At 60.8% G+C, this 55,036-nt stretch carries 57 protein-coding genes and 2 tRNA genes (2 of these 59 running past the window's edge); 16 read left to right on the top strand and 43 right to left on the bottom strand.

The genetic code is table 11. The features are described from left to right. The 10 genes from nrdE to L6758_RS02500 form a co-directional block, all read right to left on the bottom strand. A protein-coding gene (gene nrdE, locus L6758_RS02455; protein ID WP_377129164.1) for a class 1b ribonucleoside-diphosphate reductase subunit alpha crosses the window boundary here: on the bottom strand, positions 1-271 show its beginning. Its footprint begins 1,910 nt before the window's first position; the window shows 271 of its 2,181 coding nt (coding positions 1-271); it begins with the start codon at positions 269-271; the stop codon falls past the left edge of the window. Next, entirely contained in the window at positions 235-681 is a 447-nt protein-coding gene (gene nrdI / locus L6758_RS02460; RefSeq protein ID WP_237186193.1) for a class Ib ribonucleoside-diphosphate reductase assembly flavoprotein NrdI, read from the bottom strand. Before nrdI ends, nrdE begins: the two co-directional genes overlap by 37 nt. A 112-nt stretch (positions 682-793) precedes the next feature. Beyond that, positions 794-1,027: a glutaredoxin-like protein NrdH gene (gene nrdH, locus L6758_RS02465; protein ID WP_135013938.1), complete on the bottom strand. Its 234-nt coding sequence runs from the start codon at positions 1,025-1,027 to the stop codon at positions 794-796. Between the two features lie 495 nt (positions 1,028-1,522). Beyond that, positions 1,523-2,605 (bottom strand): App1 family protein, encoded by a 1,083-nt coding sequence (locus L6758_RS02470; RefSeq protein WP_237205300.1) that lies wholly within the window; start codon positions 2,603-2,605, stop codon positions 1,523-1,525. A 137-nt stretch (positions 2,606-2,742) separates the two neighbouring features. Then, on the bottom strand, positions 2,743-3,183 hold the full coding sequence (locus L6758_RS02475; RefSeq protein WP_237205301.1) for a hypothetical protein: 441 nt from the start codon (positions 3,181-3,183) through the stop codon (positions 2,743-2,745). A gap of 167 nt (positions 3,184-3,350) precedes the next feature. Further along, on the bottom strand, positions 3,351-4,442 hold the full coding sequence (locus tag L6758_RS02480) for a 2,3-butanediol dehydrogenase (RefSeq protein ID WP_237205358.1): 1,092 nt from the start codon (positions 4,440-4,442) through the stop codon (positions 3,351-3,353). Positions 4,443-4,599: 157 nt separating this feature from the next. Further along, complete coding sequence (locus L6758_RS02485; RefSeq protein WP_237205302.1) at positions 4,600-5,595, bottom strand: winged helix DNA-binding domain-containing protein; 996 nt, start codon at positions 5,593-5,595, stop codon at positions 4,600-4,602. 39 nt (positions 5,596-5,634) lie between these two features. Further along, complete coding sequence (locus tag L6758_RS02490) at positions 5,635-7,071, bottom strand: glycoside hydrolase family 1 protein (protein ID WP_423817177.1); 1,437 nt, start codon at positions 7,069-7,071, stop codon at positions 5,635-5,637. A gap of 10 nt (positions 7,072-7,081) precedes the next feature. Then, the gene (locus tag L6758_RS02495; protein ID WP_237205304.1) at positions 7,082-7,537 is read right to left on the bottom strand and encodes a 23S rRNA (pseudouridine(1915)-N(3))-methyltransferase RlmH; all 456 of its coding nucleotides are present in this window, start codon (positions 7,535-7,537) and stop codon (positions 7,082-7,084) included. Next, complete coding sequence (locus L6758_RS02500) at positions 7,534-8,745, bottom strand: class I SAM-dependent methyltransferase (protein ID WP_237205305.1); 1,212 nt, start codon at positions 8,743-8,745, stop codon at positions 7,534-7,536. Before L6758_RS02500 ends, L6758_RS02495 begins: the two co-directional genes overlap by 4 nt. A gap of 186 nt (positions 8,746-8,931) precedes the next feature. On the opposite strand from L6758_RS02500, the gene L6758_RS02505 reads away from it, so the two are divergent. Beyond that, on the top strand, positions 8,932-9,636 hold the full coding sequence (locus L6758_RS02505) for a DUF4190 domain-containing protein (protein ID WP_237193939.1): 705 nt from the start codon (positions 8,932-8,934) through the stop codon (positions 9,634-9,636). Positions 9,637-9,697: 61 nt separating this feature from the next. Here L6758_RS02505 and L6758_RS02510 read toward each other — a convergent pair whose 3' ends face one another. Next, positions 9,698-10,693, bottom strand: a complete 996-nt coding sequence (locus tag L6758_RS02510) for an acyl-CoA thioesterase (RefSeq protein WP_237199364.1) — start codon at positions 10,691-10,693, stop codon at positions 9,698-9,700. Between the two features lie 243 nt (positions 10,694-10,936). On the opposite strand from L6758_RS02510, the gene L6758_RS02515 reads away from it, so the two are divergent. Then, a complete protein-coding gene (locus tag L6758_RS02515) occupies positions 10,937-11,683 on the top strand; it encodes a hypothetical protein (RefSeq protein WP_237205306.1) in 747 nt (248 codons plus the stop codon). Positions 11,684-11,779: 96 nt separating this feature from the next. Continuing rightward, on the top strand, positions 11,780-12,868 hold the full coding sequence (locus L6758_RS02520; RefSeq protein WP_237205307.1) for an NAD(P)-binding domain-containing protein: 1,089 nt from the start codon (positions 11,780-11,782) through the stop codon (positions 12,866-12,868). A 25-nt stretch (positions 12,869-12,893) separates the two neighbouring features. Here L6758_RS02520 and L6758_RS02525 read toward each other — a convergent pair whose 3' ends face one another. Further along, complete coding sequence (locus L6758_RS02525; protein WP_237205308.1) at positions 12,894-13,490, bottom strand: hypothetical protein; 597 nt, start codon at positions 13,488-13,490, stop codon at positions 12,894-12,896. A gap of 107 nt (positions 13,491-13,597) precedes the next feature. Here L6758_RS02525 and L6758_RS02530 point away from each other — a divergent pair, with 107 nt between their 5' ends. The 3 genes from L6758_RS02530 to L6758_RS11075 are packed head-to-tail and all read left to right on the top strand — an operon-like array spanning position 13,598 to position 14,909. Beyond that, a complete protein-coding gene (locus tag L6758_RS02530) occupies positions 13,598-14,290 on the top strand; it encodes a LysE family transporter (protein WP_237205309.1) in 693 nt (230 codons plus the stop codon). A gap of 59 nt (positions 14,291-14,349) precedes the next feature. Further along, the gene (locus L6758_RS02535) at positions 14,350-14,619 is read left to right on the top strand and encodes a type II toxin-antitoxin system RelB/DinJ family antitoxin (RefSeq protein WP_237187896.1); all 270 of its coding nucleotides are present in this window, start codon (positions 14,350-14,352) and stop codon (positions 14,617-14,619) included. A gap of 2 nt (positions 14,620-14,621) precedes the next feature. Further along, positions 14,622-14,909 carry a type II toxin-antitoxin system RelE/ParE family toxin gene (locus L6758_RS11075; protein WP_237193952.1) on the top strand — a complete coding sequence of 96 codons (288 nt, stop codon included), beginning with the start codon at positions 14,622-14,624 and terminating at the stop codon, positions 14,907-14,909. 13 nt (positions 14,910-14,922) lie between these two features. Here L6758_RS11075 and L6758_RS10980 read toward each other — a convergent pair whose 3' ends face one another. Beyond that, the gene (locus tag L6758_RS10980) at positions 14,923-15,765 is read right to left on the bottom strand and encodes an ASCH domain-containing protein (RefSeq protein WP_272878735.1); all 843 of its coding nucleotides are present in this window, start codon (positions 15,763-15,765) and stop codon (positions 14,923-14,925) included. Further along, positions 15,705-15,950, bottom strand: coding sequence for a dienelactone hydrolase family protein (locus L6758_RS11080; protein WP_369126950.1), 246 nt, complete (start codon positions 15,948-15,950; stop codon positions 15,705-15,707). Before L6758_RS11080 ends, L6758_RS10980 begins: the two co-directional genes overlap by 61 nt. Positions 15,951-16,027: 77 nt before the next feature. Here L6758_RS11080 and L6758_RS02550 point away from each other — a divergent pair, with 77 nt between their 5' ends. Further along, complete coding sequence (locus L6758_RS02550) at positions 16,028-16,600, top strand: NADPH-dependent FMN reductase (protein ID WP_237205310.1); 573 nt, start codon at positions 16,028-16,030, stop codon at positions 16,598-16,600. Here L6758_RS02550 and L6758_RS02555 read toward each other — a convergent pair. Beyond that, positions 16,597-16,947: a DUF2200 domain-containing protein gene (locus L6758_RS02555; RefSeq protein WP_237205311.1), complete on the bottom strand. Its 351-nt coding sequence runs from the start codon at positions 16,945-16,947 to the stop codon at positions 16,597-16,599. The two genes, L6758_RS02550 and L6758_RS02555, sit on opposite strands and share 4 nt — an antisense overlap. 103 nt (positions 16,948-17,050) lie before the next feature. Here L6758_RS02555 and L6758_RS02560 point away from each other — a divergent pair, with 103 nt between their 5' ends. Beyond that, positions 17,051-17,521 carry a DUF3817 domain-containing protein gene (locus tag L6758_RS02560; protein ID WP_237205312.1) on the top strand — a complete coding sequence of 157 codons (471 nt, stop codon included), beginning with the start codon at positions 17,051-17,053 and terminating at the stop codon, positions 17,519-17,521. 119 nt (positions 17,522-17,640) lie between these two features. Here the strand turns inward: L6758_RS02560 and L6758_RS11085 are convergent, their stop codons facing one another. Both L6758_RS11085 and L6758_RS11090 read right to left on the bottom strand, forming a co-directional pair. Beyond that, on the bottom strand, positions 17,641-17,973 hold the full coding sequence (locus tag L6758_RS11085) for a DUF952 domain-containing protein (protein WP_369126951.1): 333 nt from the start codon (positions 17,971-17,973) through the stop codon (positions 17,641-17,643). Positions 17,974-18,041: 68 nt separating this feature from the next. Then, on the bottom strand, positions 18,042-18,236 hold the full coding sequence (locus L6758_RS11090; RefSeq protein ID WP_237205313.1) for a type II toxin-antitoxin system PemK/MazF family toxin: 195 nt from the start codon (positions 18,234-18,236) through the stop codon (positions 18,042-18,044). A gap of 290 nt (positions 18,237-18,526) precedes the next feature. On the opposite strand from L6758_RS11090, the gene L6758_RS02565 reads away from it, so the two are divergent. Next, on the top strand, positions 18,527-19,330 hold the full coding sequence (locus L6758_RS02565) for a tRNA threonylcarbamoyladenosine dehydratase (RefSeq protein ID WP_237205314.1): 804 nt from the start codon (positions 18,527-18,529) through the stop codon (positions 19,328-19,330). Between the two features lies 1 nt (position 19,331). Then, entirely contained in the window at positions 19,332-20,120 is a 789-nt protein-coding gene (locus tag L6758_RS02570) for a TatD family hydrolase (protein ID WP_237205315.1), read from the top strand. A 121-nt stretch (positions 20,121-20,241) separates the two neighbouring features. Here L6758_RS02570 and L6758_RS02575 read toward each other — a convergent pair whose 3' ends face one another. The 14 genes from L6758_RS02575 to L6758_RS02640 form a co-directional block, all read right to left on the bottom strand. Further along, positions 20,242-20,469 (bottom strand): helix-turn-helix domain-containing protein, encoded by a 228-nt coding sequence (locus tag L6758_RS02575; protein ID WP_272878551.1) that lies wholly within the window; start codon positions 20,467-20,469, stop codon positions 20,242-20,244. Beyond that, a complete protein-coding gene (locus L6758_RS02580) occupies positions 20,466-20,942 on the bottom strand; it encodes a DUF2975 domain-containing protein (RefSeq protein ID WP_237193970.1) in 477 nt (158 codons plus the stop codon). The genes L6758_RS02575 and L6758_RS02580 overlap by 4 nt, the downstream gene beginning before the upstream one ends. A gap of 157 nt (positions 20,943-21,099) precedes the next feature. Continuing rightward, positions 21,100-21,175: transfer RNA gene (locus L6758_RS02585), tRNA-Ala, on the bottom strand. A 1-nt stretch (position 21,176) separates the two neighbouring features. Beyond that, positions 21,177-21,249 (bottom strand) — tRNA-Ala (locus L6758_RS02590). 298 nt (positions 21,250-21,547) lie between these two features. Continuing rightward, positions 21,548-22,000, bottom strand: a complete 453-nt coding sequence (gene rsfS, locus L6758_RS02595) for a ribosome silencing factor (RefSeq protein WP_185174617.1) — start codon at positions 21,998-22,000, stop codon at positions 21,548-21,550. Between the two features lie 59 nt (positions 22,001-22,059). Continuing rightward, a complete protein-coding gene (locus tag L6758_RS02600; protein WP_237205316.1) occupies positions 22,060-23,271 on the bottom strand; it encodes a hypothetical protein in 1,212 nt (403 codons plus the stop codon). Between the two features lie 92 nt (positions 23,272-23,363). Next, positions 23,364-24,059: a nicotinate-nucleotide adenylyltransferase gene (gene nadD, locus L6758_RS02605; RefSeq protein WP_423817178.1), complete on the bottom strand. Its 696-nt coding sequence runs from the start codon at positions 24,057-24,059 to the stop codon at positions 23,364-23,366. Positions 24,060-24,160: 101 nt separating this feature from the next. Further along, positions 24,161-24,409, bottom strand: coding sequence for a hypothetical protein (locus L6758_RS02610; RefSeq protein WP_237205317.1), 249 nt, complete (start codon positions 24,407-24,409; stop codon positions 24,161-24,163). Between the two features lie 134 nt (positions 24,410-24,543). Next, positions 24,544-25,827 carry a glutamate-5-semialdehyde dehydrogenase gene (locus tag L6758_RS02615; RefSeq protein WP_237205318.1) on the bottom strand — a complete coding sequence of 428 codons (1,284 nt, stop codon included), beginning with the start codon at positions 25,825-25,827 and terminating at the stop codon, positions 24,544-24,546. 94 nt (positions 25,828-25,921) lie between these two features. Then, positions 25,922-27,031: a glutamate 5-kinase gene (gene proB, locus L6758_RS02620; RefSeq protein ID WP_237205360.1), complete on the bottom strand. Its 1,110-nt coding sequence runs from the start codon at positions 27,029-27,031 to the stop codon at positions 25,922-25,924. 215 nt (positions 27,032-27,246) lie between these two features. Beyond that, entirely contained in the window at positions 27,247-28,854 is a 1,608-nt protein-coding gene (gene obgE, locus L6758_RS02625) for a GTPase ObgE (protein ID WP_237205319.1), read from the bottom strand. A gap of 172 nt (positions 28,855-29,026) precedes the next feature. Then, on the bottom strand, positions 29,027-29,284 hold the full coding sequence (gene rpmA, locus L6758_RS02630; protein ID WP_135013898.1) for a 50S ribosomal protein L27: 258 nt from the start codon (positions 29,282-29,284) through the stop codon (positions 29,027-29,029). A 53-nt stretch (positions 29,285-29,337) separates the two neighbouring features. Beyond that, on the bottom strand, positions 29,338-29,649 hold the full coding sequence (gene rplU / locus L6758_RS02635; RefSeq protein WP_135013897.1) for a 50S ribosomal protein L21: 312 nt from the start codon (positions 29,647-29,649) through the stop codon (positions 29,338-29,340). A gap of 413 nt (positions 29,650-30,062) precedes the next feature. Beyond that, on the bottom strand, positions 30,063-33,197 hold the full coding sequence (locus tag L6758_RS02640) for an Rne/Rng family ribonuclease (RefSeq protein WP_237205320.1): 3,135 nt from the start codon (positions 33,195-33,197) through the stop codon (positions 30,063-30,065). A 530-nt stretch (positions 33,198-33,727) separates the two neighbouring features. Between L6758_RS02640 and L6758_RS02645 the strand changes: the two genes are divergently transcribed. Then, positions 33,728-34,354 carry a vitamin K epoxide reductase family protein gene (locus tag L6758_RS02645; RefSeq protein ID WP_237205321.1) on the top strand — a complete coding sequence of 209 codons (627 nt, stop codon included), beginning with the start codon at positions 33,728-33,730 and terminating at the stop codon, positions 34,352-34,354. 80 nt (positions 34,355-34,434) lie between these two features. On the opposite strand, the gene ndk is transcribed toward L6758_RS02645, so the two are convergent. The 5 genes from ndk to L6758_RS02670 all read right to left on the bottom strand — a co-directional run bounded on the left by ndk (position 34,435) and on the right by L6758_RS02670 (position 41,089). Further along, positions 34,435-34,851, bottom strand: a complete 417-nt coding sequence (ndk, locus tag L6758_RS02650) for a nucleoside-diphosphate kinase (RefSeq protein WP_237186160.1) — start codon at positions 34,849-34,851, stop codon at positions 34,435-34,437. A 58-nt stretch (positions 34,852-34,909) separates the two neighbouring features. Then, on the bottom strand, positions 34,910-35,347 hold the full coding sequence (locus tag L6758_RS02655) for a DUF4233 domain-containing protein (protein WP_237205361.1): 438 nt from the start codon (positions 35,345-35,347) through the stop codon (positions 34,910-34,912). Positions 35,348-35,357: 10 nt separating this feature from the next. Continuing rightward, complete coding sequence (locus L6758_RS02660; protein WP_237205322.1) at positions 35,358-36,782, bottom strand: bifunctional folylpolyglutamate synthase/dihydrofolate synthase; 1,425 nt, start codon at positions 36,780-36,782, stop codon at positions 35,358-35,360. Further along, entirely contained in the window at positions 36,783-40,085 is a 3,303-nt protein-coding gene (ileS, locus tag L6758_RS02665; RefSeq protein ID WP_237205323.1) for an isoleucine--tRNA ligase, read from the bottom strand. 719 nt (positions 40,086-40,804) lie between these two features. Further along, positions 40,805-41,089, bottom strand: coding sequence for a DUF559 domain-containing protein (locus tag L6758_RS02670; protein ID WP_237193985.1), 285 nt, complete (start codon positions 41,087-41,089; stop codon positions 40,805-40,807). Between the two features lie 875 nt (positions 41,090-41,964). Here L6758_RS02670 and L6758_RS02675 point away from each other — a divergent pair. Then, positions 41,965-42,666, top strand: coding sequence for a GNAT family N-acetyltransferase (locus L6758_RS02675; protein WP_237205324.1), 702 nt, complete (start codon positions 41,965-41,967; stop codon positions 42,664-42,666). On the opposite strand, the gene L6758_RS02680 is transcribed toward L6758_RS02675, so the two are convergent. Together L6758_RS02680 and nirD are read right to left on the bottom strand one after the other, a co-directional pair. Beyond that, a complete protein-coding gene (locus L6758_RS02680; RefSeq protein WP_237205325.1) occupies positions 42,663-43,115 on the bottom strand; it encodes a precorrin-2 dehydrogenase/sirohydrochlorin ferrochelatase family protein in 453 nt (150 codons plus the stop codon). The two genes, L6758_RS02675 and L6758_RS02680, sit on opposite strands and share 4 nt — an antisense overlap. Then, positions 43,112-43,444, bottom strand: a complete 333-nt coding sequence (gene nirD / locus L6758_RS02685) for a nitrite reductase small subunit NirD (RefSeq protein ID WP_237205326.1) — start codon at positions 43,442-43,444, stop codon at positions 43,112-43,114. The genes L6758_RS02680 and nirD overlap by 4 nt, the downstream gene beginning before the upstream one ends. A 129-nt stretch (positions 43,445-43,573) precedes the next feature. On the opposite strand from nirD, the gene nirB reads away from it, so the two are divergent. The 3 genes from nirB (at position 43,574) to L6758_RS02700 (ending at position 48,578) form a co-directional block, all read left to right on the top strand. Continuing rightward, positions 43,574-46,237, top strand: coding sequence for a nitrite reductase large subunit NirB (gene nirB, locus L6758_RS02690; protein ID WP_237205327.1), 2,664 nt, complete (start codon positions 43,574-43,576; stop codon positions 46,235-46,237). A 272-nt stretch (positions 46,238-46,509) separates the two neighbouring features. Further along, the gene (cobA, locus tag L6758_RS02695; RefSeq protein ID WP_237205328.1) at positions 46,510-47,403 is read left to right on the top strand and encodes a uroporphyrinogen-III C-methyltransferase; all 894 of its coding nucleotides are present in this window, start codon (positions 46,510-46,512) and stop codon (positions 47,401-47,403) included. A gap of 272 nt (positions 47,404-47,675) precedes the next feature. Next, a complete protein-coding gene (locus L6758_RS02700; protein ID WP_237205329.1) occupies positions 47,676-48,578 on the top strand; it encodes a type IV toxin-antitoxin system AbiEi family antitoxin domain-containing protein in 903 nt (300 codons plus the stop codon). 70 nt (positions 48,579-48,648) lie between these two features. On the opposite strand, the gene L6758_RS02705 is transcribed toward L6758_RS02700, so the two are convergent. Genes L6758_RS02705 through L6758_RS02725 form a run of 5 tightly spaced genes read right to left on the bottom strand, consistent with a single transcriptional unit; the run spans position 48,649 to position 54,369 of the window. After that, positions 48,649-50,382 carry a nitrite/sulfite reductase gene (locus tag L6758_RS02705; protein WP_237205330.1) on the bottom strand — a complete coding sequence of 578 codons (1,734 nt, stop codon included), beginning with the start codon at positions 50,380-50,382 and terminating at the stop codon, positions 48,649-48,651. Between the two features lie 5 nt (positions 50,383-50,387). Then, entirely contained in the window at positions 50,388-51,335 is a 948-nt protein-coding gene (locus L6758_RS02710) for a sulfite exporter TauE/SafE family protein (RefSeq protein WP_237205331.1), read from the bottom strand. A gap of 25 nt (positions 51,336-51,360) precedes the next feature. Further along, positions 51,361-52,656 carry a sulfate adenylyltransferase subunit 1 gene (locus L6758_RS02715; RefSeq protein WP_237205332.1) on the bottom strand — a complete coding sequence of 432 codons (1,296 nt, stop codon included), beginning with the start codon at positions 52,654-52,656 and terminating at the stop codon, positions 51,361-51,363. A gap of 1 nt (position 52,657) precedes the next feature. Beyond that, on the bottom strand, positions 52,658-53,587 hold the full coding sequence (gene cysD, locus L6758_RS02720) for a sulfate adenylyltransferase subunit CysD (protein ID WP_237186148.1): 930 nt from the start codon (positions 53,585-53,587) through the stop codon (positions 52,658-52,660). Further along, the gene (locus L6758_RS02725; RefSeq protein ID WP_237205333.1) at positions 53,569-54,369 is read right to left on the bottom strand and encodes a phosphoadenylyl-sulfate reductase; all 801 of its coding nucleotides are present in this window, start codon (positions 54,367-54,369) and stop codon (positions 53,569-53,571) included. The genes cysD and L6758_RS02725 overlap by 19 nt, the downstream gene beginning before the upstream one ends. Positions 54,370-54,632: 263 nt before the next feature. Here L6758_RS02725 and pdxY point away from each other — a divergent pair, with 263 nt between their 5' ends. Further along, positions 54,633-55,036, top strand: partial view of a pyridoxal kinase PdxY gene (gene pdxY / locus L6758_RS02730; RefSeq protein WP_237199399.1) — the beginning only. The gene runs 451 nt beyond the window's last position; 404 of the gene's 855 nt are visible here — the first part of the coding sequence; it begins with the start codon at positions 54,633-54,635; its stop codon lies off the right edge, out of view.

Genomic DNA, 55,036 nt, shown 5'->3' on the forward strand with positions numbered 1-55,036 from the left:
AAACCTCGGGCTCGTAGTACTGGTGCTTGACCAGGTAGTCAATCTTTTCTTCTAGATCGTGGAAGAAGACGGTGTTGTTGTTGACATGCTGCAGGAAGTACTGGCGGGCTGCCTGACGGTCTGCTTCGAACTGGATCTGGCCGTTCTCATCGTAGAGGTTCAGAAGGGCGTTCAGCTCGTGGTACCCCATGCCACGGTATTTCTCGGGGGTGCTCGGATCCTCGTGACCGGGTTCTACGCTGAGGCCGGGTACAGGGAGTTTTGAATCCAAAATTTTTCCAATCCTTCTTGAACGGTTTCTACATCTTCTTCGGTGCCCATGAGCTCAAATTTGTAGAGCACGGGCACGTGGCATTTGGCGGCTACTTTGTCTGCTGCTACACAGAACAGTTCACCGAAGTTGGTGTTTCCCGCGCCGATGACTCCTTGTAGGAGTTGCCGGTTGTGGGGGTTGTTGAGGAACTTCACGGCCTGGGGCGGTATGGAGCCCGCTCCCCCGGGTCGCCCGTAGCTGGGGACGCACAGCACATAGGGCCCGGTGACCTGTGGAGGGTCTTCACTGGTCTTCAGCGGTAGCCGTATGTTTTTTATTCCGGTCTTCTGAACGAACTTGTGGGTGTTCTCTGAGACCGATGAAAAGTAGACGATGGTGGGCTGTCCGGTGGTATCTGTGGTGTCCATGGGGGCTGGTGCCTGGATCTGGTCGTGGTGGGTGTGCGCGTGGCGCGGGTAAGAAAAGGCCCGGGTGCGGACGCCTGTAGCGGCGGGTGCTCCCCGGGCAGGTGGTCAGCGGTTAGGCTGCGGCGCTGGCCAGGGCGTTGATCTTGTCGGGCTGGAAGCCTGACCAGTGGTCCTCACCGGCGATCACAACGGGGGCCTGCAGGTAGCCCATGCCCTTGATGAGTTCGAGGGCTGCGGGGTCCTCGGTGATGTCAACGGTGTTGTACTGGACGCCGAGCTTGTCGAGAGCGCGGTAGGTCATGTTGCACTGGACGCAGGCAGGCTTGGTGTACACCGTAACGGTCATTGGGGTATCTCCTTGGTGTCCCGCGCGTTGCGGGAGGTTTCTGGCATAGGGGCTCTCGAAAGAGCTGGTGTGGGGTCTGGCGGCCTTTTCTCTCTAGTCGCCCGAACCGAGATTTAATACTACATCTAGTGTTTGGGGAGCGCACCTAACCCTACATAGTGTGGTCTGTTACGAAATTTTTTAAATCGGTGCGCTATCCACAGCCCTTCCGCGCGTTTGCGGGCTTTAAGGGAGTTATCCACATTAAGGGCTTCTTGGGGAGGGGTTGAAGGTCGGTGTGTGACCTTAAGTTCAGGGGCCACTGAGCCCCCTGGGGCTTAAGACCGGACGTCCCGCGTGATATCAGGGCGGGGGCTTTCAACCCTAAATTGAGCCTTGAGTCTTGGGGGCTGCGCGGGCCTGTTTTTTAAGGTTTTTTGCCGGGGGCGTGTCGCGCAAAGGGGCACCCCGTCAGGCTTGACAAGGGCGCCCCTTAAGGTGTTTAAGCGCGGTTGTTTAGACGAGCCCGCGGTCTTTGAGCTGCTCGTAGAGGGCGGTACCGTCATTGCCTTCAAGCCAGAGGTCGCCCTTAGTGATATCGCGAGCGCGGTTGTCGCCCCAGACGCGGCCTGATGAGAGGACGGATTCGCCGAAGGTGAGGTTGCGGATGAGGATGGCTTCGACGTTGTGGGGGTAGCGGACGGCGAAGCCGTTGTAGATTTCTGGGTCTCGTTGGCCGTCGTCGCCGATGAGGATCCAGCGGATGTTGGGGAATTCGGTGGCGAGGCGTTTGAGGGTGTTGACTTTGTGTTGGGAGCCGGAGCGGAACCAGCGGTCGGGGGTGGGGCCCCAGTCGGTGAGGAGGAAGGTGCCTTTGGGGTAGCCGTTGCGGTGGAGGAAGCGGCGGAGGGTGGGGGTGACGTTCCAGGCGCCGGTGGAGAGGTACATGAAGGGGGCGGTGGGGTGGGCGCGGTGGAGGCGGTCCATCATGACGGCCATGCCGGGGGTGGCGGAGCGGGCGTGTTCGTTGAGGACGAAGCTGTTCCAGGCTGCGACGAAGGGGCGGGGTAGGGCTGTGTTCATGACGGTGTCGTCGACGTCGCAGATGATTCCGATGGTTTGGTCTTCGGGGACGATGTAGACGCTGGTGATGGCGGGTTGGCTGCCGGGGGTGGTGATGGTGACTTGGTGGGTGCCGGGTTCTAGGGTGATGTTGAGTTTGACGTCTACTACTCCCCCGCGGTCGGCGTGGACGCGGTGGTGTTGGCCGTTGATGTGGATGTCGATGGGGGCGTGGGAGATGGCGACTGAGGTGAAGGAGCGCCAGCCGCGGACGGGTTCGATGGTGGGGTCGCCTTTTTCGACGGAGTCGAAGAATTCTTCGAAGAGGTCGGTTTTGTAGAGGGCGCGGCCGAGGATGCGTACCCAGTTTTTGGTGCCGTAGCCGACGCTGGGTACGATGACGGGTTCTAGGCCGTGTTTTTGTGCTTGGCGTTCGCGGTAGGAGTGGATGCTGTCGCCTATGCGGTAGCCGATGTTGACGGCTTCGTCGGCTGCTTCTGCGACGATGGTTCGGATTTCGTGTGCCCCTGTGGTCATAGCCCTAGTTTTTCATATTTGGGTGGTTGGTGCATGTTATGGGTGGGGCTTTGGTGTGTTGTGGTTGGGTGTGGTGTTAAAGGAAGAGGTGGGCACCGTCTTTGGTGCCCACCTGTGTGTGGTGTGTGGTGGTGTTGTTAGTCGATGTTGAGGACGCAGGTGGCGCTGCCGGTGCCGTCTGCTTCGTTGGCGTGGTTGACGTGGTCGCCTTCTTCGAGGGAGTAGCCGGTGCCCTTGATGGCGCAGAAGACCTCGGCTTCGGGGTCTTCGGCGGTGACGGAGACGCGGATTTGTGAGTCTGAGAGGTCTGCGAGGTTGTCGTAGGTGAGCTTGTAGAAGGCCTCACCTTCGAATTCAGCCTGGTTGCCGTCGAAGCTCATCTGGTCCTGGTAGACGGTGATGGTTGCGGGGACCTCTGCGCCGTTGTGTTCGGCAGTTACCTCGATGGTGATATCGTCGCGGCCGCCCCAGCCGTCAGTTGCTTCGATGCCCATGCCGGGTACGATGGTTTGCGCGCAGCCTGCGAGCAGGGCGGTCGCCGCAAGCGCGGATACTACGGTAACTTTTTTCTTTGCCATACATAAAAATATAGCGTCTTCACAGACTCTTAGGGTAATGCTACGCGCCGGTGGGCGACAGTTTGTGGCTAAAAGTCTGGTTGAGGGGTTAGTGGGGGCATGGTGCAGGCGGGCACTCTCTGGTGTGAGGGTGCCCGCCCGGGGTGTGGCGTCCTGGTGGTTGTGGACTACTGAGCGTTGTCTAGGCGCTCGGGGTCGGTGGTGACCAGGATTTTGACGGCGGTTTCGTTGCGGTTGATGAGGGTGTCGAAGCCTTCGTCGATGAGGTTTTCGAGGGCGATTTTGCCGGTGATGAAGGGCTTGAGGTTGATTTTGCCTGATTCGACGAGCTTGATGGTGTCGGGGTGGTTGTTGACGTAGGCGATGGTGCCGCGGAGGTCGACTTCCTTGAGGACGAGTTTTTGCATGTCGAGTTGGGCGGGCTTGCCCCAGATGGAGACCACGACGATGACGCCTTGGGGTTTGATGGCGTCGAAGAGGGTATCGAGGACGACGTTGACCGAGGTACATTCGAAGGCGACGTCGGCGCCGCGGCCGTCGGAGAGTTTTTTGACTTCTTCAACGACGTCTACCTCGGCGGGTGAGAGGACGTAGTCGGCTACTCCTGCGTCGAGGGCCTTTTGGCGGCGAAGGCTGGAGAGTTCGCTCATGATGACGGTTGCGCCCTGGGCTTTGAGGACGGCTGCGGTGAGCAGGCCGATGGGTCCTGCGCCGCCGATGAGGGCGACGTCGCCGTCCTTGACTCCCCCGGCTCGTTCAACGGCGTGGTAGCCCACGGTAAGGGGTTCGATGAGGGCTGCTTCGTCGAGGGGGATGTCCTTGGAGATTTTGTGGACCCAGCGGCGCTTGACGGCAATCTTTTCGGCAAGGCCGCCACCACGACCGGCGAGGCCGATGAAGTTCATATCTTTGGAGAGGTGGTAGTCCTTGTTGCCGGGGCCGGTTTCTACGTCGTCGCGTACGATGTAGGGTTCAACGACGACGTGGTCGCCTACCTCTAGGTCGGTGACGCCTTCGCCCAGGGCTTCTACGACACCGGAGAATTCGTGGCCCATAGTGACGGGGGCGGTTTCGCCGGAGATGGGGTGCGGGGTGCTGTGGGTGGGGCAGAAGATGGGGCCGTCGAGGTATTCGTGAAGATCGGTGCCGCAGATACCGCACCAGGCTACCTTTATGAGGACTTCGCCAGCGCCTGCGGTGGGTTCGTCGATGTCTTCGATGCGGATGTCTTTGTTGTCGTAAAAGCGGGCTGCCTTCATGGGAGTCATCACCTGTTTCGATAAGAGGTCTACCCCGCTACCTGGCTGAGCTGGTAGCGAGGTTTGGTCGTCTATGACCTCTTTCATCCTATCCCCGCAGTACCTGTTTGTGGCCCCGGTTACGCCATATTTCGGCAGGTTGCAGGCATAACCACCCCTAGGCCCTACCCGTAATCAGGCCACCCTCAACGGTAAAAGGCCAACCGATGCCGTTCTTGGTCATGACGGTGTGGGGGTCTACTCCCGGGGCGAAGAGGTGGGTGCGGTTTTTGTAGGCGATGAAGTATTCATCGAAGGCCGGTAGGTGGTAGGTGAGGCTCAGGGCATGGTCGAGCTCTTGAGGGGTAACATCCGCCTGCCAGCTGCCCATGTAGTAGGTGGTGCCATCCAGGGTGAAGCCGGTCAGCTCACCGGCAGCCACCAGGGCATCAACCGTGCGGGTTGCTAAGGTTTTGGGCAGGGTGGACCACCAGCAAAAGTCTTCGATACTGGCAGGGCCACGGGTGGAGAAGTAGCGGGCTGTCAGTTCCCGGGTTTTCTCGGCAGGGGTGCGGACGGCGGCGTCCGCCACCTGCCGGGGGATGGCGACCTCTGCGGCAACGAAGGTGTCGTGCTGGCCGGTGCGGCGGGTCTGAATAATGCGGCCGCCGGAACCTGCCCGGCGCAGGTGGTGCCCCAGCAGCTCGCGGGGGTAGCCTGCCTCCGCGAAGAGGGCCCGCAGCTGATCGCGGCTCACCGGCTCACTAATAGCACTTTCAGCCAGCACCCGGGCTGCCTCGTAACCCTCAACGCTCAGACCGAACTGCTCAGCTAGGCGCTCCGGCTTACCGGTAACCGAACGAGGCCCTAAGAGCGTGGTCACCCAGTGGTCGCTGCGGTGGAGGTAGTGCAGGGTGCCGCGCTGGGACCAGGTGCGCACCAGTTCATAGTCGGCGAGCGCGGTATCTAGGTGGCTGGTGTTGGTGGTGAGGGGTTTTTCGGGGTGCCCTGCGCGGATGGCGAGGGCTGTGAGGCCGCCTGCGTAGTTTTGGCCTTGGGTGGCGATCATGTAGTGGGCGGCGTCGGTGATGGTGGTGGGTGTGGTGGGGCGGGCGGACGCTGGTGCGAGGGCTTGGGCGATGAGTCGTCGGGCGAGGAGGTGGTTGGGGTGCATGGGTTTAGTGTACCCGCGCTTGGGAAACGGGTGTTCAGGTTAGAGCTGGTTATGTAGGGAGCGGCCGTTAGATTCAATAACCTGCCGGTACCAGTCAAAGGACTTCTTGCGGTAGCGTGCCAGGGTGCCTGAGCCGTCATCATTCCGGTCCACATAAATCACCCCGTAGCGCTTAGACATCTGGGCGGTCGACATTGATACCAGGTCAATGCACCCCCACACGGTGTAGCCCAGCAAGTCAACCCCGTCGGCGATTGCTTCTTCAACCTGGAGCAGGTGATCGCGCAGGTAGCTGATTCGGTAGTCATCCTCAACCGTAAGTCCGTCCGGCCCGCCTTGTACCAGCTGGTCCTTGGCGCCCAGGCCGTTTTCAACGATGAAGAGGGGCTTGCCCCAGCGGTCCCAGAAGTCGTTAAGCACCAGGCGCAGACCCACCGGGTCTATCTGCCAGCCCCACTCAGAAGCTTCTAGGGTAGGGTTGGGCACTCCCCCGATGATGTTGCCTTCACCGGTTTCAGCTGCCCCCGCAGTTTCGCAGACCGACATGTAGTAGGAGAAGGAGACAAAATCGACGGTATTCAGTAAATCCTGGCGGTCCTGCTCGGTAATCTCAAGCTGCACCCCCAGTTCCCGGAGCTTACGGAGAAAGTAGCCGGGGTAGGTGCCCCGGCAGTGCACGTCGCCAAAAACATAGTCATCGCGCGAGGCCACCTGGGCAGCCAGCACATCTGCCGGGTCGGGGGTCAGCGGGTAGCGGGGAACAGCCAGAATCATGCAGCCCACCCGGTTCTGCCCGTCAATCTCGTGAGCCAGGCGGGTGGCACGGGCCGAGGCAACCAGTTCGTGATGCACCGCCTGATAGAGGCGCTGCGGCCCAATCTCATCGGGTGTTCCTTCAAACCCCGAAAAGAAGGGAAAGTGCAGCACAGAGTTAATCTCGTTGAAGGTAATCCAGTAGCGCACCCTGCCCGCGAAATGGGTCATCACAGAGCGGGCGTACCGCTCAAAGAAATCAATCAGCTGCCGGTTAGCCCACCCACCGTATTCCCGGGCCAGATGCAGAGGGGTCTCGTAGTGGCTCAGGGTCACCAGCGGCTCAATCCCGTAGCGCAGCAGCTCGTCGATAACCCGGTCATAGAAGGCCAGACCCTCAGGGTTGGGCTCAGTCTCGTCCCCGCGCGGGAAAATCCGTGACCAGGCAAAGGAAAGGCGGAAGACCTTAAAGCCAAGTTCAGCAAAGAGGGCGATATCGTCTACATAGCGGTGGTAGAAGTCGATGCCCTCAAGCTTGAGGTTATCGGGGGTCGGCTGGGCTGTGGGGGCGGACGCCAGCCCCCGCGGCAGCACATCCTGTACGCTCAGCCCCTTACCACCCTCAGCATAGGCACCCTCAATCTGGTTGGCGGCAGTTGCGCCACCCCACAAAAATCCTTCAGGAAAACTCACCGGCGGCGTCCTTTCAAACTCTGTCTGCATCTTTTCCACCCTACACGTGATGGTAGGGGCGGCCGGCGGCAATTTCACCGGCCCGGTAAATCTGCTCAGTAATAATGAGGCGCACCAGCTGGTGGGGGAAGACCAGCTCCGAGAGGCTCCAGACGGTATTGGCGCGGGCTCGCACCGAATCGTCCACCCCGTAGGCCCCACCAATCACCAGCACCACCTTCTTAAAGCCCAGCTGGGCTTCCAGCAGGCGAGCCAGGGCAGGAGAGCTCAGCATCTTACCGCGCTCATCAAGCAGCACCAGGTAGTCATCGCGATCGACCTTTTCAAGAATGCGGCGGGACTCCTCAGCTCGGGCAGCTTCTTCTGCCAGGGACGAGTGGGGCAGGTACTGCCAAGTAATATCCCAGGGCTTGCGGAGGCGGGTTTCGTAGCGGTCGATGCCGTCCTTGACCCACTTTTCGTGTTTCTTGCCGATAGCAATAATTTTGATGGTCATTGGTTCTCCTGAAGATTGGGCATTCGGGCTGTAAGAACGGTAAAGGTGGGGGTGCGCTCAAGCTGCCGCACCTGTTCAAAGCGCTCTTCAACCTGCGGCCGGTAGCGAGCGTGTGAGTTATGCACCAGGTAGAGCTGCCCACCGGGAGTCAACAGGCGCAGGGCAGCATCAAGCAGCGGGCCCACCAGGCTAAGGTCAACCGCGGTTCCGGTGTGAAAGGGCGGGTTGAGCATGACGATGTCGGCTACCCCCTGGGGCAGGCGGGAACCGGCGTCGTCCCAGCTCACCTGAACCCGGGCGTCCTGCCCCAGGTTAAGGGCAGCTGACCGGGCAGCGTCCACATCGAGGTCGGTAGCCCAGACCCGGGTAACCTCCACCCCGGCAGGCAGGTGCTCTAGAACTTCGAGGGTCACCGACCCGTTACCGCACCCTAGATCAACCAGGGTCAGCGGGCGGGCAGGGGCATGCTTCGCCAGGGCAGTGAGGACGTTGGTGGCCAGCAATTGGCCGCCCCGGTCGGGCTTGCCACCTGAGAACACGCCACCGACAGCCTGTAGGGGCCCGGCGGGGCGAGGGGCTTCAGATGCCGGGGCCGGCGCTGTAGCGAACAGGCAGCGGTGCTTGCCCTTACCCCGCAGACCTCGCACCTGCCCGAAGCTGCGGCCCAGAGTCTGATTGAAGCTGGTACTCATGTGCTTGGTATTGCCACCCAGAATCAGGGTAGTCTCGCTCCCCTGCTCAGCCTGATACCGCGCTAAATCATGGGCGAGGTCGGCGAGCGCGGCGTGACTCTTGGGTAGGTGGCCCAGAGCGATGGCACCGTTGAAGCGGTGAGTGGCGAGAGCCTCATAGAGACTGAAAGTTGAGGAATCTACTTCCCCGTTTTGATCGAGCCCTGCAAGGATAAGGCGGGCGGCGGCGTCCGGAGCGTTTTCTGTGAGAGTGCGGTGCAGGGTCAGGGCGTCTGTGTAGGAGCGTTGCCGGCTGATCACCCGGTGGTTGCCGGGAGCGGTGTGCGCTAGGGCCCAGAAGGTTAGGGCGCCGGTGGGGTCATCGAGGACGAGCACGTCCCCGGTAGTAGCGCCGTCGGGGCTGGATGCGGAGACGGCGTCTGCGATGATAAGCCGGTCAAGGGCGGTTGCTGCGCCTGCACTCAGTGAATCGAGGGGCACGAGCTGGGTGAGGTGGTGGGTACTAGATGTGGGCACCCCTCTAGTATCTCACGGGCGATAAGGGGCCTAGGTGGGGCGGCACGTCCACCGAGTGAGATGCCGGGCCGATGAGTGGTGACAGGGGGCTGCGCTCCCGGCCTCTCTATCAGTCCGCTGATAAAATACTGGGAGTAGGGCGCCCAGGCCCTGCCCCCACCGCACACCTGAAACGAGTAGATTGACATGAGCGAACAGACGCCTTCCTCCTACCCCGCCCCCAATTACAACACCAACCCCTACCAGCAGCAGGCCCCCCAGACCGAGAAGACCAACACCCTAGCGATTCTCAGCCTCGTTTTTGGTTTTCTGGTGAATATCGTCGGTATCGTGCTTGGCTTTGTTGCCCTGAACCAGATTAAGCGCACCGGCGAGAAGGGCCGCGGCCTGGCCATTGCCGGTATCGTCGTGGGCTTCATCAGCCTGATCAGCGGCATCATTTTCGCTATTCTCATGCTTGCTGGGCTCAACGAGGTTGCCAAGTCCGCAGCTGCCTACGAGTCATCGGCTGCCGTTGCAAGCTCGTCCTCTGCTAGCGCCCTGGCTACCGAAGAGGTGAGTGAAGAGGCATCGGCAGCTGCCGACGAGGCGTCCGCCCTGGCCTCCGATGCGGCAACCACCGCTGCCCTTGACCCCGCCTCCCCCTACTGTGTTGCTCTCGATGAGTTCCTGGTTGCCTCTGATGGTATCCAGCAGGATGCCACCACCTTAGATGGTTACCTGGCTTCGCTGACCAAGCTTCGCGACAACGCTCCTACCGAAGAGATGCGGGCTTCACTGACCACCGCTATCGACGCTGTCAATGCCTCTGATGCAGCTACCTTTGAGTCTGCACTGAACGAGGTTGTGTTCGACCTGGGCCTGGACGCCGTCAACTGCGGCATCGAATAAACCCCGCCGCCCCCAACGACAAGGGGCCCCGCACCGTCACGGTGCGGGGCTCCTTTTTGTTTTAGTCGGTCATCTTAACGGTTGCCTGCTGGGGTGCCACCAGGGGCATGGGCTCATATTCAGCGCGCAGGGCTCGCAGACGAGCCACGTGGGCGTGAAGGGCCTTATCTTCATCGGTAGTGGGCGTGAAGGGGCGGGCCGGTAGCGGCTGGCCGTCAAGATCGGTTGCCATGTAGGTCATAGAGGCATGGATAGCTAGGGGTAGCTGGTCGTGGCGTTCCCTCGGGTTACCGGCGCGCAGGTGCACCATCACACCCATGGACCGCGCATCGGTACGGACCAGGCGGGCGGTCACTTCCACCAGGTCCCCGATATGAACCGGCTGGTAGAAGCGAATTCCACCGGCGTAAACAGCGACAGTGCGCTCGCCACTCCAGGCCATAGTGACGCTGGTGGCTGCTTCGTCAATCCATTCCATGGCGGTGCCACCGTGCACATTCCCGCCCCAGTTCACGTCGGTGGGCTTAGCCAGGAAGCGGTGGGTGACTTCAGGTGCGGTGGACGCGCTCGTGTAGGTCTGAGAAGTCATTTCGGCTTCAATGGCCTTGCGGAGTTCCACGCGAGAGAGCGCCGCCTGCTGCACCCGCTTCTCCTCGTCGGTCACGGGCACGTAAGGAGTAACAGGGGTAGGTTTGCGGTCTTCGCCCATGGCAACGAAGATGACCAGGCAGTCGCAGGCGCGGGTGAAGTTGCCGTCCCTGGGGTCAGCGGAGAGCACTTCGTTAACGATATGCATGGTGGAGCGGCCGGTGTAGACAATGCGGGAGCGCACCTCGACCATGTGCCCCGAGGGGATGGGGCGGGTGAAGTGAATATGCCCCACATAGGCGGTGACGCAGTAGGTGCCCGACCAGCCGGCGGCGCAGGCGTAGGCGGCTTTGTCGATCCATTCGAGCACGCGTCCGCCGTGTACGCCGGCTGAGCCTGCGATGATGACGTCGGTGGGTGCTGCGAGAAAACGTAGGGTGATGGAGGGCTGCGGGGCAAACTGGGCCATGGTGAGGTTCTTTCTGGTGCTGTGCGGTAAACGGTGCGGACGCCCCTACCAGCTCCCCTGCCCTGGGGCAGGTGGGGCGGTGGTGGCGTCCTTGCCACCGGGCGATGCCGCTACGTGATTGTTATATCGTACGGCATGCGCTGCTATTCACGGAGCTGCGTCTCACCCAATGTCATATTACTTGATATTGAAAGTAATTGAGTTTTAGACTGGGTTTCAGCACGTATCTTCAAAGGAGAAGAGATGAAACCCATCAAACCAGCAATAGCAACCCTGGCTCTACTCACACTAGCGGCCTGCAGTTCACCGCAGGCAGCAGAACCCACCGGTACAGCACAGAGCCAGAGCAGCACTACGGCCACCTCAAATCGCTCACCAGAGAGTAACACAGACACCGCGACCAGTTCGGCTGGCACCGAACTAGTTACAGCCACCAGCGATAACCTGGGCGATACATCACCAGAAACACCCAGCAATCTTACCCAGCAGCTTGCCGAAGGAGGGCTCGTGATTGTGCACCGGTACACCGGGGCGATACGTCCGTCCAATCCCTCACCAGCACCTGCAGGTTTCATCGATGACGGTCAGCGCATTTCCGAGTCCAGCATCGAGCGCATGAGCGAGCTTGCGGCAAAATATGAGGAGTTAGGGATCCCGGTTTCTAGCGCCCTCTCCAGCGAATACTATTTTGTCTACCAGCACGCTGATCAGGCCATGGACGTGCCGGTTGAAATCAACCGCGACCTAACCGGCTCCCTCAACTTCACCGATGACCAAGAACTTGAAGCCTCACTCCAGGGCCTGCGTAACCGCACCGTCACTCCCCCACCTGCGGGAACCAACACCGTCCTTTTTTCCCACCAGGGTAAATTCGATAAAGCCTACGGTTTCTATCCAGACGCAGGCTGGACCCTCATCTTCGCTCCCGATGGCTCGGGCACACCGCACCTCATTGCCAGCATGCCCCTGGATGAGTTTTTAGAACTGTAACGCCTTACTTACTTCACGTAGCCCACCACCCTGCGGGTTGAGACAGACTATGCTGACCAGCCCGCACACTATCGCCATTCAAGCGGAAGAGCACCTATGAATCATATGATCCGCCAGGCCACCGTCATCGTAATCGGCGGCGGACAGGCCGGCCTATCAGCCAGCTACCACCTAGCCCAGCGCGGCTACGCCAATGCCCTGACCCACCCCACAGCCCCACTCACCTACATCACCTTCGATGCAGCTGAAGGGCCCGGCGGCGCCTGGCGCCACCGCTGGGACTCCCTAACCATGGCCACCGTCAACAACATCTTTGACCTCCCTGACTTTCCCCGGCCCCATGTAGAGCTGACCGAGCCCAGCAAACGGGCTATCCCCTCCTATTTCGCCGACTTCGAGGCAGCCCAAGAACTGGCTATCGCCCGGCCGGTCGCCGTCCTTGCCGTTACCGCAACCGGCAACCCCGACCTCCCCTTCGAACTCGCCACCACCAACGGCACCTGGCAGGCAGCAGCGATTATCAATGCCACCGGCACCTGGAATAACCCCGTCTTGCCAGCCTACCCGGGGCAGGCGTCCTTTCAGGGGCGGCAACTTCACACCCGCGACTACCTGCAGCTCGAGGACTTCGCCGGCCAGCGGGTCGCGATTGTGGGCGGCGGTATTTCAGCGGTGCAGCAGCTTGAGGAAATCTCGCGGGTTGCCACCACCTTCTGGTACACCCGGCGCGAACCGGTCTTCCGCAACACCGAGTTCAACACCGAGTACGGGCGCGACGTGGTAGCCCGCGTCACCGCCGACGCTGAGGCTGGGATCCCCACCGGGTCGGTCGTCAGCTACACCGGCCTGGGGTGGACGCCCTACGCCAGGGCCGCCAAAGCCCGCGGCGCCCTGAACCGCCGCCCCATGTTCGGCAGCATCGACGCAACCGGCGTGATTGAGGCTGACGGCAGCCACACCGACCTTGACGCTATCCTGTGGGCTACCGGGTTTAAACCGGCGCTCGCCCACCTTGACCCGCTGGGTCTGCGCAACGAGCTGGGCGCTATTCAGATGGACGGTACCCAGGTAGCCACCCAGCCCCGTCTGCACCTTATCGGCTACGGCCCCAGCCAATCGACGGTGGGGGCTAACCGGGCTGGTCGAATCGCGGTGCGCAAGCTCCACAAGCTGCTGACCCGCTAGCGGGCTCATCGCCCGTCCCTCGCTGCTACCGACCCCGCCCAGAGACCGACCGGTTAAGAACGAATGAGGGCAGCAGTGCCAAGGCCGAAATACAGGCCAGGGCCGGGAACGATGTCGCTGCCATAATAAATCCCGAAGCCAGGGCAGCGATTGCCGCCAGGGCAAAGGCTGCACTGTAAAGGTTGGTGCCCAGGGATGGCGCGAGCGCGGCGGCAGGGGTGCCAATGTTAGGGCCGAGGATGGAGCCTATGGTACCCACCCAGACGATGAAGCTGAGGGCTGAACCGCGGTTGGCGTCGGTGGCGTGGTCGGTCGCTGCGAAGCGGGCTTGGAGGGCGGCGGCGGAGCCTGCCCCCATGAGGAGTAGGCCCAGGGCTACCAGGGTGATGCTGGTGGTGGAGGCGGCGAAGGCTAGCAGGGTGGCGCCGATGCTTGCAGTGGCCCAGCCGGTGGTGAGGGCGGTACGGCGGCTGGTGCGGGCAATCCCTGCCAGTGCCTCGTTCTGGGTGACCTCGCTGGCCAGGAGCACGCCGATGGAGGGAGCTGCACCCACCCCGATGGTGCCAAAGACCTGGGTGAGGGCCAGGGCCCAGAGGACGCCGCGCTGCTGGTGGGTGTTCATGAGTTTTAGTTTACTGAGGTACGGCAGGGTTCAGAGTTCTTGCCCCGGAATTCACTGTGTGAAGCAGCCTTCTCTGTGCTGTAGGGTTTTCGCTACTATGAGGAGCTATGACCCTTACCCTTTGGCTTTCCCTCGTCGCTGCCTGCTTGGTGATTTCGCTGACCCCAGGAGCAGGTGCGGTGAACACCATGACCACCTCCCTGCTGCACGGCTGGAAGAAAGCCTTTTTCACGGTCATGGGGCAGCAGCTGGCCCTGGTGGTTCAGATTGCTATTGTGGCTGCTGGCCTGGGCGTAGTGGTCGCTAATTCGCCGGTACTTTTCGATGTAATTCGCTACGGTGGGGCTGCCTACCTGGTCTACCTCGGGTTACGCATGATTCTTGCCCGCCCTCAAACCCCGCAGCAAGCCCGCGACGAGGCAGAAAGCGGGGCGGGCGCGTCCGCTCCGCAGGGGCAAGGACGCCGCACCCGCGTGAGCAGGCGCCTGGCCCCGGGTACTCCCCTGGCTCTTTTTAATCGGGGCTTCTGGGTGAATATGTCCAACCCCAAGGCCATTGTTTTTATTCTGGCTTTCATGCCCCAGTTTGTGCGCCCCGATGCCCCACAGCTGCCCCAGTATCTGGTGCTAGCGGGCACTATGGTGGCCATCGATATTGTGGTCATGTGGGGTGGTTTTGCTGTGGTTGCCAAGTCCCTGACCAGGCTATCACACTCGGAGCGCGGGCAGACGATACTGAACCGGGTCTTTGGCTCCCTCTTTATTCTGGTCGCTGCTCTCATGGTCTTTGCAGGGCACTAGGGGTTTCTGGCGGAGCATGGAAGGCATAGACTGGTTGTACGACAAAGGAGTGTATTTGTATGACAACTTCGACTGTAACTGTACGAGTTGACGAAGCAACCAAGCGCGAAGCAGCCCGTATTGCCGAAGATTTTGGTTTAGACCTATCGTCCATCACCCGTGCCTTCTACCGCCAGGTAGTACGCGAGCAGCGCATACCGCTCACCCTGGAATACCCCCAACCCAACGCAGAAACCCAGGAAGCCATTTCTGATTCACTCGCGATGGAAAAGGAGGGTACCAGTAGATTTAAGAATGCCCAGGACATGTTTGATGACCTAGGAATCTAATCGTGCTTCTCCCCGAATACACGCCAGCTTTCGCACGAGATATTAAAAAGCTTCAGAAAAAACGGGTTAATCTTGAGCATCTGAAATCTGTCACTGAGCTGATTTTGGAAAATTCACCGGATTCCATGGAAGAACTGCGACGTCGCCACCGAATGCACACTCTGAAAGGTAACTGGGCAGGCGCAAAAGAATGCCACGTGGCAAATGCCGGTGACTGGCTTCTAATCTGGAGAACAAGCAAAACTCACGCCTACTTCCTACGAACAGGAACACACGACGACCTCTTTTGAACCACCATGCCCTTTATAGGGCTATGAGCCTAAGCCACTGGCAAACCACCAGGTCTTCAGGAGTTACGAGTATGCCCTCATCTCCCTCTGACCAGAAACTCTGGTGGGCGCTCCACCATTCGTCCCAAGTATCAAAGCCTTCACCTTCGGCTCGAACGAAGTCATCGGTAACGTCCTGGGCTCGCACCACATCTACCCGACGTGTTTCGAGTAGGCAGACGGGCCTACCCGCAGAATCAATCACCAGTTCCCTCTGCCCAACAGTGGGCAGATCTTCACCCTCGTCTAGATAGTGCCGGTACAGGGAAGAGGTTGCCGTCTTCTTCCCGCTGACGAGCGCTTTTACCAACTGATTTCTGAGCGGACCGGGGTTCCCATACTCCCCTACCGTATCTGCTGCGGGCAGACTAAAGCCCTCTCGGGCGTGCTCGGGCAAGGTAGCTAGCCAGGCTAGGGCCCGCTCAACCACCAGGTTAGCTTGCTCGGGCACATAGGTGGGCCAGCTGGCATCAGTAAAGAGGTGGTCGGCCCCCTCGTAGCGGTCATACTGGGCGGTGGCCGATGCCCGGGTGTAGGCGAGCGCGGCCGGGGCATCCTCGGCGAACCAGGTATCTGCGTCCCCGCCGTGAATTGCTACCGGAAAAGAATCCGGTAGGGCACCGGGCAGGTAGCTGGGGTCAACGAAGCCCTCCAGGGCGAGCAGGCCCTGGGCGCGGGCGTCCGTCTGGGCCAGGGTTTGGGCGACCATGGCCCCGAGAGATACCCCGGCCACCACGAAGGGCCCGGTGAGTGTCGCTAGGGCATCCTGCGCGCGGGCCAGTACCTGCTCGTGGGTGAGCTGCTGGTAGAAGGCCATGCCTCGTCGATTGTGGTAAAGCGGTGCCCGTCGTAGAGGTCCGGGGTGAGCACCAAGTGGCCAGCTTGAGCCAGGCGGTCAGCGAGCGCGCGGACGCCCTCCGTCAGCCCCGCAGCGTGATGGAAGAGGACGATGGTGGTCATGGGGGCCTTTCGTGGGTGGTCTTTCTCGCTATGGTAACCCACACGGCGCCCGCTGCTCCTCAACGGGCCTGTGCGCCGTAGACTGGGGTAGACCGCCCTATCTAGTTTGAGGAGTTTTCATGGCTCGTATCGGCATTATTCTTGGTTCTACCCGCCCTACCCGCATCAGCCCTGTGGTCGGCGCTTGGGCGCAGGAGCGTCTGGCGGCTCTGGGCAATCGCACCTACGAGATGATTGATTTGGCAGAGCAGAATCTGCCCTTCTTCGACGAGCCTGCCTCACCCAAGTCGGGGGTTCCCTACCAGCACCAGCACACTCGTGACTGGTCTGAGCTGGTTTCTGGGTTTGACGGTTTTGTGGTGGCCCTGCCTGAATACAACGGTGGTCTGCCGGCTGTGTTGAAGAATGCCATGGACTACCTGTTTGCTGAATGGAAGGGTAAGCCGGTTGCGGTGGTGTCCTATGGTTTTGGGGCGGGTCTCAAGTCAGCTGCGCAGTTTGAGCTGATCTGCCCGAACTACGGCCTGGTGCTGATACCCGCGGCGGTGAATATCAAGTTGAGCCGCGCAATGTTTGATGCTGAGGGTAAAATTTCGGACGCCGCCACCGCCTTTGCCGAGTACGAGCAGGCCCTGCCCCTCTTAGATGAGGCGCTGGGCGAGGCGCTGGTACTGGCCCCTCAGCAGGATTAGGGTAGGGTTCGCAGGATTTTTTCGAGCGGACGCCCCTTGGCTACCTCGTCAACGAGTTTGTCGAGGTAGCGAATCTGCTGCATGAGGGGGTCTTCGATCTCCTGCACCTTGTAGCCACAGATGGAGCCGGTAATCAGGTGCACGGCGGGGTTAAGCTGGGCTGAGGCGAAGAAGTCGCGGAAGGACGTCCGCACCTCAAGGTGGCGGGCCAGGTCGGGCCGGCTGTAGCCGGTGAGCCAGCAGGTGACTGTCTCAACCAGGGCGACATCTTGCCCCTTACGCTCTACCTTGGCCAGGTAGTGGGGCCAGACCTCAGCCAGGGGCATGTCAAAGATTTTGTGGGTCATGATCCCAAGCTTAGTACCCTGCCCCCACCTGCGGTAAACCTGTACAGTAGGTAGCGGTGATAAACCCTTTGCTGTCTATCTTCCATTCACTCTGAAAGGCCCCATGCGACCAGATTCTAAGCCCACCCCTCGGGCGCTCTTCCGTACGTTTGCCACCGCTGAGATGATCACCTGGGCTCTGCTCATTACGGCCCTGATTCTGCGGGGTACCGGCGTGACCAATATTGTGCCGATTGCCGGTGGTATTCACGGGTTTGTTTTTCTGAGCTACTGCGTTGTGACTGTCTTTACCTGGGTAAACCAGCAGTGGAAGGCTCCCGTGGGCATCGCCGGTCTGCTTCTGTCGGTGATTCCCTTTGCGACGGTTCCCTTTGAGCTTTTCCTCGATAAGCGGGGCCTACTGCGCGGCGGCTGGCGTCTGGCACCTGGCGGGGCGACACCGTCCGGCCCGTTCGAAAAAGCCCAGGCCTGGGTTCTAGCCAAGCCTGCGCTCGCGAGCGTCCTTCTCCTCGCCTTTGTGGTTCTGCTCTTTGTGGTGCTCCTGCTGGCGGGCCCGCCCGTCCCCAAGAACTAAGGCCACTCGATTCACCCACCGAAAGTGCGTCATATCGCCCACCGTGCACCTGGCAGGTGCACGCTCAGCGATATGACGCACTTTCGCGTGCCACCAACCTTTGGATGTGCTTGTACTAACTACTTGAGATGAAGAACTTTGAACAGGTACAGGGGTAGGTGTCCTCCATATACATGCGGAAACAACTCGGAACTAGGATTAGAAGGGTCTGCTGGTTCCCATCGAACAGTGAACCCAGCAGACTCTAATTTACGGGGGTCGATTTCAAGGACGAGAATATCTGGCCTGTCACCATAGATGAAGTCTGAAACTCGCTTTACCTGATCCATATCCGCGCAAGCATGCAAGAATCCCTGCTCGTTGATACTCACTCCACGCGTCGAATGAACCCACACCTTAAGTTTCTGCGCTTGTTCCCATTCTTCGGGCAAAGCTATGTGATAAATCGTCACTAAAGTTCCTCCGAGAAACGTGCATTACCTGTTTTCAAATACCAGCACCTCTGCCCTGAGCTGACCACTTACAGATTCAAATGAACTTTCAAAGCCTCATCTAGTTCCCAAACTTTATTTCTCGATAAGGTACCAATATAGTCGCCAATACGATCCACAGATACTGTTCTTATAAGTTCTGTTTGGGCTTTTGAGTCGGTAGATAGGCCGGTTTCGTCCTGGGCCAAGAGCACCTGAAACGAAGCAATAAATCTAGTATTCACAGACGTCGCTCTGTCTCATACAAGGCCGTCTCCTGAAGTCTGACCCCACACATCTTCTTCACCGGACTCTACCCATTCCCGATGAGCTCTAGCGTATTCATCGGCGAGGTCTACAGCTGTCACCTGTTCCACGTCAGCTTGAACAACAGATGATTGGTTGGTGGTCATACCTCAATCCTACCGACTGGGTTATCTGCAGCTCAAGACCTCAACCCATCACGCACACACCCTGGCCCCACCCGTGTGGCATAATGACCAGGTTAGACACACTGACTTTTCGAGGAGACCCCGTGGGTGTTGAGAGCGAACGTTTTGCCCGGTTGAGGCTACTTTTTAAGAACGAGGGCCTGCAGAAACTTCAGGACGCCACCGTCATGGTGCTGGGTCTTGGCGGCGTTGGTTCTGCCTGTGCTGAGGCCCTGGCCCGCGGTGGCGTAGGCAACCTGATTGTGCTGGACCGCGACGTTGTAGAAGAAAGCAACATCAACCGGCAGGCCCTGGCCTTTACCTCCACCCTGGGCAAGGTTAAGGCTGAGGTCATGGAGGCCATGATCAAGGAGATCCAGCCCGACTGTACCGTCACCGCTGAACGGGTCTTCCTCACCCCCGATAACCTGGCTGAGACCCTGGATAAGTTTCCCCGCCCCGACTACGTCATTGACTGCATCGACACCATCACCCAGAAGCTGGCCGTCTACCAGTGGGCCGCTGAGCGGGGTCTAAATCTGGTGGCCTCCATGGGAGCTGCCAACCGGCTTGACCCAACCATGCTGCAGTTCGCTAATATCCGCCGCACCTACAACTGCTCTATGTCTAAGGTGATTCGCTCCGAGTGCCGCAAGCGCCAGATTTACGGGCTTGAGGTGCTCTTTTCCACCGAGCTGCCCTTCAAGGTGGAGAAGGTCCCCGGGGCAAAGGCTAAGGGTGAGACTCTGGGGTCGATGAGCTACATGCCCCCGATTATGGGGCAGATGTTGGCGGGTAAGGTGATTCGCCAGCTCGCCGGTATGGAAGAGATTCCGGCACCTCCCTATCTTGGTTCCCAGGCGGGAGAGAAGGACGCCGCGGGTCAGCGCCTGCCTCAGCGCCGCTAACATGCTGCTTGATACCCACTTTCACTATGACTTCCTGGCCCCGGCGCTTCGTCCAGCGTTTGACGAGGCACTGCGGGCCCAGGGCATCCAGGTGGTTGCCCAGACTCTGAAGCCCTCAGCCTACCGGCAACTTCGGGAAACTACTCCCCCAGCTGGCCCCCTGCTATCTCTTGGTTTTCACCCCTGGCAGATGGTCTCACCTGCCCAGGTTGAGGCTGAGCTTGAGATTTTTGAGGCTGAGGTGACGAGTACCCGGTTGATTGGTGAAATTGGGCTAGATTTTTCGCCCCGCCGTCTGGAGACCTCCCCTGCCGACCTGCAGCTAGGGGCCCTGCGCCGTCTTATGAGTGCGGTTCTCCAGGCTACTGCCGGGCAACCTGCCGAGAAGCCCTATGTGCTCTCTTTGCACGCCGTCCGCGCAACAACGGCGATGCTTGACCTTTTTGAGGAACTTGATGTGCCCAGCTCCCCTCTTATCCCGGTGGTTCACAGGTTTGGGGGCACAAGTGACGAGCTGACTCGGCTGGTGAGGGCAGGTGGGTGCATTTCGGTTCATCCGCAGATGGTTGAGAGCAAGCGCGGACGGGCGTACGTCCGCCAGGTGCCCGCAGACCGCCTGCTGTTGGAGACGGACCTACCCGAGCAGCCTACCGATGTGCTTGACGTCCAGCTTTTTGCGCAAGAGGTGGGCGGACGCCTGCGCCGGCTTGTCGAGCGCATTTCGGCTGAGCGCGGTGAGGACTTTGCCCCGGTTCTGCGAGAGAACCAGAGACGGCTCTACTCCCTATAGCCCTATCCGTGGTGTACCCAGCCCCAAGGTTTCACAGGGCTTGAGGATCTAAAGAACTCCTGGGCCCTTCGAGATGTGACTCTTTAGGTCGAGCCTCCTGCCTAGTTACTTCTCCGGTGCTCTACCGCTCGAAGCTAGCTGGCCCTTCGTCGTCCACGAATTCGAGAACGTCGCTCACACTACAGTCGAGTACCTTGCAAATGCTTTCGAGAGTGGTGAAGCGTATCGCTTTCGCACGCCCATTTTTCAGTACAGCGATATTAGCTGGGGTAATGCCAACAGCCTCCGCGAATTCGTTGACGCTCATACCCCGTTCGGCAAGCAACACATTGAGCTTGACCTTGATCAAATGACGGCCTCCAATTCTTCATGCTCGGTGCGGGCCTTATCATAGGTGCGGACCGCTAAACAGGTGACGCAAATAAACCCGATTGCGGCCAGAATTGACATCACTAGGCCAAGCAGAATGAGCACGCCGCCGGCATTCATCGTGACACACAAGTGTATCGCCACCCCAGCAGGGATAACAAAGCCCAGGACGCAGAGCGCCCCCACCGCCTGAATAAGAGCCCGGGTGACGCCATTCCAGAAGCCGGGTGTGGCGCTCTTTCCCAGTAGCTTGCACAGCAGGACGGCAGCTAGCTGAAAGCAGAGCAGGGAGGCTATTCCTAGGGTTGAGTAGGGGGTTACAAGGTGGAGCACCTCGGGGTGGACCTCGGCTGATTCATTGGCTGCGATGGGCACAAGGAGCTGGCCGAGGAAGAGGACGACGATGAATAGGGTGAGTGTGGCGATGAGGATTCGCCGTGCAAATGTATCCATGTATCGATTATCAATAGCCACCTATCGAAAGTCAATAGTTTCTATGACTTAAAACACCCTCCTTGTCACCACCCACCCTCAACCCGAGCGCCCACCCTAGTTCTACCCTTAAGCAAAAAAGACCGCCCCTGTGAAACTTTCACAGGAACGGTCTTGATGGTGGAGGTAAGGGGATTCGAACCCCTGACCTTCTGCATGCCATGCAGACGCGCTACCAACTGCGCCATACCCCCGTGGAGCTAAGGGGATTCGAACCCCTGACCTTCTGCATGCCATGCAGACGCGCTACCAACTGCGCCATAGCCCCTTATTCATTTATTCCCCGCTCTCGCGGCGACTGTTCTATCTTATGGCACCCACAAGGGCTCATGCAAATCGAGACCCCACCAACGCCTATGAACTGCATCACACAATATTTATGGGCTGTTCAACCCCCTGTCCAAAAATGCTCCACCCTACTCCCCTAACGCAGGGAAGTTGGGTGGAGCAGGCTCGCAGCGAAGCTGCTGGCTCGGCGGCTGGCGTGAATCGCTTGTGAGCGAAGCGAACCAGCGAGAGGGTCGGCAGCGAGCACGAGCCTGCGCAACCCCTCTTACGCTAAGCTTCTAATCTTCGCGCTGGTTCATCAGGTCCGCTTCGGGAGTGATGATCTCGAAGTCAGCTTCGGCGCCTTCGGTGTCGACGTCACCGGCTTCGCTGTCTAGGCCCAGGTCGATGCGGGGGGCGTCGCCCCAGAGGCGGTCGAGGGCGTAGAAGGCGCGGTCTTCTTCGTGCTGTACGTGCACTACGATGTCGCCGAAGTCCAGGAGTACCCAGCGGCCTTCTGCGCGGCCTTCGCGGCGCAGGGGCTTGAGGCCCAGTTCTTCACGGAGCTTATCTTCAACCTCGTCAACAATTGCGTTGACCAGGCGTTCGTTGTGGGCTGAGACGACCAGGAAGCCGTCAATCAAACCCATAATGTCAGAAGCGTCGACGGCCAGCAGGTTGGTTCCCTGCATGTCGTCGGCCGCGCGTGCGGCTACCTTCAACGCTTCAATAGACTCTGCAGCTGCAGTCATTTCGCCCTTTCCGAGCAAATCATTCCCCAAACCTTTTGGGGTCTCATTCAACTAAATCTTTAACTGAAGAAAAGGAACCACACGGTGGCCAGTACAAGCACGAGAAGCAGGAGGCCCACGACGGCTACGATTGCGCCGGTGGATCGCCCCTCTGATGTTTCTGGGCTGTAGGTTGCTGCTGCTTCTTGTTCCACTTCGGCAAGGTCGCCGGAGGGGGCTTCGTCCGTCTGTTTGACGGTGCCTGCGAAGTTAAAGCGCTGAGCGTCTTCTTCCTGGTCGGGGCCGGGAGCCGCCGCCGGGGTCTCAGGTGCAGACTCGGTGGTCTCTTCGTCCTCTTCTGCCTGCGGCTCGTAGGTGTACCCTTCGGGGGCCTCGGCAGTTTCTTCAGAACTATCAGAGTCTACCGTACCGTCACTGTCACTGGCTAGGGTACTGGCGGCTGGGTCAGTCACATCGGCGCTGTCGATTTCGGTAAGGTCAAGGCCCTGGGCATCAACCGCGCGGACGGGGGCGGGCAGGTCCGGGGTGTGCTGGCCGGCGGTAAAGAGTTCGGTGACGGGCCCGCCCTGGGTGTCTTCGGCGAGCTCCGCTTGGGCTTCTTCTTCGAGGTGGGTTGCCCTATATTCATCGTCCTTGGCCTGGGCGCGGGCGATGATAGCGGCAATTGCCTCAGGGTTTGTGGTGACGACGGGTTCCTCGGCCTCAGGCTCTTCTGTCTCAGGGCTCTCAGCAGCTGCCACGTCACCCGCTTCTTCAGTAGTCTCGGCCTCTTCTACCTGCAGCTCGCCAACGTTCACGAAGTCGCTTTCACCGGTGATTTCGCCGGCGGCAGCGGCGAAGTCTACCTGCTCGGTAGCTTCAGCCGGCTCAGAGTAGTCAGCACCGAGAACCTGCTGATCAATGTGGGCCAGGGGGTCTTCAACCACGGTGGCGCGGGTGTTATCGAAATCTACGTCGAGCTTCTCGCCCTCACCGGTGCTGATGCTGCCCATCTGCGACAGGTCAACCAGGGAGCGGGCGGCGTCCTGCTCTACCTCTACACCCTCGATGGCACCCATAAACATGGGCACCTCGGGCAGCTCTTCATCCCCCCGTTGCAGGGCGCGCAGGTATTCAGCGACCTCTTCGTAGTAGCGGGTTAGACGGCGCGGGCCCATGGGGCGGGTCGGGGGCGGGATTTCTAGCCCGCCCTCGGTGACGTAGCTTTCGGTGAGGTAGGCGGGGGTCTCGTCATTCTGGCCGTCCGCGGCCTGATCGGGTCGTGTGCTCACAGTGTTTCCTTGAGTGGGATGCCTGGTTCTTGTGGTTAATGCTACCAAGCCAGACAGGTGGTGAAGGTTCTTAGCTGAGGTGGTCTTTGGTTTTATTTCAGCCGGGGCAGGCCAGCTACGTAGCCGCTGCTCGGGGTGCCAGTGTCGTCGCCGGTGTAGAGGCTGTATTTATTGATGTACTGCACTACCCCGTCGGGCACCAGGTACCAGACAGGCAGGTCATTGCGGGCACGGTCGCGGATGTCGGTCGATGAGATAGCCATAGCCGGGATTTCGATGACGCGGACGCGCCCCTGCGCCTCTTCGGGCACGGTCAGTTCATGCCCGGGGCGGGTGACCGCCACGAAGGTGGCGAGGTCCCACATCTTGTGGGCGTCTTTCCAGGTGGTAATTTGGCTCATGGCGTCGGCACCGGTAATGAAGAAGAGCTCGTCGTTGGGGCGCTCGGCTCGCAGGTCGGTGAGGGTGTCGATGGTGAAGGTGGGGCCCTGGCGGTCAATGTCGACCCGGCTCACGGTGAAGCGGGGGTTGGAAGCGGTGGCAATCACCGTCATCAGGTAGCGGTGTTCGGGGGCGGTGACCTGTTTGTTGGCCTTCTGCCAGGGGTTGCCGGTGGGCACGAAAATTACTTCGTCGAGGCTGAGCACGGCAGCGACTTCGCTGGCCGCAACCAGGTGCCCGTGGTGGATGGGGTCGAAGGTGCCACCCATGACCCCCACGCGGGTGGTGGCGGGGTCGGGTTCGGGGATACCGAGCTCACGTCGGATTTCATGGGCGGGACGAATCACGGGTCTCCTGCTCGCTTCTGTATGTACGGCTTCGGCGCGGGCCCGCTCCCCCGGTTACCGGGGTGGTGCGGGCACCGCGCCGAAGTGTGGTGGAGAAAAGTTTAGCGCTTGTGCTTGCTCTGGTAGTCGCGCAGGGCCTCGGTCTCTTCGTGGGAGAGGTGGTCTGCTGCGTGGTCGGGGCGTACAACGCCGCGGCCTGAGAATGAGATGGTAATCAGGAAGAGCAGGCCGAAGAAGATGAAGCCGATGATGGCGAACCAGTAGGTGGGCATGCCGAGCAGTTCGAGCTGGTGGCTACCTTCTTCTGAGGCAAGTACGGTGGCGCCTGATGCAAGTACAGATGAAAACATGTGTGTGTACCTTTCGAGGCTGGGCGGTGTGTGGCCGCGCCAGTGCGGTCAAAGTATGGGTTTATTACCATGCTACCGGGTTTCGCGCTCTATGAGCGGGACTTTACCCGGTAGCAGGTGCGATTTTTCTGCTTTTAGTCGCGGCTGTGCCAGTCGCCGCGCACGATCCACTTGGTGGTGGTGAGCTGTTCTAGGCCCATGGGGCCGCGAGCGTGCAGTTTCTGGGTCGAGATGCCGACCTCAGCGCCCAGGCCGAACTGGCCGCCGTCCGTAAACCGGGTCGAGGCGTTCACGTACACTGCCGCGGAGTCAACGTCGCGAATAAACTTCTCGGCATTAGCGATATCGTTGGTCAGAATCGCCTCGGAGTGGCCGGTGGAGTATTCGCGGATGTGGGCAATAGCGGCGCGCACATCGGGTACGGTCTTAACAGCTAGGTCCAGGGAGCCGTACTCGGTGGCCCAGTCTTCCTCGGTTGCCTCTACCGCGTCTACGCCCTCGGGCAGGATAGCGCGGGTTGCGGCGTCCGCATGCAGGGTAACCCCCGCTTTAGCCAGGGCCGCAAGGACGCCCGGGGCGGCTTTCGCGCCCTCGGCCAGGAGCAGGGTTTCTACGGTATTGCAGGTACCCGGCCGCTGGGTCTTAGCGTTGACCAGAATCTCAGCTGACTTTGCCGGATCAGCGGTGACGTCGAGGAAGATGTGGCAGTTGCCCTCACCGGTCTCAATCACCGGCACCTTAGCGTTCTGCACCACCGACTGAATCAGGCTGCGACCACCCCGCGGAATCAGCACATCGATATACCCGCGGGCCAGCATCAGGGCTGCAGCGCCCTCACGGCCAAACTCGTCCACCGACTGCACAGAGTCAATGGGCAGGCCGGTAGCGTGCAGGGCATCACGGATAATACGAACAATCACCTGGTTGCTCTTGGCAGCAGCTGAACCGCCGCGCAGCATCACCGCGTTACCTGCCTTAATAGCTAAGCCAGCGATATCAACCGTTACGTTGGGGCGGGCCTCATAGATAGCGCCCACCACGCCCAGGGGCACCCGCACCTGCTGCATCCGCAGGCCGTTCGGCAGGGTTGAACCGCGCACCAGCTCCCCCACCGGGTCGGGTAGGGCAACCAGCTCACGCAGGGCGTCCGCAAGCTCAACCACCCGGTGCTCGGTCAAGCGCAGGCGGTCCAGCATGGCCTCGCTCATACCGGCTTCCCGCTCCCGTTCAAGATCCTGGGCGTTCTGCTCGATAATCACCGCCGAATGCTTTTCGAGTGAATCGGCAACGGCCAGCAGGGCCCGGTTCTTCCAGCGGGTATCGGCCTTGGCCAGACGGCGGGAGGCGATACGGGCATCCACCGCCATATCGGTGACCTGCCGCATCACATCGTCACTCACGTGTACCTGCTCGCCCATGAGCATCTCCTTATGTATAGGGGGTTGAACAACCTTGAAACTATCCTACCGGCGCACCCGCGCAAGGGCCCAGTATTACTGGGGCCGGTGATTACTACTGGGAGGGGCCCACCAGCGCAATATTATCGGCGTGCGCTACCGTACCGTCGTAGGTCTCCCCCATGGTGCGCTGAATCTGCTCGGTGTGCAGACCCACCATCTGGGCGGTCTCACCGGCAGTATAAGAACTCAGGGCATGAGCCAGCACTTCGCCGCCCTCATCAACAATCGCCACGGGGCTACCACCCTCAAAGGAGCCCTGAACACCCAGCACACCGGCTGCCAGCAAAGAACGACGGCGGCGCAGGGCAGCAGCAGCGCCCGCATCCACGGTAATTGAGCCCTCAATATCGGCCAGATGCTCCAGCCAGAGGGTCTGCACCGGGCGGCGCTCGCCGGTGGCGTAGAACCAGGTGCCGACGTCCTCACCGGCAAAAGCGGCGCGGGCGTGAGCCGCGCTGGTCACCAGGGCGGGAATTCCGGACGCCGCCGCCACCTGGGCAGCCTTCACCTTCGTCACCATACCACCGGAGCCCACACCGGCAGACCCCACCGACCCAATCGACAGGCCCGCCAGGTCAGCTTCGTTGCGCACGCTGCTCACACGCTCGCCACCCTGGTCGGGGTGGCGGGTGTAGAGGGCATCCACATCAGAGAGTAGAAGCAGGGCGTCGGCTTTGACGGTGTGGGCCACAAGGGCTGCGATACGGTCGTTATCGCCGAAGCGGATTTCGCGGGTAGCTACCGCATCGTTCTCGTTGATAATGGGCATGACCCCCAAATCGAGCAGGCGCTCTAACTGGCGGTGGGCGTTCTGGTAGCGGTCCCGGGCCATGAGGTCTTCGGCGGTCAGCAGTACCTGGGAAACGGTAACGCCGTAGCGGGTAAAGATATCGGTGTAGCGGCTCATCAGCAGGGACTGGCCGACGGACGCCGCCGCCTGCTGGGTTGCCAAATCTTTAGGACGGCGCGATAGGCCCAGCGGAGCCAGGCCGGCAGCAATAGCACCCGAGGACACAAAGACCAACTCAATAGAGGGGTGCTCTTTTTTCTTCTTAGCCAGCACGTCGGAGATAGTGGCGATAGCCAGCTCGTCCAGGGAGTTCTCAATGGAGGTCAGGGACGAAGAGCCCACCTTCACCACGATCCGCTTGGCCCGTGGCATGTCGGAGCGTTCGATGATGGGGCTGCGGCGGTGCTTGCCGCGTGACTCAGCGCTGGCCTGGAAGGCGTCCTTCAAATCCAATTGATTAGCTCCCTTAAAGTGTTAACTTTAGCTTCTATGAATATACAGCAGAGTCGCCCCGGGCACACTACCCGGGGCGACTCCTTACACATAGTGAAATAAGAGCGGGGCGAAGAAGATCGCCCTATCCCCTCTTACTCTTCCTCTGCCGCGCGCTTGGCAGCCCGCTTTTCAGCCTTAGCTGCCTTGGCCTTAGCGGCGCGGGCCTCGTCGACAGACTCGGTCCAGATACCCGCCACGCGCTCAGCCTCAAGCTCGGCACGGGCCTCAGCCTTGGCGTCCATACGCTCGTGGAACTCAGCCTTGCGCTGGGCACGGGTGGGGCGAATGATTTCCTCAAGACGGGCATCGGTACCGCGCGGGGATGAGAGTAGCTCGGCGCCGCCGACCATGGTGGGCTCCCAGTCAAAGACCACGGCATCAACTTCTTCACCGATCACCACGGCATCACCGGCAACAGCACCGGCCTTGAAGAGCTCATCTTCAACGCCCAGGCGGTTGAGGCGGTCAGCCAGGTAGCCCACGGCTTCGTCGTTGTTGAAGTCGGTCTGCTTGATCCAGCGCTCAGGCTTCTCACCAATGACGCGGAAGAGGGGCTCAAGGTTGCGCTCTTCCTTGCGGATGATGAATTCCTGGCGCTTCTTGGAGCGGAAGCCCTTGGGCTTGACCACTGCAACGTCTTCTGCGGGGGCGCTCTTGCTCTTCTTGCGATCCTTACGGTCTGCCTCAACCAGCTCAGCCATGGCGAAGGTCAGCTGCTTGAGGCCCTCGTGGGAGGCGGTTGAGATTTCAAAGACGCGGTAGCCGCGCTCTTCAAACATGGGGCGGACGAACTCAGCCAGCTCGCGCGCTTCGGGCACGTCAATCTTGTTGAGCACGATAATCTGGGGGCGCTCGTTGAGGGGCACGGTGACGCCGGCGGTGGGGTCAACCTCGTAGTTTTCAAGTTCCCCACGAATCACGTCGAAGTCGCTGATGGGGTCACGGTTGGGCTCTAGGGTAGCGCAGTCAATCACGTGCACCAGGGCGCTGGAGCGCTCCACGTGGCGCAGGAAGCGGTGGCCCAGGCCCTTACCTTCAGAGGCGCCCTCAATCAGGCCGGGAACATCCGCTACGGTGTAGCGGGTATCGCCCGCCTGCACCACACCCAGGTTGGGAATCAGGGTGGTGAAAGGGTAGTCAGCGATCTTGGGGCGGGCCGCAGAAATTGCTGCAATGAGGGAGGACTTACCGGCTGAGGGGTAGCCCACCAGCGCGACATCTGCAATGGATTTGAGTTCCAGCACGATATCGCGGGTGGAGCCGGGAATACCGAGCAGGGCAAAGCCGGGGGCCTTGCGCTTGGTGGAAGCTAGGGCTGCGTTGCCCTTACCGCCGATACCGCCTTCTGCTGCGACGAATTCATCACCGATGCGAACCAGGTCGGCCAGTACGTTACCGTCACGGTCCTTGACGACGGTGCCCTGGGGAACGGGCAGGATCAGATCCTGGCCGTTGAAGCCGTGGGACATATCGCCGCGGCCGATGTCGCCGTTGGGGGCGCTCTGGTGGGGGCTGTGGTGGTATTCAAGCAGGGTGGTGGTCTGGGCATCGACGCGTAGGATGACGTCGCCGCCCTTGCCGCCGTTACCGCCGTTGGGGCCGCCGAGGGGCTTAAACTTCTCACGGCGAACCGAGACACAGCCGTGCCCACCGTGCCCACCGGTTACGTGTAGGACCACGCGATCTACAAATTCTGCCACGAGTGCAAGCTCCTTCAAAAAAGTTTGGTTTGGTTATCTAGTCTACAGGGTCGCCCCGGTGCCGGTCTGTGGCCGGACGCTCCTTGGGCGGCTTTGCGCAGGTGAGGTACGCAAAAGGGCGATTACGAGTTGCCCCGTAATCGCCCTTCTACTGAGGTGAGGTGTTTAGACCTTACTCAGCGGCTGCAAGGATGTTGACTACCTTGCGGCCCTTGCGGGTACCGAATTCGACCTTGCCTGCTGCCAGAGCGAACAGGGTGTCGTCGCCACCGCGGCCTACGTTGTTGCCGGGGTGGAAGTGGGTGCCGCGCTGACGAACGAGGATTTCGCCTGCGTTGACGGTCTCGCCGCCGTAGCGCTTAACACCGAGGTACTGGGGGTTTGAGTCACGGCCGTTGCGGGTGGAGCTTGCGCCCTTCTTATGTGCCATTGATGCCTACCTTAGGTCAAAGAATGTTGGGGTAAAACCAGTCTAAGCTGAACTTATGCGTTGATCGCGGTGATCTTAACGGTGGTCAGTTCGGCGCGGAAGCCCTGACGCTTCTTGTAACCGGTCTTGTTCTTGTACTTCTGAATAACGATCTTGGGACCGCGGAGGTCTTCGATCTTTTCTGCGGTGACCTTGGCTGAAGCCAGGGACTTTGCATCAACGGTGACCTTGTCGCCGTCAACCAGCATCAGCACGGGCAGCTCAATGGTGCTACCGGGCTCGCCAGCGACGCGGTCAAGGGTAACCAGGTCTCCAACTGAGACCTTTTCCTGGCGGCCGCCAGCGCGGACAATTGCGTATGCCACTTGGGAACTCACTTCTTCTTGACGTCATTTTAATGGTTCAAAACGGGTCTTCCTGAAAGGAACTCGGGCTCAACAGCAAGGTGGTGACCCGGTTTGCTCAGTACGTACCGGGCGGTTTCAGGTTCTGTCGTTTTGAGATGGTGTGGCCTTATTCCATGTGGAATATGCCTAGCTGAGTCCACGCTAACGCTTGCTTGTGGAAACAGCACCGACTCACCAGTTTACGTGGTGAGCCGGTGCTGAGCAAGATATGTGGTGAACCCCTCAGGGTGTAGTAAGGGGTACGGGTGACGGTAAATCAGGCTCGCGCTCGCTGCCGACCCTCTCGCTGGTTCGCTTCGCTCACAAGCGATTCACGCCAGCCGCCGAGCCAGCAGCTTCGCTGCGAGCCTGATTTACCTTTCATCACCTTCTTACTTACCTGCCCGCTTGATCTCTGCAGCTGAGACGCCGACGCCGAGCATGACGGGGGCGTCATCGCTGGATGCTGCGGGCTTGGCTGCCTGGTCGATGCTAGCTACCACGGAACTACCACTTGCGGCCCTGACCTCTTCGGTACGTACTTCGGTGGAGCCTGCACCTGAGCTGACGGCGCGGCGGGAGCGGCGCTTCTTGCGGGGTGCTTCGCTGGGAGCAGCTGCGGGTGCGGACGCCTCAACCGGAGTTTCGGGTGCTACCTCAGTTTTCTTGCCGGGGGTGGCAACGCCGGTGACGGCCGGGTCAGCTACGACCTCGATGGGGGCGACGTACTTGACGTCGGAGCTTGAGGCGCGGCGGGGCCTGCGAGTACGGCCCTTACCTGACTCGTCCTGGTTCCGGGCGCCTCGGCGATCGGTGCGGTCTGCACGGTCGGTACGATCCTTGCGGCCGGTGCGCTCACCTGAGTTTGCTGCCTCTTCACCCTCGCGCGGCTCGTAGTCGCGTCCGGCCTTCTGGGAGGCTCGGGCGCGGGCTTCGCCTGCGCGGATGGCGTCGAGTCGGGATGAGTTCTGGGTGAAGCGGGAGTCAGCTTCGGGGTCTACGTCCATAGACGCGTCGGAGTTGGCTGAGAAGTCATCTGCTGAAATCTCTTCGCGCTTCTTACCGCCCCGGCGCTTGGACTGGTGACGGCCCTTTGAGCGTTCCTCGGAAGACCCTTCGGTCTCGTTCTCAGCATCGGAGTCAAAGACGGCAGCCAGGGATTCGAGGGTGAAGGAGCCCTGCTCCCCCATGCTCTCTTCGGTGTCGGCGTCCGCCCCGGTGGGCAGCTCAATGACCTCGTCGCCGATGGTGAGCACCTGCTCGCCGCGGGCGTCCTGATTCTGCTGGTTCTCCAGGTCCAGGCCGGCCTCGGCGCGGCGGTTGCGCTTGCGACGCTTGCGCTTACGGGCTGACTTGGACTCGGTCTCGCCCTGCTCGTCCTCGTGGTGGGCGCTGGCGGCAACGATGTTGGCCAGGGCAGCCTTGCGGGCCTCGGTCTTCTGCTCGGTCTCTTCGTCAACCTCGGTGAAGTCGCGGCGGTTCTGGGTCTTCTGGTTGCGATAGCGCTTGCGGTCATCGCGTTCGGCGCGGTGGATGAAGTCGCTAGCGCCGCCGGAGCGGCCCTTGAGGGGCTGGTCGTGCACGAGAATGCCGCGGCCGGCGCAGGCTTCGCAGGATTCTGAGAAGACTTCGAGCAGGCCGGTGCCCATGCGCTTGCGGGTCATCTGCACCAGACCCAGGGAGGTTACTTCGGCAACCTGGTGCTTGGTGCGGTCACGGCCCAGGCACTCTACCAGGCGGCGCAGGACCAGCTCTCGGTTGGATTCAAGCACCATGTCGATGAAATCGATGACAACAATCCCGCCGATGTCACGCAGGCGCAGCTGGCGCACGATTTCTTCGGCTGCTTCCAGGTTGTTCTTGGTGACGGTCTCTTCCAGGTTGCCGCCGGAGCCGGTGAACTTGCCGGTGTTCACGTCCACCACGGTCATGGCTTCGGTGCGGTCGATGACCAGGGAGCCGCCGGAGGGCAGGTAGACCTTGCGATCCAGGGCCTTAGCCAGCTGCTCTTCAATACGGTAGTGGTCAAAGAGGTCGTCGTCCTCTTCCCACTTCTTCAGGCGATCCAGCAGATCGGGGGCAACGTAGGTGACGTAGGCTTCGATGGAGTCCCAGGCGTCGGTGCCCTGCACCATCATGGAGGTGAAGTCTTCGTTGAAGACATCGCGCACGGTCTTGATGGTCAGGTCGGGTTCCTGGTAGAGCAGTTCGGGGGCCAGCACCTTGCGGGATTCGCTCTTGGCCTTGATTTCTTCCCACTGTACGCGCAGGCGGTTGATGTCGTTGCTCAGTTCTTCTTCGCTGGCGCCTTCTGCAGCGGTGCGGACGATGACGCCCGCGTCCTCGGGCAGGCGGTCCTTGAGGATCTTCTTCAGGCGCTGACGCTCAACGTCGGGCAGCTTGCGGGAGATACCGGTCATGGAGCCACCGGGCACGTAGACAAGGTAGCGGCCGGGCAGGGAGACCTGGCTGGTCAGGCGGGCGCCCTTGTGGCCGACGGGGTCTTTGGTGACCTGCACCAGGACCGAGTCGCCAGCCTTGAGGGCGTTTTCGATCTTGCGGGGGGCACCGTCTAGGCCGGTGACGTCCCAGTTAACTTCGCCAGCGTAGAGAACGGCGTTGCGGCCGCGGCCAATATCGACGAAGGCAGCTTCCATGGAGGGCAGAACGTTCTGTACCTTGCCCAGGTAGACATTGCCAATCAGGGAGTCCTGCTGGGTCTTGGACACAAAGTGCTCGGCCAAAATGCCGTCTTCGAGTACGCCAATCTGGATGCGGTCGTCCTTCTGGCGTACCAACATCTGGCGGTCGACGGACTCGCGGCGGGCCAGGAACTCAGCTTCGGTAATGATTTGGCGGCGGCGGCCGGTGGCGCGGGTTTCGCGGCGGCGGATGCGCTTGGCTTCCAGGCGGGTTGAGCCGCGGACGCCGGTAACCCGGTTGGTGCTGTGGGAGTCAGACAGGCGGGGGGCGCGCACCTTAACAATGGTGTCCTCGGGGTCGCCCTCGGTACCGCCTTCAAATTCCAGGTCGGCGTCCCCGCGGCGGCGGCGACGGCGGCGGTGGGAGGTGATTTCGGGGTCAAGGTCAGCCAGGCGGCGCTCACGGCGCTCAGCTTCTTCGGCCTCACGGCGGGCTTCCTTTTCGGCCCGCAGCTGCTCCATGATTTCGTCCATGTTGGGCGAGTAGAACAGCAGATTGTTTGAGCTCACAGCGGCGTTGACCTGGGCTAGCTCTTCTTCCTTGAGCTCACGCAGGCTCTTCTGAGGAGCGGCAGGCTCTTCAGCGGTTTCGGCGGGGGCTTCTTCTGCTTCTGCAGACTCTGTCTCAGTTTCTGCTGTCTCTTCTGTGGCTTCTTCGGCAGGCTCGGTTTCTTCAGCCTGCGCAACGGCCTTCGCTTCGGGGCCCTTGGCCTGGGTCTCTTCCACCTCGGTGCTTACTTCGGTAACCTGTTCAGCGGCTGCGGTAGCTTCTGCAGCCTGGGTTTCTTCGAGGTTTTCTACAACCTCGGACTGTTCGCTGCTCATCAGCGTTCACTCTCCTTGTGTTCGTATGCCCCTGCCGCACCAGTGGTCTCGCCTGTAGTCGGCGGTCCCTACCCTAAGGGGTGGTCCGCCGAAATCCTTGGCTACCCGGCTCAACCGTGAGCTCCTTGGCGTACTCGGCAGGTCAAGGCTTCTGTGCTCCATGCCGAGGGGAACCGGGCCAGCGGCAACAACCCGAGGCAGCGCTAGGGCTGCACTTGCTGGGGCTTGACGGTAAGGACGCCTGCGGGTGGGCAGTGCGTCACCGGCCGTTTCGGGGTGCCTGCTGGGTAGTGCCACCGCGTGCGGGCGGCACACTACCACACCCATTCTCTCACACCCGGGCTCTTTTCACCCCATCTAGAACCGAACTCACCCCGCACCGGGCCGCCCTGCCAAAACCAGCTCGCCCCGGGCGTCCTTATCTGGGAACTTAGTAAAGAAAACCTGCCCCAACCCCGCAAAACCGGGCAGGCTTGGAGCCTGCCCCGTAGTATGGGGAAAGAAAGTTTTATACAGCCTAAGGATTCACTGTGTCTACCCCCGTGAACACCCCCGATACTGAGAGCGGTATCAGCCAGGCCCAGCTTGATCGCAGGCTCGGCTGGTTCACCCTCATTCCCGGCCTGCTGGCCTTCGGAGCCGCCGCCATGCTGGTCTACGAGCGCCTGCAGATTTACATGGACGGCGCCCACCGGTCGGTCTGCGATATCAACGCCCTGCTCAACTGCGGCACCGTCATGCGTACCTGGCAGGCAGAAGCCTTTGGCTTCCCCAACCCCTTTATCGGTATCGCCGGTTACGCTATCGTGCTGGCTATCTCCACCGCCCTGATTGCCGGGGCGTCCTTCGCCCGCTGGTACTGGGTAGCCATGCAGGTGGGCCATACCCTGGCCATGGCCTTTGTGCTCTGGCTCTGGTATAACACCACCTTCGACATCAACGCCCTCTGCCTCTTCTGCATGATCGTGTGGATTATGCAGACCGCAATTTTCGTGAAGGTCACCACCCGCAATATCCACGCCGGAGTCATCCCAGCTTCTGAGAGCATCCGTCGGGCAGCCCCCAACTGGACCTGGTTCTCTATCATCCTGGTCTACATCTTGCTCTTCGGCATTATCTTCATCCGCTTCTTCGATGTGATTATGGGGATGTTCTAACCCCCTCCCCCACAGCAAAAGGCCGGGGCCCTCAGTACGAGGGCCCCGGCCTTTTTTACTCTGCTGAGCGGCAGGTCTTTTTAGGCACCGAACCAGAGCGCGATTTCGCGGTCTGCTGACTCTGCTGAATCTGAACCGTGCACCAGGTTCTTCTGCACACTCTCGCCCCAGTCACGGCCAAAGTCGCCACGGATGGTTCCGGGGGCAGCGGTGGTGGGGTTAGAAGATCCCATGAGGGTACGGGCGCCCTCAAGCACGCCGTTGCCCTCAAGCACGAGAGCAACCACGGGGCCTGAGCCCATGTAAGACACCAGGGGCTCGTAGAAGGGCTTGCCCTCGTGTTCCGCATAGTGCTGCTCAAGCAGCTCACGGGAGGGAACCAGCATCTTCAACTCAGCGATGCGGTAGCCCTTACGCTCAAAACGGGCCAGCACCTGGCCGGTGAGGTTACGCTCCACACCGTCGGGCTTGACCAGAATCAGGGTACGCTCGGTCATGACAATCTCCTTTGATAGGTCAGGGTGAGTTTTCACCCTTACCCTACCAGACACCCCGCTAGGCGGGGTTAGCCTTCTCCCATTCCTCCTGCTCTTTGGCGCGGACGGCGTTCTCGGCGTCCAGGCGGGCACCGCGCGTCACCCCGTACCAGTAGGCCACAGCAAAAGCCGCTCCCACAAAGAACATGGAGGGCAGGGCAAAACCAACCAGAATCAGGGCAGCCTGCAGACCGTAGCCCAGGTGGTAGCCCCAGGGCTTCTTCAGGAAGGCCGGGGTGACTAGCAGGGCCGCTACCAGAGCTAGACCCAGTACCCAAATGACTACCTTGACCCAGGTGGGGTCGTTGAAGTGGTGGCCAAAGATGGCCAGGGTTGCAAAGAAGGCAACCAGGGCTTCGAGTGAGAGCACCATCGAGGTAAACATGACCTTGATAGAGCGCTGCTTTTTCGGCTGGCCCGGGCGCCATTCGCGCTGGGCGCGCGTCATTCTCGCCATCATCTCTCCTTTACAGTCCGAGCAGGGTGCTAGCTTCGCCCACCACGGTGATGGAGCCGGTGACCAGTACCGCGGAGTTCAGGTTGGGCACATCGGCTGCAGCCGTCACCGCTGCGGACAGAGCATCGGGAATGTTCTCGTAGATCTCGATGGCGTCTTCATCAAAACCAGCGTTGAGGGCCAATTCAGCTAGCTCTTCCGGGGCAATGGCACGCGGAGAGTCTGACTTGGTCAGGTGCAGTACCGTGCGCCACTCTGCCCGATCAACGTACTCGTCAAAGAGCAGGTTCAGCATGGTCGCGGCGTCCTTTTCACCCAGGATACCCACCACCAGGTGCAGTTCTTCAAAGCTGAAGGACTCCTTAAAGGCCGCTGCCGAAGCAGTGACCCCATGGGGGTTGTGGGCGGCATCAAGCACCACGGGCGGCTCGGTGCGGGCTACCTCTAGGCGGCCCGGCGAGCGCACCTCGCCAAAGGCCTGTTTGACCAGGTCAAGGTTGAGTTCCTTCTGGCCACCGCCAAGGAAGGCTTCAACTGCGGCAAGGGCAACCGAGGCGTTTTGGGCCTGGTGGGCGCCGAAGAGGGGCAGGGCTAAATCTTCATAGTGGCCGGCAAGACCCTGTACGGTCATCAGCTGGCCACCCACTCCGGCGGTACGCTCTAGGACCTTGAACTCAAGGCCCTCAAAGCGGTAATCGGCGTTGCGAGCACGGGCAGCCTCCAGGAGCACCTGGGCGGCGGACGGGTCCTGGGCGGCAGAAACCAGGAAGCCGCCGTCCTTAATAATCCCTGCCTTCTCACCGGCAATTTCGGCGAGGGTCTCCCCCAGCATGTCGGTGTGGTCCAGGCCAATGGGGGTAACCACCGATACGGTAGCGTCAGCGACGTTGGTGGCGTCCCAGGAGCCCCCAATACCCACCTCAAGCACCATCACGTCCACCGGCTCATCGGCGAAAATCGCAAAAGCCAGGATGGTGAGGGCTTCAAAGTAGGTGATGCGGGGGGCACCGGCTGCCTCAAGCTCAGCGTCCACAATCTGCAGGTAGGGCTGAATCTCGCCCCAGATACGCACAAAGGTGGAGTCCGCTACGGGTGCCCCGTCAATCGAGATCCGCTCGGTGACCTTGGAAATATGGGGGCTGGTGTAGCGGCCCACACGGATATCGTGCGCCATGAGCAGGCGCTCAATCATGCGGGCGGTTGAGGTTTTGCCGTTGGTGCCGGTGATGTGGATGACCGGGGCTGCCTTGTTGGGCTCGCCCAGAATTTCCACGGCGCGGGTCATCGCGTCAAGGCGGGGGGCCATCTTGTGCTCGGGGGCACGAGCCAGCAGGTCGGCGTAGACCGAGGCTACGCCGAGGGCGTCGTCAGCGCGAGCGCCCTCGGCAGCAATCTCGGCAAACACGGGGTCAAGCTCCATGTTGTCCTTGGTCATTTATGCCTTCTTCACGGTCGCTGAGAATTCAGCGCCCTCGAGGTAGGTCACGGCCACAGCCAGGGTCTCACCGGCCACCAGTTCCTCGTGCTTCTTGATAGCTTCGAGGTCAGCGGCGGGGGCAGTGATGGTCAGCTCGATGCGGTCTGAGACGTTCAGGCCAGCGTCCTTGCGCTCAGACTGGATGGCGCGGACGGCGTCGCGGGCAGTACCCTCGGCGCGCAGATCGTCGGTGAGGGTGGTGTCGAGTACCAGGAAGCCACCACCGGGCAGAACCGAGACGGCGCGCTCTGCAGCGCCGTCGGTTTCTGCGACCACGGTTTCAAGCTCGTACTCGCCCGGCTCCAGAGCCATGTTGTCGGCACCCACCACAACGGTGCCGTCCTCGGTGACCTTCCAGTCCCCGCTCTTAGAAGCCTTGATGGCAACCTGCACCTGCTTGCCCAGACGGGGGCCTGCGGCGCGGGCATTGACCTTGAGCTGCTGGGAGATACCGAAGTCAGCAGGAGCCACCTCGGCAGCGTCCAGAAGCTCAACCGCCTTGATGTTGAGCTCATCAGCGATGATCGATTCGAAGGTACCGGCGAGGTCCTTGCCACCGGCAACCGCCACGGTCAGGGCAGCCAGGGGCTGGCGCACGCGCAGCTTGTGGGCCTTACGCAGGGCAGAACCGGCAGAAGCGACAGCACGGGTGGTCTCCATCAGGGCCAGCAGCTCAGCCTCGTCCTTGAAATCCGCAGGTGAGGGCAAATCGGTCAGGTGAACCGAACGCTCCCCGGTCAGGCCACGGTAGATTTCTTCGGTGGTCAAAGGCAGCAGGGGGGCCGCCATCTTCACGAAGGTCACCAGGGCGGTGTAGAGCACGTCGAAGGCCGCGGCGTCTTCGTTGAAGAAACGCTCGCGGGAGCGGCGCACATACCAGTTGGTCAGGGCGTCGGTGTAGGTGCGCAGGGCCTCGCAGGCGGCAGATACATCGTAGGCGTCCATGGCCTCGGTAACCTCGGCAACCAGCTGACGGGTCTTACCCAGGATAAAGCGGTCCATCACATGCTCGGCCTCGGTAACCAGCTTAGCCTCGTAGCCTGCCCCACCGTTTGCGGCGTTGGTGTAGAGGGCAAAGAAGTGGTAGACGTTCCACAGGGGCAGCATGACCTGGCGGACGCCCTCACGGATGCCCTGCTCGGTCACGATCAGGTTACCGCCGCGCAGAATCGGAGAGGACATGAGGAACCAGCGCATGGCGTCCGAACCGTCGCGGTCCAAAACCTCGGAGACATCGGGGTAGTTGCGCAGGGACTTAGACATCTTCTGGCCATCCGAGCCCAGAACGATGCCGTGGGCAATGACGTTCTCAAAGGCGGTGCGGTCGAAGAGGGCGGTGGCCAGAATGTGCATGGTGTAGAACCAGCCGCGAGTCTGACCGATGTACTCAACGATGAAGTCTGCCGGGTAGTGGGCCTCGAACCACTCCTTGTTTTCGAAGGGGTAGTGGAACTGGGCGAAGGGCATGGAGCCGGAGTCGAACCAGACGTCCAGCACGTCCTCCACGCGGCGCATGGTGGACTTGCCGGTGGGGTCGTCCGGGTTGGGTCGGGTCAGCTCGTCGATATAGGGGCGGTGCAGGTCGACTTCGCCGTCCTTGTTCAGGGGCAGGCGGCCGAAGTCGGCTTCGAGCTCAGCCAGGGAGCCGTAGACGTCGGTGCGGGGGTAGTTGGGGTCGTCAGAGACCCAGACCGGGATCGGGGATCCCCAGAAGCGGTTACGCGAGATAGACCAGTCGCGGGCGTTCTCAACCCACTTGCCGAACTGGCCGTGCTTGACGTTCTCGGGAATCCAGTTGATGTCCTCGTTCAGCTCGCTCATGCGGCCCTTGAAGTCGGTCACACGCACGTACCAGGAGGTGATGGCGCGGTAGACCAGGGGGGTACGGCAGCGCCAGCAGTGGGGGTAGGAGTGAACGTAGGACTTCTCGCGGATCAGTGCCCCGTCAGCCTTGAGAGTGTTGATGATGGTTCGGTTAGCATCAAAGATCTGGACACCGGCAATCTCAGCCAGGGGGGCGCCCTCAGCTAGGGTGGAGTCGGCGAAGAGGTCCAGGAACTTGGCGCCCTCATCGATGGACAGAATCACGGGGATACCGTAACCCTCACAGACCTTCTGGTCATCCTCACCGTAGGCGGGGGCCTGGTGGACCAGACCGGTACCGTCGGTGGTGGTCACGTAGTCGGCGACCAGAATCTGCCAGGCCTTCTCGGTGCCGAACTTTTCTGCGTCGGTGAAGTAGTCCCACAGGGGTGCGTAGCGCACACCTTCGAGCTGGGTGCCGGTGTAGGTGGCAAGGACGGCCTCGCGGGCGGCGTCCGCGGGCTTTTCGGCATCCCCGTAGCCCAGGTCCTTGGCGTACTCGCCCAGCAGGTCGGCAGCCAGCAGGAAGCGGCGTCCTTCTAGCTCACCGGCGCCGGGCACAACAACGTAGCTGATTTCGGGGCCAGCGGCCAGAGCCTGGTTGGTGGGTAGGGTCCAGGGGGTGGTGGTCCAGGCCAGGGCTTCAACACCGGCCAGTTCGGCGGCAACCTCGGGGTGCTTGGCCAGGGTGGCGTCGTCGGTGATGCGGAAAGCCACGGTGACGGACGGGTCCTGACGCTCCTTGTAGACGTCATCGTCCATACGCAGCTCGTGGTTCGAGAGCGGGGTTTCGTCCTTCCAGCAGTAGGGCAGCACGCGGAAGCCCTCGTAGGTCAGACCCTTATCGTGCAGCTGCTTGAAGGCCCAAATAACGGACTCCATGTACTCCACGTTCAGGGTCTTGTAGTCGTTCTCGAAGTCCACCCAGCGGGCCTGGCGGGTAACGTACTCTTCCCATTCCTTGGTGTACTTGAGCACCGAGGCGCGGGCAGCGTCGTTGAAGTTGTCGATGCCCATCTCGATGATCTGCTGCTTATCGGTCATGCCCAGCTGCTTCATGGCTTCAAGCTCTGCGGGCAGGCCGTGGGTGTCCCAGCCGAAACGGCGCTCAACCTTGTGGCCGCGCTGGGTCTGGTAGCGGGCGACCAGGTCCTTGACGTAGCCGGTCAGCAGGTGGCCGTAGTGGGGCAGGCCGTTAGCAAAGGGAGGGCCGTCGTTGAAGACGAACTCGTTAGCGCCGTTCTCACCGGCGTCGCGGTTATCGATGGATGCCTGGAAGGTTCCGTCATTCTTCCAGTAGTCCAGCACTGCTTCTTCAAGTGCGGGGAAAGAGGGGGAAGCGGCCACAAAACTGGCTCCGCTTGCGCTTGCCTTGGGGTAAACAGGCTTGTTGGTCATGGTTGCGCCCTTAGGTTCTTGTCTGCCTAGTACTTGGGGTGCAAGGACGCCTGCCCTCCCCCGTCCGCTCGACGGGTGGGGAACCTGCGCGGTACCACCTTGCTTACGTCAACCGGTCCGACCCCACCCCGGGCCGCACTAAAAAGTGCGGGCGGGTATGGGTCTGCGCCGGGGCAGCCTACCGTCTCGTGAGATGAGGTAGGTTGCGCCCAGCGCAGGGTCGAACCGGTTATCAGTCGCTTCATGACAGCTGTTTCGGGCTTACCCGTCCGGGTCTACTGGGGCTATATCTATTCCGCGCACTCCCCTCGTCGCAACGAATTACGGGGGTGTGCAGGTACAGCCTGTTCTTCCGGATTGCTCGCCGGTGATGGCCGGGTCATTGCAACTGTTACCCATTTTAGGGGCAGGGGCGGTAGCTGTCTAACGGGTTTTTAGCTTTTCTGGCAGGCGCCCGCCGGGGCGGGGTGTGAATTACAGGCGTGTGAGCACAAGATGTAGTACAGGTGCGGACGCCCCGCCCCAAGATAGCGGATTACCGCCAGCTGGCAGGGTGAGCAGGGGAACCTAAATTACAATTCTTGTCCCCGCCCCTGTGCTCAACTTCAGGTCGCACCTACCTGCGGGCGGCGTCCGCATACTTCCCCTATTCCACGAGCGTCCATCAGACTCTCGAAGTGCTTATTCCCCTGGTGGACGCTCCGAGAGTCTGGTGGACCTTAGAGGCGGCGGGCACGGTTGAAAGCTCGCTCCATCTTGATTTTGAGCTCGTGCGGACGCCGGGTGAGCTCGTCCCACGCTACTCGAACCACATCCCACCCCTGCCCCCGTAAGAGAGCCTCACGTTCGTTCTGCCGCCCAAAAACGTCCTCACGCTCACCAAACTGGGTGTATTTAATCTGCCCATCAAACTCAACGATGATCTTGAAATCTGGCCAGGCAAAATCTACCCTGAACTGCTGCCCATATACCCCAATCACGTGCTGCTCAACAGGCCGAGGCAAACCACACCTCATCAAGAAAAGCCGCAGCAAACTCTCCCCAGGCGACTCGCTGAGAGGGCTTACGATATCTGCAATTATGCGAGCCTGCACGGAACCACGGCCAGAGAGCCCCCGTAAGGCCTGGGTCAGTTTTTGGTGCTCAATCTTCCGCAAAGAACTATCCGCAAGCACAAGCGCCTCTTCGAATTTCATCACCCTCATACAGTGAAGAACCGTATCGAGCGGTGCGGTTACATCTACACCCAAACTTTTCTCGATTTCGTACCGGTTGTTTCTATGCCGCACAACCCGTGGTGAAGGGGTGCCGTGTGCCTGCCCCACTGTATGGATAGCAGTCGGTATATGGAGTAGCCACATACCGTGTACCGCTGCCGCTGAATGGTGGGATAACACCGAGGTTTTGAGCCTGCTTCTGCCATACCCGATGACACGGGCAAGATACTGCTGACTAGGGTAAAGCTGAGAGTGGAAACCACTTTCCATATAGCTTCCGTAGCCAAGCCGCTGGTACTCGCCGCGAGCGACCGCGCGAGCGAGGGCGTCCTTGTTTATACCTCGTACGGATAGTTGCTGTGTGGTCTGTACGGCCATTGCTATTTCTTCTGGAGATTTCATGGTCAGATTGTGCGCTGATCCGGGCAGATTTCGCTAGAAAGGCACTTCCTGTGGATAGCGCTTTGCGCACCAGTGCACGGCGAGCGCGTTTAAAACGGTGCAGCCGTGACGCAGTATGACGCAGCTGAGCTAAGTGTCCACAAGAATCTTGCACCGCCCATTTGAGACCTAAGCACTGCGAGAGTCTGGTGGACGCTCAAGATGAACACGCCCCTGATACGCCGCTAGACTTGGGTTCAAACACCACCCAGGAGAACGCCATGCCCCTCATTAATGTCTCGTACGCATCTACTCAGTCTGATGAGAAGAAGGCCGAGCTGATTGCTGAACTCACCCGCACCTATGCCCGGGTGATGGGTGCCAAGGAAAGCTCGGTGTGGGTGATTCTTAACGAGGTGCCGCGTACCGATTGGGGTGTGGGCGGGCAGCCTCTAGCGGAGCTTGGCGCGGCAGCCGCCAGCCAGCAGGACGCCCGTGTTGAGATTCGCCAGGCACAGCAGGAAGACCTGCCCGCCCTGGCAGCCATTGAGGCTGAGTGCTTCCCGGCGGCTGAAGCAGCGAGTGAGAGTGACCTGCGGGCCAGGTTTGAGGTTTTTGGGGAGCATTTCTGGGTGCTTGAAGCTGACGGCGAAGTTGTTGCCTTTATCGACGGACTGGTGACAGACTCCCCCGTTATCTTCGATGACCTCTACGAGAGCCCCCAGGCCCATACTCGGCACGGGGCCTATCAGACGGTGTTTGGCATCAACACCCGCCCTGCCCACCGGGGCCGGGGGTACGCGTCCGCCCTGACAGAAAAGCTCATCGAACAGGCCCGAGAGCAGGAGCGAACAGGGGTGATTCTTACATGCAAGAAGGAGCTGATTGGCTTCTATGAAAAACTCGGCTTTGAGCTTGACGGGGTCTCAGAATCAGCCCACGGCGGGGCGATCTGGCACGATATGACCCTGCACCTGGACTAGTCCCAGCCCAGCACCCCGGCGATGCGGTTGAGCAGGGCAAGCGCTCGCCGCGGGTTACCCCCGCCAGAAACAGCCACCAGTTCATCGCCCTGCCTGCGGTGGGCCAGCGACCAGACTGGAGATTCCTGCGATGCCCCGCCCACTAGGCACCAGATGCCTCGCCCTTCGCAAAGCTCAGCGACCCGTGCATTGAGATCCGGTGAGTCCGTGAGCGCGTAGACCAGCCAGGCACCGGCAAGATCTTCGGGAGCAAAAGGACGCCGGTGGGCAACAAGGCTCCCTTCAGCCAGCAGGTTCTCCATGTGGGAGTCGAGAGAAGGAGCCACCACCTCAACCTGAGCCCCAGCCTCGATGAGGGGGCTCACCTTCCGGGCAGCGACCTGCCCCGCCCCGACCACCAGAACCCGGCGTCCGCGCAAATCAAGGGCTACCGGCAGCCGCTGATTCACGCGGTGAGCTCCGCCCAGATGTCACCGTCGCGCACTTCTACGGGGTACACAGGCAGACGGTAGTCAGCTCCAGAGAGGCACTCGCCGCTGATGAGGGAATAGACCTCTTTATAGAGAGGGGATGTCACGGTGGGCTCGCCGCCCTTCTCTCCCAGAATGCCGCGGGCAATCACCAGGGCCCCAGAGGCAGGGTCCCTGTGGCTGGTGACGAAAATAGAATCGTCTGCGGCACGAAAGACCGCATACTGCTGCCCATCAATTAGGGCCGCTTCACCCCAGTTGGGCTCCAGGTCGTTCTTGGTGCAGATTCGGTGCCACTGTGCTGTCACGGTGCCCTCCATTTTCTTACTGTACGTCGTGCGTTTGCGTGGGTTTACCTTGTTTACCCTGTCTTTAAGCTAATATTAGCATTATAAATACGCATTAAACCGGCTTGAACCCACACCAGGGAGGCTCCCATGTCCCACACCCCCGCTACCTCCAGCCAACGTTCCGTTCTGGTGATTGGAGGTGGGCCCGCAGCCTGGAGATTTGCCAAGGCCTTCCTCGACAAGGACTCCGCTGCCTCCCACCTTACCGTGCTCAACGCCGAGAAACACCTGCCCTATGACCGTGTAGCGCTAGAGAAGATTTTTCACGACACCGCCCGCGACCTCACCCTCGGCGACCCCGAACTCTGGAACAGTCCCCACGTCACCCTCGTCAATGGTGTGAGCGCAACCGCCATCGACCGCAAGAACCGCACGGTCAGCGCAACCGACGGTCAGACCTACCCCTACGATGAACTGATTCTTGCTACCGGCTCATCGGCGGTCAAGATTCCCATTCCTGGCTCCGACAGCGCCCACGTCTTCCGCACCATCGATGATGTGCAAACGGTGGTTGCAGAGGTTGCCCGTCTAACGGAAAAGCTAGGACGCCGCCCTCGCGCTATCGTGGTCGGTGGCGGCCTGCTGGGGCTTGAGGCCGCAGAGGGCCTGCGAGATGTAGGAGCTGACCCCACCATTCTCGATGTGGCTCCCTGGCTGCTATCGATTGAGGTAGACCAGGGTGGCGGTTTCGCGGTCAACGCCGCAATTCGCGAGGCGGGAATCGCGGTTGAAACCGGTGCTTTTATCTCAACCATTAACAAGGATTCCGCCGGTGAGGTTATCTCGGTGTCGGTGGCAATCGGTATGGGTGATGAAGCCGATGTGCACCAGCTCGATGCTGACCTGGTCATGATGGCTGCCGGCATCCGCCCCAATGACCAGTTAGCCCGGGACGCCGGTTTGCAGGTGGGCGAGCGCGGCGGCCTCGTGGTCTCCCCCAGCTGCCAGTCGGAAGACCCCCATATTTGGGCTATCGGTGAAGTAGCCTGCGTGCTGGGCCGCACCTGGGGCCTGGTGGCTCCGGCGAATCAGATGGCTGAAGCTGTGGCAACTAATCTCACCGGTGGTCATGAAGAGGTAGAGAGCTTCGATATCGCCACCAAACTCAAGTTTTCGGGTCTGGAAGTAGCCGGTTTTGGTGACCGTCGCGGGGTGACCGATAACTGTCTAGAGATTATGTTTGCTGATCCGGCCCGCGGCCTGTATCAGAAGATTGTGACAACCGCCGATGCGAAGACCCTGCTCGGTGGCGTCTTCGTGGGTGATACCGCCCCCTACGATTCGCTGAAGCCGCTGCTAGGCAGGGAGCTGCCCGCGGAGCCGTCCGCCTTTCTCACCGCTGCAGGAAGCGGGGATGGCGTGCCCGATACAGAACTGCCCGACGACGCAGTGCTGTGCTCCTGCAACAATATCTGCTTCGGTGCAGTGCGGGAAGCAGTAAAGGGCGGCGCGCACGATGTGGGAGCGGTCAAGGCTGAGACAACCGCCGGGACCCAGTGCGGCTCGTGCGTACCCATGATCCAAAAGACCCTAGAACAGACCATGAAGAAACTGGGGCTGACGGTCTCGAAAGCCCTGTGCGAGCACTTTGACCTCTCGCGTGCCGAGCTCTTCCAGGCTGTCTACGCTGTGGGCGACCTCGATGATTTCTACTCCGTGCTCAAGCGCTTTGGGCGGGGTACCGACGGCTGTGCCATCTGTAAGCCGACCGTGGCGTCCATCCTTGCATCGACCCGCAAGTCCTACGCCCTGGACGGCGGCCGCGGCGCCCTGCAGGACACCAACGACCGCAACCTGGCTAACATGCAGAAGGACGGCACCTACGGTGTGATTCCCCGAATCCCCGGTGGCGAAATTACCCCGCAGAAGCTGGCGGTTATCGCCCAGGTGGCAGCTGACTATGGGCTCTACACCAAGATTAACGGCGCCCAGCGTATCGGCATGTACGGTGCCCGTCTAGAGCAGCTACCCGAAATCTGGCAGCGCTTGGTCGATGCGGGCTTTGAGTCGGGCCAGGCCTACGGTAAGTCCTTGCGTAACGTGAAGTCCTGCATTGGTTCTGCCTGGTGCAGGTTCGGTATGCGCGATTCGGTGGCTATGGCAATTGATACGGAAAACCGCTACAAGGGTTTGCGTTCTCCCCACAAGTTCAAGGTGGCAGTGTCTGGCTGTAACCGTGAGTGCGCAGAAGCCCAGGGCAAAGACGTGGGTCTTATTGCCACCACGAACGGCTGGAACCTCTACTTTGCCGGCAACGGCGGCGCTAACCCCGCCCACGGCCGCCTGTTTGCGCAGGATCTCGACCAGCAAACCGCCTACCGTTATATTGACCGTTACCTGATGTACTACATCCGTACCGCGGATAAGCTCCAGCGCACCGCCCGCTGGGCTGAGGACCTCGATGAAAAGTTTGGCGACGCTATCGAGCACCTACGCGAGGTGATTATCGACGACAAGCTGGGCATTTGTGAACAGCTCGATGCCGATATGCAGTACCACATTGACCACTATGAGGACGAGTGGGCCGCAACCCTGCGCGACGAGAAACGCCTGCGCCGCTTTAGGGCTTTTGTCAATGAACCTGAGGCTAATTCGGCAGGTGACCGCATGTATGTGCTGGAGCGCGATCAGATTCGCCCGGCTAGCGAGGCAGAGATAGCTGCGGCCGAGGCCGATGGTGCTTTTGAAGATCAGGACGCCGGTGAGAAAGTGCTGATTGCCGGAGCTAGCTTGCCGGTGTTTGCCGGTTAGATGATGACTGTGTGACCTCGTATGAAGGCGTGTTTTTTGCCGGTTCATGCGAGGTCATGCAAGTGGGTAAAGCCGCCTTCCACATGTGAGGATGAAGGGTAGCGAGTTTTCTAGGGAGAGGAAGAAGGGTGTTCGCTGATCTTGATATAACCAGCGCCTCTGTGCTGGTCTGCGGAGCCTCAGGGCGGGTGAGCCAGGTTGCCCCAAAGTATCAGACGGCTGCTCAGATGAAGAGTGTCTACTCCCCCGAGCTACTCCCCTCTGCTATAGAAATGTCTCCCTCTCTGGTGGTCATCTGTGCCGAGCAGCCCAATGAGATTGCTGACTGGCGGCGGGCTGTGACGTCTGCCCTGGGCAGCAGGGGCCTCTCTGCGCTACTGCTTGTGGATAGCGAACCGGCCCCACAGCACGTCGGTAGGGTCTATCTCATAGGAGCAGGTCCCGGAGATCCTGGGCTGATGACCCGCCATGCCCTTGAGGCTCTGAGCCGGGCGGACGTCGTCCTGCTTGATCACCTGGCCCCTCACCAGGACCTGCCCCGCTGGGCTCCCAAAGCGGAAATTATCGATGTGGGAAAGATTCCTGGAAAGCACCGGGTTCCCCAGCGTGAGATTGACCGGCTCATGGTCGAATATGCCCAAGCCGGGCGCACCGTAGCCCGCCTCAAGGGGGGTGACCCCTACGTCTTCGGACGGGGCGCTGAAGAACTCTATGTCTGTGAGCAGGCCGGTATACCGGTGACGGTCTATTCGGGGGTTACGTCCTCGATTGCCCTGCCCGCTCTTGCAGGAGTTCCTATCACCTTACGCGGCGTCTCCCACATGTTCACGGTGGTATCTGGGCATGCCCCTCTGAGCGGCTCAGAGCTGGATCAGCTCGCTGGCCTGCTCAAGGATGGTGGTACGGTTTCCCTGCTCATGGGCGTGAAGTCCCTACCCCACACCGTTGCCGGTCTGCGTGAGCGCGGGGTACCGGCGTCCTTACCCCTGATTGCGGTTCAGGACGGTTTCCGCCCCAACCAGCGCGAGATCTACGCGACCTTGGGCGACTGCCTTGAAACCCTGGCCGAGGTGAAGCCGCCTGCCGTGATTACCCTGGGCGAGGTGTGCGCGGTTGCCGGGCCCCGCCGAGATGAAGTGATGGCTCGGGCCTTTGAGACTCACTAGGCATTCGATGCGTCCGCCGGTTTTCCACGCGTGAAACGTCGAAAACCGGCGGGCGCGTCGAAGTTTCTGCGAGGTACTAAAAATTCGGACGGACGCGCCCCCGGGGGGGTGGTCCGGACAGGTTGTTCAGGCCCTCCACACCTCACAATATATGACGCCTGCACGACCTGAAGGCCCCTCAAAACCTTTCCTGAGACCGGTTCAAGGGCAGAGTTATCCACAGATTTTCAGGACTGCCGGTAGGAAAGCCATACTCGGTGCAGTCTAGATATATGAAAAGCCTGCACGATATTCACCCTTTAGTTCAGACAACCCAAGATTTGGAGCTGCGCGGCTTCACCCGTCATGCCCTGAGCCAAAAAGTTTCCCGAGGCGACATCGTTAGAATCCGCCGCGGCGTCTACGTACCGACTCAGAGCTGGTCTTCATTCCTACCGAGCGAACGGTATCTAGCTCAATTAGTTGCCCATTCTAAAGTCATGGGCGACCGAACAGTCTTTTCGCATCTCAGCGCCGCAGCTCTCTACGGTTTTGCCCAGTTGGCGGTGCCAGAGCGCATCCACGTTGCGGCGCCGCGTTCCAGGGCTCATTCGTCCCCTGGCGTGACCGTGCACGGGCTGACCAGCAAGCCCCACAGGCTAGCGGGTATCCCCGTGACATCTGCGCTTCAGACTGTAGTTGATTCGTGCAGGGTTCTCGACCTACGTCATGCGCTCGTGCTGGCCGATAGTTCGCTTCGCACCGGGGTTCTCTACCCCGACCTTACGGCACAGTTGCGTCAGGCCAGCGGTCGCGCAAGCAGTCGTCTGCATAGGTTAGCTGACTTGGTCAACCCGTTGTCGGAATCTGCTGGGGAGAGCCTGGTGGTCTATTTCTTAGACGAGTTTGGCTTTCCGCCCTGCCAACAGCAGGTGTGGGTTGAGGGCGGCGGACGGCGCTACCGGCCTGATTTTATGTGGCCGGAGTACATGATCATTGTGGAGTTCGACGGCAACATCAAATACGCGGGCGCGAACCGTGAGCAGGTATTTGGTCAGCAAAACGAACGAGAAGCCTGGCTCCGGGCTAGGGGGTATAACGTGGTGCGCACCAATTGGCATGAGGTGGTCTACCGCCCGCAAGAGCTGGCAGACAAGCTGAGGTGGGCCTTCGCGTCCGCCGGTGTCTACCTATAAACTTCGACGCGTCCGCTGGTTTTCCACGCTTTAGAAGTAGAAAACCGGCGGACGCGTCGAAAGACTAGCTCTAGACCAGCTGTTGCTCGTCCGCCTCCATCGCCCAGCAGGCAAAGCTCTGACTTGAATCTGCACGTTCAGCCAGGTAGCTGCGAATCAGGCGCTCAAGGTAGTCCTCAAGCAGGTCAGCTTCAACTTTGAGCCCGCGCACGGTACGCCCGAGGGTGCCGGCTGCGTCATTCTGGTAGTCAGCCAGCCCGCCGCCAAGGTGAACCTGGAAGCCGGGTACCTGGCGGCCGTCATCGGTGGTAATGATCTGCCCCTTCAGCCCGATATCTGCGGTCTGAATACGGGCGCAGGAGTTGGGGCAGCCGTTGATGTGCAGGGTCAGGCGGGCAGGGAGCTGGTCGGCCACATCGGCCATGCGCTCTTCGAGGTTATCGATGACGCGGGCGGCAGTGGACTTGGTCGCCACGATAGCCAGCTTGCAATACTCGATGCCGGTGCAGGCGATGGTGGAGCGGCGGAAGACGGACGGACGCGCGTAGAAGCCCAGCTTCTCGGCTTCGGTGATGAAGGGCTCAACATCATCTTCTTCGATGTCAAGCACGACCAGCTTCTGGTAGGGGGTAGTGCGTAGACGCGAAGAGCCGTACTTCTCAACCAGGTTGGCCAGGTCGATGAGCTGGGTGCCGCTAATGCGCCCCACGGTGGGGGTCAGACCGATGTAGAACTTACCGTCCTTCTGCGCGTGTACTCCTACGTGGTCGCCGGTGATGGCGGGGGTCTCGGGGGCAGGGCCGTCGGGCAGAGCGTAGCCTAGGTACTCTTCTTCGAGTACCTGCCGGAACTTTTCAACACCCCAGTCAGCGACCAGGAACTTCAGGCGGGCCTTGTTGCGCAGGCGGCGGTAGCCGTAGTCACGGAAGATGGAGATAACGCCCTTCCAGACCTCAACGGCCTGGTCCTGGGTGACGAAAACGCCCAGGCGTTCGGCTAGTTTGGGGTTGGTAGACAGGCCCCCTCCGACCCAGAGGTCATAGCCGACTCCCAGGTCGGGGTGGGTTACGCCCACGAAAGCTACGTCGTTAATCTCGTGGACGACGTCCTGGCTGGGGTGACCGGTGAAGCAGGTTTTGAACTTACGCGGTAGGTTCGAGAAGGCTGGGTCGCCGATGTACTTCTCTTTAATTTCACGAATGACCGGGGTGGGGTCGATCAGTTCGTCAGCTGCGATACCGGCTAGGGGTGAGCCCAGAATGACACGACCGACGTCGCCGCAGGCCTCGGTGGTATCAAGATTGACCTCAGCCAGGCGGCGCCAGATCTCGGGCACATCTTCTACCTGCACCCAGTGTAGCTGTACGTTCTGGCGGTCGGTCACATCTGCGGTGTCGCGAGCAAAATCCCGAGATATTTCACCGATCACGCGGGTCTGCTCGGTGGTGAGCTGGCCTGAGTCGATGCGAACGCGCAGCATGAAGTACTGATCTTCTAGCTCTTCGGGGCTTAGGGTGGCGGTGCGTCCGCCGTCGATGCCCTGTTTGCGCTGGGTGTAGAGGCCCCACCAGCGGAAGCGGCCGTGCAGGTCGTCCGAGTCGATGGAGTCGAAGCCTTCCTTGGAGTATGTGTCGATAATCCGCTCGCGCACGTGCAAGCCATCGTCGGCTAGCTTGAATTCTTCGTTGGCGTTGAGCGGTGTCTTTCCGTCGATTTTCCACTGGCCGTTGGGTTTTTTGGAGACGGGTTTGCGACGGGCCGGGGCGTCTGCTTGGTCAGGCCGGGCAGTGAGGGTCTTTGCCATGGGTTCTAGTCTTTCGTGCGTGTGGTGCTGGTTGCGAGAGTGTGAAGTGAGGGTGAAACGGTTTCCTGGTAGCCGGTGGGACGGTGTGGTGCGAGCTGGCGGCTTCGCAGTACCCCGCGGGTGCTCAGAGCCAGCCCGGTCAGGGCAGTTGCCAGGGTCAGTGGCAGGCTATAGGGGGCGAGCGCTGGAATCAGCCCGATGAGGTAGGGCAGGTGGGTGACGACCAGGCAGGTGCCCACAAAGCCTCCGAGGGCGGTGGGGTTGATGCGGGTGACCAGCCAGGCGGCAACGGGGGCGGCGAGGACGCCACCGGCCAACAGGGCGAGGACGGCAAGGAGGTGTTCGGTGAGGTCCTGCCACATGCCCAGTACGAAGCCAAGGCTTGCTGCTAGGGTGACCAGAAATTCAGCGGTATTGACGGTACCTACGATGCGGCGGGGTTCGGTTTTGCCGATGCTCATCAGGGTGGAGCTGGTGACCGGTCCCCAGCCTCCCCCACCGGCGGCGTCCACGAACCCTCCGAAGAGCCCTAGGAAGCCGAGGGTCCGGGGGGTGGCGGGGGCGCCGGTGCCCCGGGCGGTTCTGCGTCCGGTTGAGAAGCGCAGAACCAGGTTGATGCCGATGAGAGTCAGAATGGTTGCCATCACCGGTTTCGCTGTTGCCAGGGAGAGGTTGGAAAGCAGGGTGGCTCCGGCAAAGGCCCCTACCGCCCCGGGCAGGCCCAGGCGTAGTACGACCTTCCAGTCGATATTGTTAAATCGCCAGTGGCTCATGCCCGATGCCAGGGTGGTTCCGAGTTCTGCCACATGAACAACTGCGGACGCGCTGGCCGGGTTCATCGCTGCAAGGGCAAGGAGCAGGGTGGTTGAGGTAGCTCCGAAGCCCATGCCGAGGCTGCCGTCGACCAGTTGGGCGAGCAGACCGCCCAGGGCGATGAGAAGTAGTTTGTTCATGGTGGTATTCGTTCTGTGTGGGGCTCTAGCGGACGAGGCCTGCGGCTAGGGTGTTGCCGTCGGCCTGGTTGATGAGCAGGAGGGAGCCTACCAGGCCGCGCCCGCTGTAGGGTTCGACGGGTAGGTCTTCTGCTAGTTGTAGGGTGACGGTAGCGATGTCGTTCAGTTCGATGGCTTCGCCGGGGTGTTCCTGGTTGGTATCGATGTCGAGCAGGGAGTCGATGGAGACCAATCGAGCTCGTACCAGGGAGGTTCCGTAGCGGAGTTTTACCTTGGCGCCGGGGCGTAGCGGGGTGTCGGCTAGCCCTACCAGGGTGGCGGTGAGTTCCCGGCTCCCCTCGGGGCGGTCGGTTCCCGCGATGAGGTCACCGCGGGATAGGTCGATGTCGTCTGCCAGGCGCACCACGATGGAATCACCGGTGGCGGCAGTAGCGACTTCCCCGTCTGCGGAGTCGATATGGGTGACGGTGCTGGTGCGCCCCTGCCCCAGGTGCACGGTATCACCAACAGCCAGGTGCCCGGCGGTAATACGGCCAGCGTAGCCCCGGTAGTCGGTGCCCTGGGGACGGATTACATACTGGATCGGTAGGCGCAGACCCAGCTCAGAGGTAGCGTCGGTGACGTCCACGGTTTCTAGGTAGCCAAGCACGGTCGGGCCTGTGTACCAGGGGGTGTTTTCGGAGGGCTCCACCACGTTATCCCCCTTCAGCGCACTAATGGGGATGACGGTAACCTCGGAGACCCCCTTCTCCTGCGCCAGAGCCGTAAAGTCCTCGCGAATCTGCTCAAAGACGTCCTGGGAGTAATCCACCAGGTCAATCTTGTTCACAGCCAGGACTACCTGGCGCACACCCAGCAGGGCTGCAACCGTCAGGTGGCGGCGGGTCTGGGTCACTACGCCGTGGCGGGCGTCCACTAAGAGCACCACAACCTGGGAGGTTGAAACACCGGTCACGGTATTGCGGGTGTACTGCACGTGACCCGGGGTATCAGCCAGAATGAAGGTGCGCTCGGCGGTTGAGAAATAACGGTAGGCCACGTCGATGGTGATGCCCTGTTCGCGTTCTGCGCGCAGACCATCAACTAGGAGCGATAGGTCAAGGCCGTCGTGGCCGCGCTCGCGGCTGGTGCGCTCGACCGCTGAGAGCTGGTCGGCCAGCACACTCTTAGTGTCGTGGAGCAGGCGGCCCACGAAGGTTGATTTGCCGTCGTCGACGCTTCCGGCGGTGCACAGGCGCAGGGTCTGACGGGTTGCAAGCTGGGCGGACGCCGGTGCCCCGCTTGCTGTCTCGATATCGGTGGGGTGGGTGAGCAGGGTCATTTTAGAAATAACCTTCCTTCTTGCGGTCTTCCATGGCGGATTCGCTTAGGCGGTCGTCCGCGCGGGTTGCACCGCGTTCGGTCAGGGTTGAGGTGGAGATTTCGGTGATAATGTCCTGTACCGTGCTGGCTTCAGACAGGACGGCGCCGGTGCAGCTCATATCGCCGACGGTACGGTAGCGTACCCGGCGGGTTTCAAGGGGTTCGCCCTTGGTGGGCCCACCCCACTCCCCTGCGGTCAGCCACATGCCGTCGCGGTTGAAGACTTCGCGCTCGTGGGAGAAATAGATGGGGGGAAGCTCGATTGCGCGGGCTCCGATGTATTCCCAGATGTCGGCTTCGGTCCAGTTGGAGATGGGGAAAACGCGGATGTTCTCGCCGGGCAGGTGGCCGCCGTTGTAGAGGTTCCACAGCTCGGGGCGCTGGCGGCGGGGGTCCCAGCCGCCGAAGGCGTCGCGTACCGAGAAGATGCGCTCTTTGGCGCGGGCGCGTTCCTCATCGCGGCGAGCACCACCAAGAACCGCGTCGTAGCCCTGCTCTTCGATGGTTTCGACCAGGGGGACGGTCTGCAGGGGGTTGCGGGTGCCGTCGGGGCGCTCCTGGAGTTCTCCCCGGTCGATCCAGTCCTGGACTTTGGCCACGCGCAGGCGGGCGCCGGTGCGCTCCACCAGGCGGTCGCGGAAGTCGATAACTTCAGGGAAGTTGTGGCCGGTATCTACGTGCAGCAGTTCAAAGGGCACGGGTGCCGGTGCGAAGGCGCGGCGGGCTAGTTCGTAGACGACAACGGAGTCTTTACCGCCTGAGAAGAGCAGGGCGACCTTGTCGAATTGCCCGGCTACTTCGCGCAGGATGTGGATTGACTCGTTTTCTAGGTCTTTGAGGTGGGGTGAAAGGGTTTCTGTTGTTGTGGTGCTCATGTGTGTAGTCCGCATTCTGTCTTGGTGAACCCGGCCCAGCGTCCGCTGCGGGGGTCCTGGCCGGCTTCAACCTTGGCGGTGCAGGGGGCGCAGCCGATTGAGGGGTAGCCTGCCTTGGTCAGGGGGTGAACGATGAGGTTCTTTTCGTCGATGTACCGGTCGGTATCTTCAAGGCTCCAGGTGACCAGGGGCGAGATCTTGAGTCTGCCGTTGGGGTCTATATCCAGTGCCGGGGTGGTGGCGCGAAGCGGTGAATCTGCCCGGCGGAGGCCGGTAATCCAGCCGGTGTAGGGGGCCATGGACGCTACCAGGGGCTCGACCTTGCGCATGCGGCAGCAGGCTGCGGGATCGGTGCCGTAGAGGTTGATGCCGTAGCGGGCGTCCTGCTGGCCCACGGTGAGCAGGGGCTTGGCTCTGACCAGGTTCTGGGGGTAGCGTTCCTCTACCTGCTGGGCCACGTCCAGGGTCTCGGGGAAGTGGTAGCCGGTATCGAGAAAGAGGAAGTCTGAGTCAGGAAGGTAGCGGCTAGCCAGTTCGGCGAGCACCGTGTTTTCCATGGAGAGGGTTACCACCAGCTTGCCCGTCACGTGTTCGTGGGCCCAGGTCAGGATTTCCTCGGCACTTGCATCGTAGAGGGCTTCGGCATAGCGATCTACGAGTTGCCGGTTGGCTTCTTTCTCGGCGTCTGAGAGCTGAGCAGGCTCAGGCGTGCCCTCCGGGCTGATAGCCGGATCTTCCAGCGCTGCGGCCGGTGAGCCGAGACCAAAGTTTTTAAAGCTCACGGGTGAGGGTTCCATAGCGCTCCTTTCATAACAGTTCTTAGGGTCGAATTGTTTGAAAGTCTAGGCTTATGGGGGCGGGGTGGTCGAGTTATTTCGGGTGCCTGGTCACGGGGCGACATTTTTACGTCATAGGTCTTCACCGGGGGTAATTTTTACGGCCCTAGGTTTGCTTGAGGCCCTTGCAGCCCACTACTGTGCACCACTGGTTGCAGGCTTACTTGTCATCTAATGAAACGTGCGTACCGCAGGTAGACCCGGGGCGTGCCACAATGGTGTTTATGCGTATTTTGTCTATTCAGTCCGCTGTAGCTTACGGCCACGTAGGTAATTCAGCTGCCGTTTTTCCCCTCCAGCGTCTTGGCCACGAGGTCATGCCCGTCAACACCGTCCTGTTCTCGAACCACACCGGCTACGGTGCTTGGCGTGGGCCGCTGATTTCGGGCGACGACGTCCGCGAGATTGTCACCGGCATCGAGGAACGCGGCGGTCTGACCGATACCGCCCTGGTGATTTCCGGCTATCAGGGTGGCTCCTCCATCGGTGATGCCATCCTCGATGCCGTCGCCAAGGCCCGAGCTGCTAACCCGGGCGTCCTGTACTCCTGCGACCCCGTCCTGGGTAATGCCACCAGCGGCTGCTTCGTCTCCCCCGAGGTGCAGGAACTGATTCGTGACCGCGTGAT

It is taken from the genome of Rothia nasimurium, assembly GCF_928382285.1.
Lineage (GTDB): Bacteria > Actinomycetota > Actinomycetes > Actinomycetales > Micrococcaceae > Rothia > Rothia nasimurium_E.

What these genes read in the sequence shown, in the direction of transcription:
- L6758_RS02475 (WP_237205301.1), bottom strand. Translation starts at nt 3,183, where the DNA reads ATGGCAAAGAAAAAAGTTACCGTAGTATCCGCGCTTGCGGCGACCGCC.
- L6758_RS02495 (WP_237205304.1), bottom strand. Translation starts at nt 7,537, where the DNA reads ATGACCATCAAAATTATTGCTATCGGCAAGAAACACGAAAAGTGGGTC.
- L6758_RS02675 (WP_237205324.1), top strand. Translation starts at nt 41,965, where the DNA reads ATGCCCCTCATTAATGTCTCGTACGCATCTACTCAGTCTGATGAGAAG.
- L6758_RS02715 (WP_237205332.1), bottom strand. Translation starts at nt 52,656, where the DNA reads ATGACCCTGCTCACCCACCCCACCGATATCGAGACAGCAAGCGGGGCA.
- L6758_RS02530 (WP_237205309.1), top strand. Translation starts at nt 13,598, where the DNA reads ATGACCCTTACCCTTTGGCTTTCCCTCGTCGCTGCCTGCTTGGTGATT.
- proB (WP_237205360.1), bottom strand. Translation starts at nt 27,031, where the DNA reads ATGCCACGGGCCAAGCGGATCGTGGTGAAGGTGGGCTCTTCGTCCCTG.
- L6758_RS02660 (WP_237205322.1), bottom strand. Translation starts at nt 36,782, where the DNA reads ATGACCAAGGACAACATGGAGCTTGACCCCGTGTTTGCCGAGATTGCT.
- L6758_RS02550 (WP_237205310.1), top strand. Translation starts at nt 16,028, where the DNA reads ATGGCTCGTATCGGCATTATTCTTGGTTCTACCCGCCCTACCCGCATC.
- L6758_RS02655 (WP_237205361.1), bottom strand. Translation starts at nt 35,347, where the DNA reads ATGGCGAGAATGACGCGCGCCCAGCGCGAATGGCGCCCGGGCCAGCCG.
- L6758_RS02615 (WP_237205318.1), bottom strand. Translation starts at nt 25,827, where the DNA reads ATGGGCGAGCAGGTACACGTGAGTGACGATGTGATGCGGCAGGTCACC.
- cobA (WP_237205328.1), top strand. Translation starts at nt 46,510, where the DNA reads ATGTCTCCCTCTCTGGTGGTCATCTGTGCCGAGCAGCCCAATGAGATT.
- rsfS (WP_185174617.1), bottom strand. Translation starts at nt 22,000, where the DNA reads ATGACTGCAGCTGCAGAGTCTATTGAAGCGTTGAAGGTAGCCGCACGC.
- L6758_RS02700 (WP_237205329.1), top strand. Translation starts at nt 47,676, where the DNA reads ATGAAAAGCCTGCACGATATTCACCCTTTAGTTCAGACAACCCAAGAT.
- L6758_RS02520 (WP_237205307.1), top strand. Translation starts at nt 11,780, where the DNA reads ATGAATCATATGATCCGCCAGGCCACCGTCATCGTAATCGGCGGCGGA.
- L6758_RS02580 (WP_237193970.1), bottom strand. Translation starts at nt 20,942, where the DNA reads ATGGATACATTTGCACGGCGAATCCTCATCGCCACACTCACCCTATTC.
- L6758_RS02640 (WP_237205320.1), bottom strand. Translation starts at nt 33,197, where the DNA reads ATGAGCAGCGAACAGTCCGAGGTTGTAGAAAACCTCGAAGAAACCCAG.
- L6758_RS02705 (WP_237205330.1), bottom strand. Translation starts at nt 50,382, where the DNA reads ATGGCAAAGACCCTCACTGCCCGGCCTGACCAAGCAGACGCCCCGGCC.
- rpmA (WP_135013898.1), bottom strand. Translation starts at nt 29,284, where the DNA reads ATGGCACATAAGAAGGGCGCAAGCTCCACCCGCAACGGCCGTGACTCA.
- L6758_RS02505 (WP_237193939.1), top strand. Translation starts at nt 8,932, where the DNA reads ATGAGCGAACAGACGCCTTCCTCCTACCCCGCCCCCAATTACAACACC.
- L6758_RS02470 (WP_237205300.1), bottom strand. Translation starts at nt 2,605, where the DNA reads ATGACCACAGGGGCACACGAAATCCGAACCATCGTCGCAGAAGCAGCC.
- L6758_RS02480 (WP_237205358.1), bottom strand. Translation starts at nt 4,442, where the DNA reads ATGAAGGCAGCCCGCTTTTACGACAACAAAGACATCCGCATCGAAGAC.
- L6758_RS02560 (WP_237205312.1), top strand. Translation starts at nt 17,051, where the DNA reads ATGCGACCAGATTCTAAGCCCACCCCTCGGGCGCTCTTCCGTACGTTT.
- nirB (WP_237205327.1), top strand. Translation starts at nt 43,574, where the DNA reads ATGTCCCACACCCCCGCTACCTCCAGCCAACGTTCCGTTCTGGTGATT.
- L6758_RS02490 (WP_423817177.1), bottom strand. Translation starts at nt 7,071, where the DNA reads ATGCAGACAGAGTTTGAAAGGACGCCGCCGGTGAGTTTTCCTGAAGGA.
- ndk (WP_237186160.1), bottom strand. Translation starts at nt 34,851, where the DNA reads ATGACCGAGCGTACCCTGATTCTGGTCAAGCCCGACGGTGTGGAGCGT.
- L6758_RS02535 (WP_237187896.1), top strand. Translation starts at nt 14,350, where the DNA reads ATGACAACTTCGACTGTAACTGTACGAGTTGACGAAGCAACCAAGCGC.
- cysD (WP_237186148.1), bottom strand. Translation starts at nt 53,587, where the DNA reads ATGCGGACTACACACATGAGCACCACAACAACAGAAACCCTTTCACCC.
- L6758_RS02555 (WP_237205311.1), bottom strand. Translation starts at nt 16,947, where the DNA reads ATGACCCACAAAATCTTTGACATGCCCCTGGCTGAGGTCTGGCCCCAC.
- L6758_RS02485 (WP_237205302.1), bottom strand. Translation starts at nt 5,595, where the DNA reads ATGCACCCCAACCACCTCCTCGCCCGACGACTCATCGCCCAAGCCCTC.
- L6758_RS02610 (WP_237205317.1), bottom strand. Translation starts at nt 24,409, where the DNA reads ATGTTTTCATCTGTACTTGCATCAGGCGCCACCGTACTTGCCTCAGAA.
- L6758_RS02725 (WP_237205333.1), bottom strand. Translation starts at nt 54,369, where the DNA reads ATGGAACCCTCACCCGTGAGCTTTAAAAACTTTGGTCTCGGCTCACCG.
- L6758_RS02710 (WP_237205331.1), bottom strand. Translation starts at nt 51,335, where the DNA reads ATGAACAAACTACTTCTCATCGCCCTGGGCGGTCTGCTCGCCCAACTG.
- L6758_RS02525 (WP_237205308.1), bottom strand. Translation starts at nt 13,490, where the DNA reads ATGAACACCCACCAGCAGCGCGGCGTCCTCTGGGCCCTGGCCCTCACC.
- nrdI (WP_237186193.1), bottom strand. Translation starts at nt 681, where the DNA reads ATGGACACCACAGATACCACCGGACAGCCCACCATCGTCTACTTTTCA.
- L6758_RS10980 (WP_272878735.1), bottom strand. Translation starts at nt 15,765, where the DNA reads ATGGCCTTCTACCAGCAGCTCACCCACGAGCAGGTACTGGCCCGCGCG.
- ileS (WP_237205323.1), bottom strand. Translation starts at nt 40,085, where the DNA reads ATGACCAACAAGCCTGTTTACCCCAAGGCAAGCGCAAGCGGAGCCAGT.
- L6758_RS02510 (WP_237199364.1), bottom strand. Translation starts at nt 10,693, where the DNA reads ATGGCCCAGTTTGCCCCGCAGCCCTCCATCACCCTACGTTTTCTCGCA.
- nrdH (WP_135013938.1), bottom strand. Translation starts at nt 1,027, where the DNA reads ATGACCGTTACGGTGTACACCAAGCCTGCCTGCGTCCAGTGCAACATG.
- L6758_RS02515 (WP_237205306.1), top strand. Translation starts at nt 10,937, where the DNA reads ATGAAACCCATCAAACCAGCAATAGCAACCCTGGCTCTACTCACACTA.
- L6758_RS02570 (WP_237205315.1), top strand. Translation starts at nt 19,332, where the DNA reads ATGCTGCTTGATACCCACTTTCACTATGACTTCCTGGCCCCGGCGCTT.